This is a genomic window from Acinetobacter baylyi DSM 14961 = CIP 107474 (assembly GCF_000368685.1).
Classification (GTDB): domain Bacteria; phylum Pseudomonadota; class Gammaproteobacteria; order Pseudomonadales; family Moraxellaceae; genus Acinetobacter; species Acinetobacter baylyi.
Genome location: NZ_KB849626.1, coordinates 490846 through 548516, shown reverse-complemented (window position 1 = coordinate 548516; position 57671 = coordinate 490846). Strand labels below are relative to the sequence as shown.

At 41.2% G+C, this 57671-nt stretch carries 51 protein-coding genes, 1 rRNA gene and 1 pseudogene (1 of these 53 running past the window's edge); 27 read left to right on the top strand and 26 right to left on the bottom strand.

Annotated features, from left to right (window positions below; translation table 11 throughout):
- The 11 genes from F952_RS06780 to F952_RS06730 all read right to left on the bottom strand — a co-directional run.
- On the bottom strand, positions 1 to 254 hold the 5' portion of the coding sequence (locus tag F952_RS06780; protein ID WP_004924434.1) for a tRNA threonylcarbamoyladenosine dehydratase. The gene continues 520 nt to the left of window position 1, outside the view; the window shows 254 of its 774 coding nt (coding positions 1-254); the start codon lies at positions 252 to 254; its stop codon lies beyond the left edge, outside the window.
- A gap of 94 nt (positions 255 to 348) precedes the next feature.
- Entirely contained in the window at positions 349 to 840 is a 492-nt protein-coding gene (locus F952_RS06775) for a RidA family protein (protein WP_004924432.1), read from the bottom strand.
- Positions 841 to 949: 109 nt separating this feature from the next.
- A complete protein-coding gene (gene acnA, locus F952_RS06770; RefSeq protein WP_004924430.1) occupies positions 950 to 3703 on the bottom strand; it encodes an aconitate hydratase AcnA in 2754 nt (917 codons plus the stop codon).
- A gap of 119 nt (positions 3704 to 3822) precedes the next feature.
- Positions 3823 to 4641, bottom strand: coding sequence for a TatD family hydrolase (locus tag F952_RS06765; protein ID WP_004924429.1), 819 nt, complete (start codon positions 4639 to 4641; stop codon positions 3823 to 3825).
- Between the two features lie 3 nt (positions 4642 to 4644).
- Positions 4645 to 5583 carry an RsiV family protein gene (locus tag F952_RS06760; RefSeq protein WP_004924427.1) on the bottom strand — a complete coding sequence of 313 codons (939 nt, stop codon included), beginning with the start codon at positions 5581 to 5583 and terminating at the stop codon, positions 4645 to 4647.
- An 87-nt stretch (positions 5584 to 5670) separates the two neighbouring features.
- Positions 5671 to 6489, bottom strand: coding sequence for a hypothetical protein (locus tag F952_RS06755; protein ID WP_004924424.1), 819 nt, complete (start codon positions 6487 to 6489; stop codon positions 5671 to 5673).
- Between the two features lie 78 nt (positions 6490 to 6567).
- Entirely contained in the window at positions 6568 to 8157 is a 1590-nt protein-coding gene (locus F952_RS06750) for a peptide chain release factor 3 (protein ID WP_004924422.1), read from the bottom strand.
- Positions 8158 to 8614: 457 nt separating this feature from the next.
- The gene (locus F952_RS06745) at positions 8615 to 10660 is read right to left on the bottom strand and encodes a putative bifunctional diguanylate cyclase/phosphodiesterase (RefSeq protein ID WP_004924419.1); all 2046 of its coding nucleotides are present in this window, start codon (positions 10658 to 10660) and stop codon (positions 8615 to 8617) included.
- Between the two features lie 271 nt (positions 10661 to 10931).
- Entirely contained in the window at positions 10932 to 11948 is a 1017-nt protein-coding gene (gene ilvC / locus F952_RS06740) for a ketol-acid reductoisomerase (RefSeq protein ID WP_004924416.1), read from the bottom strand.
- Between the two features lie 32 nt (positions 11949 to 11980).
- Positions 11981 to 12472: an acetolactate synthase small subunit gene (gene ilvN / locus F952_RS06735; protein WP_004924413.1), complete on the bottom strand. Its 492-nt coding sequence runs from the start codon at positions 12470 to 12472 to the stop codon at positions 11981 to 11983.
- On the bottom strand, positions 12472 to 14196 hold the full coding sequence (locus tag F952_RS06730; protein ID WP_004924410.1) for an acetolactate synthase 3 large subunit: 1725 nt from the start codon (positions 14194 to 14196) through the stop codon (positions 12472 to 12474). Before F952_RS06730 ends, ilvN begins: the two co-directional genes overlap by 1 nt.
- A 588-nt stretch (positions 14197 to 14784) precedes the next feature.
- Here F952_RS06730 and F952_RS06725 point away from each other — a divergent pair.
- The 9 genes from F952_RS06725 to F952_RS06685 all read left to right on the top strand — a co-directional run bounded on the left by F952_RS06725 (position 14785) and on the right by F952_RS06685 (position 26809).
- Complete coding sequence (locus tag F952_RS06725) at positions 14785 to 15114, top strand: DUF4124 domain-containing protein (protein WP_011182693.1); 330 nt, start codon at positions 14785 to 14787, stop codon at positions 15112 to 15114.
- A gap of 149 nt (positions 15115 to 15263) precedes the next feature.
- Entirely contained in the window at positions 15264 to 17885 is a 2622-nt protein-coding gene (gene leuS, locus F952_RS06720) for a leucine--tRNA ligase (protein WP_004924404.1), read from the top strand.
- 27 nt (positions 17886 to 17912) lie between these two features.
- The gene (locus tag F952_RS06715; RefSeq protein ID WP_004924401.1) at positions 17913 to 18428 is read left to right on the top strand and encodes an LPS-assembly lipoprotein LptE; all 516 of its coding nucleotides are present in this window, start codon (positions 17913 to 17915) and stop codon (positions 18426 to 18428) included.
- Positions 18429 to 18444: 16 nt separating this feature from the next.
- On the top strand, positions 18445 to 19440 hold the full coding sequence (gene holA, locus F952_RS06710) for a DNA polymerase III subunit delta (RefSeq protein WP_004924400.1): 996 nt from the start codon (positions 18445 to 18447) through the stop codon (positions 19438 to 19440).
- A gap of 100 nt (positions 19441 to 19540) precedes the next feature.
- Positions 19541 to 20893, top strand: a complete 1353-nt coding sequence (locus F952_RS06705; RefSeq protein ID WP_004924397.1) for a MacA family efflux pump subunit — start codon at positions 19541 to 19543, stop codon at positions 20891 to 20893.
- Between the two features lie 2 nt (positions 20894 to 20895).
- Positions 20896 to 22887, top strand: coding sequence for a MacB family efflux pump subunit (locus F952_RS06700; RefSeq protein WP_026441322.1), 1992 nt, complete (start codon positions 20896 to 20898; stop codon positions 22885 to 22887).
- Between the two features lie 44 nt (positions 22888 to 22931).
- Positions 22932 to 24293: an efflux transporter outer membrane subunit gene (locus F952_RS06695; protein WP_370458618.1), complete on the top strand. Its 1362-nt coding sequence runs from the start codon at positions 22932 to 22934 to the stop codon at positions 24291 to 24293.
- Positions 24294 to 24703: 410 nt separating this feature from the next.
- Positions 24704 to 25687 carry a formylglycine-generating enzyme family protein gene (locus F952_RS06690; RefSeq protein ID WP_004924388.1) on the top strand — a complete coding sequence of 328 codons (984 nt, stop codon included), beginning with the start codon at positions 24704 to 24706 and terminating at the stop codon, positions 25685 to 25687.
- Between the two features lie 138 nt (positions 25688 to 25825).
- Positions 25826 to 26809 carry a formylglycine-generating enzyme family protein gene (locus tag F952_RS06685; RefSeq protein ID WP_004924383.1) on the top strand — a complete coding sequence of 328 codons (984 nt, stop codon included), beginning with the start codon at positions 25826 to 25828 and terminating at the stop codon, positions 26807 to 26809.
- Positions 26810 to 26828: 19 nt separating this feature from the next.
- On the opposite strand, the gene F952_RS06680 is transcribed toward F952_RS06685, so the two are convergent.
- The 5 genes and pseudogenes from F952_RS06680 to orn all read right to left on the bottom strand — a co-directional run bounded on the left by F952_RS06680 (position 26829) and on the right by orn (position 35211).
- Positions 26829 to 29834: a hypothetical protein gene (locus tag F952_RS06680; protein WP_004924379.1), complete on the bottom strand. Its 3006-nt coding sequence runs from the start codon at positions 29832 to 29834 to the stop codon at positions 26829 to 26831.
- Positions 29835 to 29840: 6 nt separating this feature from the next.
- Positions 29841 to 32591, bottom strand: a pseudogene (locus F952_RS06675) (type VI secretion system Vgr family protein).
- Positions 32592 to 32759: 168 nt separating this feature from the next.
- Positions 32760 to 33563: an enoyl-ACP reductase FabI gene (locus tag F952_RS06670; RefSeq protein WP_004924372.1), complete on the bottom strand. Its 804-nt coding sequence runs from the start codon at positions 33561 to 33563 to the stop codon at positions 32760 to 32762.
- Between the two features lie 143 nt (positions 33564 to 33706).
- Positions 33707 to 34438, bottom strand: a complete 732-nt coding sequence (locus tag F952_RS06665) for a Bax inhibitor-1/YccA family protein (RefSeq protein ID WP_004924369.1) — start codon at positions 34436 to 34438, stop codon at positions 33707 to 33709.
- A 221-nt stretch (positions 34439 to 34659) separates the two neighbouring features.
- Positions 34660 to 35211: an oligoribonuclease gene (orn, locus tag F952_RS06660; RefSeq protein ID WP_004924364.1), complete on the bottom strand. Its 552-nt coding sequence runs from the start codon at positions 35209 to 35211 to the stop codon at positions 34660 to 34662.
- Between the two features lie 122 nt (positions 35212 to 35333).
- On the opposite strand from orn, the gene rsgA reads away from it, so the two are divergent.
- The 4 genes from rsgA (at position 35334) to secB (ending at position 37655) form a co-directional block, all read left to right on the top strand.
- Complete coding sequence (gene rsgA / locus F952_RS06655; protein WP_004924361.1) at positions 35334 to 36392, top strand: small ribosomal subunit biogenesis GTPase RsgA; 1059 nt, start codon at positions 35334 to 35336, stop codon at positions 36390 to 36392.
- Positions 36393 to 36483: 91 nt separating this feature from the next.
- Complete coding sequence (locus tag F952_RS06650) at positions 36484 to 36900, top strand: rhodanese-like domain-containing protein (RefSeq protein WP_004924356.1); 417 nt, start codon at positions 36484 to 36486, stop codon at positions 36898 to 36900.
- Between the two features lie 12 nt (positions 36901 to 36912).
- On the top strand, positions 36913 to 37170 hold the full coding sequence (gene grxC / locus F952_RS06645; RefSeq protein WP_004924352.1) for a glutaredoxin 3: 258 nt from the start codon (positions 36913 to 36915) through the stop codon (positions 37168 to 37170).
- 29 nt (positions 37171 to 37199) lie between these two features.
- Entirely contained in the window at positions 37200 to 37655 is a 456-nt protein-coding gene (gene secB, locus F952_RS06640) for a protein-export chaperone SecB (protein ID WP_004924350.1), read from the top strand.
- Between the two features lie 59 nt (positions 37656 to 37714).
- Here the strand turns inward: secB and cybC are convergent, their stop codons facing one another.
- Positions 37715 to 38104 (bottom strand): cytochrome b562, encoded by a 390-nt coding sequence (cybC, locus tag F952_RS06635; RefSeq protein WP_004924347.1) that lies wholly within the window; start codon positions 38102 to 38104, stop codon positions 37715 to 37717.
- Between the two features lie 112 nt (positions 38105 to 38216).
- Entirely contained in the window at positions 38217 to 39473 is a 1257-nt protein-coding gene (gene coaBC / locus F952_RS06630; RefSeq protein ID WP_004924345.1) for a bifunctional phosphopantothenoylcysteine decarboxylase/phosphopantothenate--cysteine ligase CoaBC, read from the bottom strand.
- Positions 39474 to 39583: 110 nt separating this feature from the next.
- Here coaBC and radC point away from each other — a divergent pair, with 110 nt between their 5' ends.
- Positions 39584 to 40354: a RadC family protein gene (gene radC / locus F952_RS06625; RefSeq protein ID WP_004924342.1), complete on the top strand. Its 771-nt coding sequence runs from the start codon at positions 39584 to 39586 to the stop codon at positions 40352 to 40354.
- On the top strand, positions 40351 to 41262 hold the full coding sequence (locus F952_RS06620; RefSeq protein WP_004924340.1) for a bestrophin family protein: 912 nt from the start codon (positions 40351 to 40353) through the stop codon (positions 41260 to 41262). Before radC ends, F952_RS06620 begins: the two co-directional genes overlap by 4 nt.
- A gap of 20 nt (positions 41263 to 41282) precedes the next feature.
- On the opposite strand, the gene F952_RS06615 is transcribed toward F952_RS06620, so the two are convergent.
- Complete coding sequence (locus tag F952_RS06615; protein WP_004924337.1) at positions 41283 to 42329, bottom strand: aldo/keto reductase; 1047 nt, start codon at positions 42327 to 42329, stop codon at positions 41283 to 41285.
- A gap of 104 nt (positions 42330 to 42433) precedes the next feature.
- Here F952_RS06615 and F952_RS06610 point away from each other — a divergent pair, with 104 nt between their 5' ends.
- Both F952_RS06610 and F952_RS06605 read left to right on the top strand, forming a co-directional pair.
- Complete coding sequence (locus F952_RS06610; RefSeq protein WP_004924334.1) at positions 42434 to 43348, top strand: LysR family transcriptional regulator; 915 nt, start codon at positions 42434 to 42436, stop codon at positions 43346 to 43348.
- 151 nt (positions 43349 to 43499) lie between these two features.
- A complete protein-coding gene (locus F952_RS06605; RefSeq protein WP_004924331.1) occupies positions 43500 to 44123 on the top strand; it encodes a glutathione S-transferase in 624 nt (207 codons plus the stop codon).
- A 13-nt stretch (positions 44124 to 44136) separates the two neighbouring features.
- On the opposite strand, the gene F952_RS06600 is transcribed toward F952_RS06605, so the two are convergent.
- On the bottom strand, positions 44137 to 44988 hold the full coding sequence (locus tag F952_RS06600; protein WP_004924329.1) for a PHP domain-containing protein: 852 nt from the start codon (positions 44986 to 44988) through the stop codon (positions 44137 to 44139).
- A 45-nt stretch (positions 44989 to 45033) separates the two neighbouring features.
- Here F952_RS06600 and F952_RS06595 point away from each other — a divergent pair, with 45 nt between their 5' ends.
- The 4 genes from F952_RS06595 to mnmC are packed head-to-tail and all read left to right on the top strand — an operon-like array spanning position 45034 to position 48338.
- Positions 45034 to 45648 (top strand): inner membrane-spanning protein YciB, encoded by a 615-nt coding sequence (locus tag F952_RS06595; RefSeq protein WP_004924326.1) that lies wholly within the window; start codon positions 45034 to 45036, stop codon positions 45646 to 45648.
- 32 nt (positions 45649 to 45680) lie between these two features.
- Complete coding sequence (locus F952_RS06590) at positions 45681 to 45983, top strand: YciI family protein (RefSeq protein WP_004924323.1); 303 nt, start codon at positions 45681 to 45683, stop codon at positions 45981 to 45983.
- A 4-nt stretch (positions 45984 to 45987) separates the two neighbouring features.
- Positions 45988 to 46434 carry an SH3 domain-containing protein gene (locus tag F952_RS06585; protein ID WP_004924320.1) on the top strand — a complete coding sequence of 149 codons (447 nt, stop codon included), beginning with the start codon at positions 45988 to 45990 and terminating at the stop codon, positions 46432 to 46434.
- Positions 46435 to 46466: 32 nt separating this feature from the next.
- Positions 46467 to 48338 (top strand): bifunctional tRNA (5-methylaminomethyl-2-thiouridine)(34)-methyltransferase MnmC2/FAD-dependent 5-carboxymethylaminomethyl-2-thiouridine(34) oxidoreductase MnmC1, encoded by a 1872-nt coding sequence (mnmC, locus tag F952_RS06580; RefSeq protein ID WP_011182705.1) that lies wholly within the window; start codon positions 46467 to 46469, stop codon positions 48336 to 48338.
- Positions 48339 to 48388: 50 nt separating this feature from the next.
- Here the strand turns inward: mnmC and F952_RS06575 are convergent, their stop codons facing one another.
- Positions 48389 to 48703, bottom strand: a complete 315-nt coding sequence (locus tag F952_RS06575; protein ID WP_004924316.1) for a rhodanese-like domain-containing protein — start codon at positions 48701 to 48703, stop codon at positions 48389 to 48391.
- A gap of 91 nt (positions 48704 to 48794) precedes the next feature.
- Here F952_RS06575 and F952_RS06570 point away from each other — a divergent pair, with 91 nt between their 5' ends.
- Positions 48795 to 49283, top strand: a complete 489-nt coding sequence (locus F952_RS06570) for a YajQ family cyclic di-GMP-binding protein (RefSeq protein WP_004924314.1) — start codon at positions 48795 to 48797, stop codon at positions 49281 to 49283.
- 33 nt (positions 49284 to 49316) lie between these two features.
- A complete protein-coding gene (locus F952_RS06565) occupies positions 49317 to 49811 on the top strand; it encodes a DUF4442 domain-containing protein (protein WP_004924311.1) in 495 nt (164 codons plus the stop codon).
- 108 nt (positions 49812 to 49919) lie between these two features.
- On the opposite strand, the gene F952_RS06560 is transcribed toward F952_RS06565, so the two are convergent.
- The 3 genes from F952_RS06560 to F952_RS06550 form a co-directional block, all read right to left on the bottom strand.
- The gene (locus F952_RS06560; protein ID WP_370458633.1) at positions 49920 to 50285 is read right to left on the bottom strand and encodes an acyl-CoA thioesterase; all 366 of its coding nucleotides are present in this window, start codon (positions 50283 to 50285) and stop codon (positions 49920 to 49922) included.
- Between the two features lie 67 nt (positions 50286 to 50352).
- A complete protein-coding gene (gene trxC / locus F952_RS06555) occupies positions 50353 to 50778 on the bottom strand; it encodes a thioredoxin TrxC (protein ID WP_004924304.1) in 426 nt (141 codons plus the stop codon).
- Position 50779: 1 nt separating this feature from the next.
- Positions 50780 to 51676, bottom strand: coding sequence for an alpha/beta hydrolase (locus F952_RS06550; protein ID WP_004924301.1), 897 nt, complete (start codon positions 51674 to 51676; stop codon positions 50780 to 50782).
- 125 nt (positions 51677 to 51801) lie between these two features.
- Here F952_RS06550 and F952_RS06545 point away from each other — a divergent pair, with 125 nt between their 5' ends.
- Positions 51802 to 52137 (top strand): protein tyrosine phosphatase family protein, encoded by a 336-nt coding sequence (locus F952_RS06545; protein WP_004924298.1) that lies wholly within the window; start codon positions 51802 to 51804, stop codon positions 52135 to 52137.
- On the top strand, positions 52130 to 52552 hold the full coding sequence (locus F952_RS06540; protein WP_004924295.1) for a beta-lactamase hydrolase domain-containing protein: 423 nt from the start codon (positions 52130 to 52132) through the stop codon (positions 52550 to 52552). The genes F952_RS06545 and F952_RS06540 overlap by 8 nt, the downstream gene beginning before the upstream one ends.
- Positions 52553 to 52718: 166 nt before the next feature.
- On the opposite strand, the gene F952_RS06535 is transcribed toward F952_RS06540, so the two are convergent.
- Positions 52719 to 54650, bottom strand: coding sequence for an Ig-like domain-containing protein (locus F952_RS06535; protein ID WP_004924292.1), 1932 nt, complete (start codon positions 54648 to 54650; stop codon positions 52719 to 52721).
- 142 nt (positions 54651 to 54792) lie between these two features.
- Between F952_RS06535 and F952_RS06530 the strand changes: the two genes are divergently transcribed.
- Positions 54793 to 56181 (top strand): dihydrolipoyl dehydrogenase, encoded by a 1389-nt coding sequence (locus tag F952_RS06530; RefSeq protein ID WP_004924291.1) that lies wholly within the window; start codon positions 54793 to 54795, stop codon positions 56179 to 56181.
- 215 nt (positions 56182 to 56396) lie between these two features.
- On the top strand, positions 56397 to 57332 hold the full coding sequence (locus F952_RS06525; protein ID WP_227499409.1) for a 5'-methylthioadenosine/S-adenosylhomocysteine nucleosidase: 936 nt from the start codon (positions 56397 to 56399) through the stop codon (positions 57330 to 57332).
- 153 nt (positions 57333 to 57485) lie between these two features.
- Here F952_RS06525 and rrf read toward each other — a convergent pair.
- Positions 57486 to 57600, bottom strand: a 5S ribosomal RNA gene (gene rrf, locus F952_RS06520).
- Between the last annotated feature and the right edge of the window lie 71 nt (positions 57601 to 57671).

Sequence of the window (57671 nt, the reverse complement as noted above, 5' to 3'; positions counted from 1 at the left end):
TCTTGTCCCAAGGTAGATGAGAGTGCAGGCAATTGTCGATTGATATTCGATGCAGCCAGCACATCCATATCAACCAGTGTAATTTCACCAATCGCTGTACGTGCTAAAGCCTCTACTGCCCAGCTTCCGACACCACCAATTCCAATCACCATCACATGACTTTTTTCATAGTGATTAAATGCATCATCACCATAAATTTTGGCAACACCCGCAAAACGGCGGTCATATTCATCGGTCTGGAGATTGGTCGTCATATCAAACTGCCACTATAAAAAACAGCTCGTATTCTACCTTGTCTTTTCAAAATAATTCGTGAGTATTTTTAAAAATCATATGACTTTACCAACGTCACTCCTGCCCATTATTTTGTTTTAACGCGACAATAAAATTTATTTCAACCGATGCATTTTTAGGAAGCTGGCAAACACTGACCGATGTACGTGTATGCTGCCCTGTATCTGAACCTAAAATTTCATAGAGAATTTCAGATGCCCCATCGGCAACTTCACTTTGCTGAGTAAAGTCTGCAGTTGAATGGATGAATACATTCATTTGTAAAACTTTTTCTACTACCTGCAAAGTACCATAATGCTGTTTTAAAATTGCTAAAGCCCTCATTGTACTAATACTTGCAGCCAATTGAGCCTGCGATAAATCAACATCAAATCCAACTTTTCCGCAGACTTGCACTTTATCTTCAACTCTGGGAATTTGACCGCTCATATATGCCAATCCAGCATGTTCTATCAGAGAGGTATATTTACCCCCTATTTTCATATCTCCAGAAAAATCATAACCTAATCGGGCTTGTACTGTTAGAAAGGCATCATCTCTATTCACGTGTAAATTCCTTATAAAATAATTCTTCTCTCATTTATAAATATCTCAACATTCAATGGCATTCAATAAAAAAGCCTCAATAAATGAGGCTTTAAAAGCAGTGGATTTATTAAGCGGCTATTAAATTGCGTAACACGTAATGCAAAATACCGCCCGCCTTGAAATATTCAACTTCATTGAGCGTATCAATTCGGCATAGTACTTTGAAGGTATCAGTTGATCCATCTTCACGCTTAACAGTAATATCTAGACTTTGATGCGGTTGAATCTGATCGGAAAGACCTGTAATAGAAATTTCCTCCTGCCCAGTCAACTTCAAAGACTGACGATTTTGACCATCAATAAATTGAAGTGGTAGAACACCCATTCCGACCAGATTGGAACGATGAATACGTTCAAAACTTTCGGCTATTACAGCTTTGATCCCTAAAAGGTTAGTCCCTTTTGCGGCCCAATCACGTGAAGAACCCGTACCATATTCTTTACCCGCAATAATCACCAGAGGAGTATCGTCTTTTTGATAACGCATGGCAGCATCATAGATTGCCAGTTTTTCTCCACTAGGAATATAAATGGTATTGCCACCTTCTTCACCACCTAACATTTCATTTTTGATTCGGATATTGGCAAAGGTTCCGCGCATCATGACTTCATGATTTCCACGGCGCGATCCGTAAGAGTTAAAATCTTTTGGTTGAATGCCATGTTCTTGAAGGTAACGTCCAGCAGGACTGTCTTTTTTGATATTCCCCGCAGGTGAAATATGGTCTGTTGTAACCGAATCGCCCAGTACAGCCAGCACACGAGCTGATTCAATATTGGTAATCGCTTCTGGTGGCTGATCAATACCCTCAAAGAATGGCGGATGACGAATATACGTCGAATCCTCGGCCCACTCATAGGTTTGGCTTTGTGGAATCTGAATAGACTGCCAGCTTTCATCCCCTTCAAACACAGCCGCATATTCTTTATGGAACATGTCGGTATTCACTTTCTGCAACACTTCTGCAATTTCCGCGCTCGTTGGCCAAATATCTTTTAAATAGATATCTTCGCCATCTTTACCTTGGCCTATCGGCTCAGAAGTTAAGTCCTTACGAATCGTACCAGCCAATCCATAAGCAACCACCAAAGGCGGAGATGCCAGCCAGTTAGTTTTGACAAGTGGATGGACACGACCTTCAAAATTACGGTTGCCTGAAAGTACTGATGCAACATTTAAGTCGTATTTCTGAACGGCTGCTTCGATTGGATCTGGCAATGGCCCTGAGTTACCAATACAGGTGGTACAACCGTACCCGACAAGATTGTATCCAAGTTGATCAAGATAAGGCGTGAGTCCTGCTGCAGCCAAGTAATCGGTCACGACTTTAGAACCAGGTGCTAAAGAGCTTTTGACCCATGGTTTACGTTGTAAACCTTTTTCAATGGCTTTTTTGGCGAGCAAACCTGCTGCCAACATGACACTTGGGTTTGAGGTATTGGTACATGAAGTAATGGCCGAAATAACTACGTCGCCATGGTTGAGTTCATAGCGCTGACCATCCATTTCATAATAAGGTTGCTGCTCAAAGTGACTTTGTTCAGCATCAACAGCTGTACCACCACCACCTTCATTTTCCAGTCTTTCTTTTTCAGGTTTAGCTGCTGTAAGACTTAAATCCATCACGGCTTGAAAAGCTTCAGGTACTTTAGCAAGTAAAACACGATCCTGTGGACGTTTTGGGCCTGCCAGACTGGCTTCGACCGTGTCCATATCCAGTGTTAGCGTATCTGTAAATACAGGTTCATCTCCTGCATGACGCCATAATCCCTGTTCTTTACTATAAGCTTCCACCAATGCAATACGATCTGCATCTCGTCCAGTTAGGCGCATATAATCAAGTGTAATGTCATCTACAGGAAAGAAACCACAGGTCGCACCATATTCAGGTGCCATATTGGCAATGGTCGCGCGATCGGCCAATGGTAAATCTGCCAAACCATCCCCGTAGAATTCTACAAATTTCCCCACAACACCTTTTTTACGCAGCATTTGGGTGACAGTTAAAACCAGATCGGTAGCAGTAATGCCTTCTCTTAATTTACCTGTCAGTTTGAAACCAATGACCTCAGGAATCAACATAGAAATGGGCTGCCCCAGCATGGCTGCTTCTGCTTCGATACCACCAACGCCCCAACCTAAAACACCTAGGCCATTGATCATGGTGGTATGGGAGTCTGTTCCCACCAGCGTATCTGGAAATGCAAAAGTCTGGCCTTGATCTTCTCCCGTCCATACAGCTTGCGCCAGATATTCCAGATTAACCTGATGACAAATTCCAGTCCCTGGCGGCACAACACTAAAGCGATTAAATGCAGACTGCCCCCAGCGTAAGAACTGATAACGCTCACCGTTACGTTGCATTTCAATATCGACATTTTCTTCAAATGCAGCATCACTGGCAAAATGATCGACCATCACGGAATGGTCAATCACCAAATCGACAGGTGACAGTGGATTAATTTTTTCAGGGTCTCCGCCCGCCTTAGCCATCGCTGCACGCATAGCCGCAAGATCAACTACGGCAGGTACACCAGTAAAGTCCTGCATCAGTACTCTTGCTGGACGATACTGGATTTCTTGATCGGACGTTTTTGTATTTTGCCATTTAACCAAAGCTTCAATATGTGTAGCCAGGACCGTCTGATCGTCTTCAAAGCGTAATAAATTTTCTAAAAGAACCTTCAAGGACTTAGGAAGTTTTTCAATATCACCAAGTTTTGCTTGCGCCTGATGTAGACTAAAAATTTGATAAGCGGTAGAACCGACATTAAGTGTTTTTAGGGCATTAAAACTGTTGATTTTACTGTAGCTGGCCATGCGGCAACCCTCCGGTTGGCTATCTGTTTTTTAAAGATTTTATCTGTTGTATTTCTAATGTATGCCACTTTTACATCAAGAGTGTTCTGTTTTGGTTATTGTTTTTGAGACTGTTGTTTTTATGGATTTAATCTCAGTGCACTTAAAGAGTTTTCCCATAACTTCTGCGCCAGTTGAATTGAATCCATAGCTAAAACCTGAGCCAGCCCAGCCAGTACGTAAGGTAAATTAACAGGTGTGTTACGCGTTCGATGTTCAGTCGATGTCTGGCAACATAAAGGGGTCATATCAGGACAATCTGTTTCAATCACCAGATGCTCGGCCCCTACAGTTTGTATAACCTGATAAAGCTTTTTGGCATTTGGATTGGTAATCTGCCCTGTCACGCCCAATTTAAAACCAAGCTTGATTAAGGCTTTCGCTTCTTCTATACCACCACTAAAAGCATGGGCGATACCGCCCAATTTAAAATGATGCTGCTTAATTAACCGAATTACGTCGCCATGAGATTTTCGGATATGCAAGAGTACAGGCTTATCATACTGCACTGCCAAATCTAATTGTGCCGAGAAATATTGCTGTTGTTTTTGGTAAATATCGGGTTGTTTGTGCTGTGGCAGGAACGTATCTAGACCAATTTCCCCAATTGCAACACAGGTTTTCTGCCTCAAAATCTGCTCAAGTTGCTCAAGGTGTACAGGTAAATGCTGTTCGATATAAAACGGATGCAGACCTGGTGCCAAATAGCTCATAGGTGCATTATCCAAGTTCATAAGCTGATTTTGTGTGGCAATAAGATCATCAAACCGTGATGCAACGAAACCAATCAGCACCAGCGCATCGACACCCGCGTTTTTTGCCTGTTGCGCCAGCAAGATACGATCTGCATCAAAATCTGGAACATCAAAATGCGTGTGTGTATCAAACAGACGTAACATGATTTAAGAGCCTTTTACAGATGTGGACTGTGTCGGCAGATATTCTGGTTTTAAAATCGTATTCAATTGATCATAGGGAACCACCAAGCGTGGTAATCCAACAGCATAGGGACCAATTTCATATTCACCGTATTGTAAGATCAGACCATGATCACCGAGTAAAAAATTATTCGAAAGTTTAAATTTCCAAGCTTGTTCGTATTCATCTACGCTATTGGCCAGCTTAGATTCCATCACCCAAACTTTAAATGCCTCATGCGCACGTTGCTCCAGTGCGGCTTTTTGATGCGGTAATAAAAGATCATTCAGCTGCAATAATTTTTCGTGATCCAGATCGAAATTATAATATTGCTGAATCGCAGAGCCGTGCGCTCCACCCAGATAACTACTGGTATTTAATACCACTGTGGCCACAGGAGCTTGTGATTTTAAAATTGAAGGTTTAATCATTAGATTGATCTGATGATTTCCGCTCAAAGCTTTCAGTTCATTATCTAGCCCAATGAATGACTGTACATAAGGTTTGACTTTTTGCTCTAGTTGTTGCTGTGCAGAAAGTGGACTATTTTGATCTGCGACAGCACTGGCAGCAGGTTCGGCAAGTTTTTTACTTTCCTGTGCGGTTTGCTGGGCCTTAGAAATTTCCAGAATATGTGCGAGATTTTTTAAAATTTCTGCATCAATCTTTTGATCAATCCAAGGATAGTTACTGGTTAAACGTTCAACCTCAAATTCAGGACAATTATTGCCATCGCATGCAGGTAACTCAACATTTAGTTTAACAGACTGGCCTTCAAGCCTTGCCACTTGAGCATCGGATGTTTGAGCTGCGGATGCTTTTTCAGATGAATCAGCAGGCGTCGATTTTGGTTGACAGGCAACCAAGAAGAATACACTTCCAAAAATGATTGCCACACTAGTCTTGTGAATCTGCAACATCATGATTGCCTTTTCCTTGATTGATCTACATTGTGATGCTAATAGAATCTGGCCTGTTTTGGCTAGTTACATACCAAGATTTATACAGAGTTAAAACATTTTCTGATAAATTTGGGTTTGCAGAACAGCCTTGGTCTGATCTGAACTTAAGTATAAATCGAATTGATCAGCATGTTCAGAAATTTGATTGCCACGATAATGCAATCCAATTCCTTCCTGATCAAAAAACCAGTCTGCGTCTTGCCAGTCGAGCTGTTTGGGTGCTTCTTTTTGTACCTCTTGAGGCTGTTCATTTAACCATTTTTGATAAGCTGTTTGTACCCAGGCCGAGAATTGATTGAACTGCTGAGGTTGAATCATCTCTTTTAAGATGATGGGCTTTTTCTGCTCTCGATCTGCAACATGCAAATAAGAGCGGTTTTTAATAGTCAATTCTTCTTGCTTGGCATTTAAAACGGTTCGCAATAAGACATACTGATTTTTTTGATAAATCAGTTTGGTGCTAATGTCTAACTCATAAGGGCGGTTACGTGAATACTGTGCCTGCCATTGACGAGATTGCTTCACGTATTGATCAAGAGCACTTTGCAACGTCAGTGGTTCAACTTTTTGTTTGAGTTGCTCTTGAATCACCGTTGCGATATTTTGATTCACCCAAGTATTGAGCCAAGCTTGATCTGTTTTTAATGTTTGAATATGGATAAGGGCACACGTTTTAGCTTTGCATACAGGTTTTTCAATATCGACCCAAGTATTTTGACTTTTAATGGGAGCAAGCAAAACTTTAGTTTGTGTAGGCTTAGGACTTGGTGCTAAAGGTTGGATCGGTTCTCTTGACCAAAAAAATACACCCAGTATGAATATCATTAATCCAGCACATAGTGCATATAACCATCTTAGCCCACGCATTATTATTATCCATGCCAATTAAAAGCTTTACTCTAGAATAAAAAACAGCGTCTGTTTAGACGCTGTTTTTTACATTATTTAGTGTTCTCGTGTATTTCGGAACTGAATATCAGGCCAGCGCTCCTGCATCAGTTGTAGATTGACACGACTTGGTGCCAAATAAGTTAAGTGTCCACCACCATCGACCGAAAGTTGATCGTGGGCTTTTTTCTTAAATTCATTAAAAATCTTTTCATCATCGCAATGAACCCAACGCACGGTATTCACACTGATCGGCTCGTAAATACAATCGACTTTGTATTCTTCTTTTAAGCGGTAAGCCACCACATCAAACTGTAGCACCCCCACTGCCCCCACAATCAGGTCATTACTGATTTGTGGCATAAACACCTGTGTTGCACCTTCTTCTGACAGTTCTTTCAAGCCTTTTTGCAACTGTTTAGACTTTAATGGATCACGTAAGCGAACACGACGGAACATTTCAGGGGCAAAGTGCGGAATTCCTGTGAAATGTAATTTTTCACCGCTTGTGAATGTATCACCAATCTGAATGGTGCCATGGTTGTGCAAACCAATAATGTCGCCTGGCCATGCTTCTTCAAGATGTTCACGCTCACCTGCCAAAAAAGTCAGCGCATCAGAAATACGAACATCTTTACCAATACGCACATGGTTCATTTTCAGGCCTTTTTCATATTTGCCTGAACAAATCCGCATAAAGGCAATACGATCTCGGTGTTTCGGATCCATATTGGCCTGAATTTTAAATACAAAACCGCTAAAACCTTCTTCGGTTGCGTCCACATTCCGCTCTTGTGCTGGATGTGCTTTGGGTTCTGGTGCCCAATTGATAAAAGCATCCAGCACATGATCCACCGCAAAATTACCCAGTGCGGTTCCAAATAAAACAGGCGTTTGCTTACCTTGTAAAAATAATTCCCGATCAAGTGGCTCATTGGCCATTTGCACCAGCTCAAGCGATTCCTCAAAAGAAGCCCAAGCCAACTCACCTACTTTTTCACGAACATCGGCATGGTCATAGCCATCACGTACTTCGATATCGGTAATGGTTGAGCCAAATCCTGCCTTGTAAAGATAAAGTTTATTTTCAAGCAGGTTATAGACGCCTGCAAAATCACGCCCCATCCCTAAAGGCCATGTAATTGGCACACAGCGAATATTCAGAACGTTTTCAATTTCGTCCAAAAGTTCTAAGGGTTCACGAATCTCACGGTCCATTTTATTGACAAAAGAGATGATTGGCGTATCGCGCATACGACACACTTCCATCAATTTAATAGTACGTTCCTCTACCCCTTTAGCCCCATCAATGACCATCAGTGCAGAGTCTACCGCAGTCAAAGTACGATAGGTATCTTCCGAAAAGTCCTCATGTCCTGGGGTATCTAGCAAGTTGATCGTATGCTGTTTATAGGGAAACTGCATCACCGAAGTGGTGATCGAAATCCCACGTTCTTTTTCCATTTCCATCCAGTCGGAAGTTGCAGAGCGATCAGATTTACGGCTTTTCACCATACCTGCAACCTGAATAGCCTTGCCCCATAACAGCAATTTTTCTGTCATGGTGGTTTTACCCGCATCGGGGTGGGAAATAATGGCAAAAGTACGGCGCGAATTGACTTCTTTCGCTAATTGGTCTTTAAACATGAAAAGTTCTTCAATCTATCTACGGCCTGTCATCACAGCGTATGATGTCAGCGCTGAAAAGTGGGAATTCAAAATTGCCGCAATTGTAGCAGATTTGGCGTATATTTTAACGCTTGTTGATAGGTGCTGTTTTATCCACAGTTAGACTGACTCATTTTAGAATGTCTACCCTCAATTTAATAACAACCAAAACAATGAAGATTGTTTCAACAAAATACGTTTAAGCTGACTTGGAAACGCTTAGAAAACTAACCAGACATAGCTATAGAAGCCAGTTTTCTTTATTCGGTACCCATAATGTATCTCAGAACAAAAATCTAATGATTACAGTTAGAACGCATGTACATCTCATTGCAGAATTGTTTAAACATGTCTAAACAAGATATGGTTATATGACCAATTGATGGTAAATCTAACTTTATAAATATATTCATGTGTTTAAGTTTAATTATTCAACTTACTGCACCAGTTGTTCAACAGGAACTGGTCGTCCCAATAAATAGCCCTGAAGCTGTTGGCAACCCAAACGAATCAGAATGTCTGCCTGTAACTGGGTTTCTACCCCTTCCGCAGTAACCTTAAGACCAAGTTTGGTCGCAAGATGAATAATACTCTCTAAAATGACTTCTTCTTTGGAGCCTTCATGCAAGTGAATAATAAAACCACGGTCAATCTTCAGCTCATCTACAGGAAGATCTTTTAAATAAAGAAAACTTGAATGCCCTGTTCCAAAATCGTCAATCGCAATCTGAATGCCTAAAGCACGCATTTGCTCAAATGTTGCAATACTAGAATCAATATGCCGCATTGCGGTCGATTCGGTAATTTCAATAATCAGATGATTTGGGCGTATCTGATATTTTCGTATCAACTTTTCGAGTGTACCCACCAGATGCTTATTTTCAAATTGAATCGCAGACAGATTAACCGCGATGGGATAAAGAACTGTTTGCGTTGCTTCCCATATTTGGATCTGCTTACATGCTTGTTCAAGCGCCCAATATCCCATGGGAATAATCAAACCTGTCTTTTCTGCACCATCAATGAACATATGTGGGCTTAACAAACCAAAAGTAGGATGTTGCCAACGAATTAATGCTTCAACGCCACATATGTTTAAATTAGCAGCATATTTAGCCTGATAAAAAAGTACAAATTGTTGTTCTTCTACAGCCTTATACAAATCGTTAATCAATTTGGACTGACTTCGTGTTTCATTATGCTCGCTTGTATAATTAAAAATGCTATAGGTATTACGCCCCTGATCTTTAGCCATCACCATTGCAATATCGGCATTAATAAGTAAGTCCTGCATGTTATTTCCGTGTTCAGGATAAATCGCAATCCCGATACTGGCCGAAATATTAATTTCCTTACTGGTAATCAAATACGCTTCCTGAACTTGCCTTAATACGTCTTCTGCAATTTGAGCAATTTGTCTTGTTCTTCTTTTCTCAATAATAATTAAGAATTCATCACCACCAATTCTAAGTAATTTACAATGATCATCCAGATGCTTCTGAATCCGGTTGGCAACCTGTATCAACAACTGATCACCTACATGATGTCCAAATGCATCATTCACCGATTTAAACCGGTCCAAATCTAGGTATAAGAACGCAATCTTTTCATCTTTTTGATGTGTTTTGGAAAACCGATCTTTGACATAATCCATTAAAAACAAACGATTAGGCAACTTGGTCAGATTATCAAGTACAGCGAGATTGGCCAATTCTCTATTTAATTTCAAAAGTGCTTTATTGCGCTCTTCCAGCCGAAACTCAAGTACAGCAATACAGTATCCAGCAACCAAAACCAAACTCGTAATAAAGATCATGGTAAACAGAAATAAACCATGTCCTGCCTGATAAAGTGACAAAGAACTGGTGACGCCTTGCTGACTAAAAAAAGTAGCAGACATCCCAGTGTAATGTAAACCAACAATCGCCAATGCCATGGCAATAGCAGCAGCAATCTGGATCAGAATTCTATTTTTCGTCGCATTTTTATATTTAAAAATAAGTGAAAAAGCCAGGCCAGAACCACTCACGCCAATTAAAACAGAAAAGATGACCATAAGGGGTTCATAATGCAGCTCATACTGATGCAGGATCAAACCCATCATTCCGGTATAGTGCATACCCGCAATACCGAGTCCCATCAATACAGAACCCAATATCAAACGGGCGATAGGAAGGCTTTCGCGTGTTGTCAACCATACAGCAAAGGTCGATGTAATAAATGCAATGATGTAAGAAAACAGTGTTAGTCCTGGATCAAAATGATAATCACCAGGTAAATGGCATGCCAGCATCCCGAGAAAATGCATTGACCATATTGCTAAACCAAGTAATAAGCCACTAACAATTAGAATTAATGTCTGATAACGCTCATAACGCTGTTTAAAAATTAGTTGTTCCAGCGAAATTGCAAAAAAACAGATAATCACTGCCAAAACAATTGAACCGATCACCAGCGAAATATCGTAATCCATGTGCTCCATAAAGGACTTCCATGCGTATTTATGAAATAACTTGTTTTTATGGTGTCAGATATAAGTTGAGGATATTTTTATGATAAATCCAACCAACACGATCAAGATTCATTCTAGCACTAAACGGTTGTTTTACTATAAATTGGCTTACTTTTTTTACTTTAAAAATCAACCAAATAAAACACGATATTTTGCATATTTCATGAAATAAATCACATAATTAAATCAAAGTGATAAAAAAAATCCTGCCAAATGACAGGATTTTCACTAAAGAAAAAACTTAGTTCTTTTCTTTGTCCACGATTTTGTTGGCTTGAATCCAAGGCATCATCGCACGCAATTTCGAACCTGTTACTTCAATACCGTGTGCTGCATTTTGACGACGACGCGCAGTCATTGACGGATAGTTCAGCGCACCTTCCTGAATGAACATTTTCGCGTATTCGCCAGATTGAATACGTTTAAGTGCATTACGCATCGCTTCACGAGACTGTTCATTGATGACTTCAACACCAGTCACATATTCGCCATACTCAGCATTGTTTGATACAGAGTAGTTCATGTCCGCAATACCGCCTTCGAACATCAAGTCAACAATCAACTTAAGCTCGTGCAAGCATTCGAAGTATGCCATTTCTGGTGAATAACCCGCTTCAACCAAAGTTTCGAAGCCCATTTTAACCAATTCAACCGCACCACCACAGAGTACTGCTTGCTCACCGAACAAGTCAGTTTCAGTTTCTTCACGGAATGAAGTCTCGATGATACCAGTACGGCCACCACCAACACCTGACGCGTAAGACAATGCAACATTACGTGCATTACCTGAAGCATCTTGATGAATTGCAATCAGATCAGGTACACCTGAACCACGTTGGAATTCAGAACGAACCGTATGACCTGGTGCTTTTGGTGCAACCATAATCACGTCAAGATCTTGACGTGGAACAACTTGGTTATAAAGAACCGAGAAACCGTGTGCAAATGCTAAGGTTGCACCTTCTTTGATGTTTGGCTCAATTACATCACGGTAAAGTTGTGACTGAAACTCATCTGGAGTCAAAATCATGACCAAGTCAGCTTGTTTCACAGCTTCAGGTACTTCAGCAACTTTAAGGCCCGCATTTTCAGCTTTTTTCCAAGATGCTGAATTTGCACGTAAACCTACAGTTACATCAACACCAGAATCTTTCAGGTTAAGCGCATGCGCGTGACCTTGTGAACCGTAACCAATAATTGCTACTTTTTTGCCTTGGATGATTGATAAGTCACAATCTTTATCGTAAAAAATTTGCATCTGTTTTCTCCGCTAAAATACGTTAATTTGGTTTAAATACTTAATACTTTTTCGCCGCGCGCGATACCCGATACACCTGAGCGAACCACTTCTAAAATGGTATTTTCAGCTAAGGCGTCAATGAATCCGTCGAGCTTATCTGTTGTTCCAGCGATCTGGATGGTATACGTGGTTGGTGTCACATCAACGATTGAAGCACGAAAGATATCCGCTGTGCGCTTGATTTCGGCACGTGCTGAACCTAATGCTTTGACTTTAATCAGCATCAGCTCACGCTCAATATGCGCACCTTCTGAAAGATCAACCACTTTGACCACTTCAACCAGCTTATTCAATTGCTTGGTGATCTGTTCGATTTTATGGTCATCGCCATAGGTGGTCAGTGTTAGACGTGACAGGGTTGGATCTTCGGTTGGTGCAACATTCAAGGTTTCAATGTTGTAGCCACGTTGACTAAATAATCCGACCAAACGTGAAAGCGCACCTGCTTCGTTTTCAACGAGTACAGAAATAATGTGTCTCATTATGTACGCTCCCCTTTCCCTAACCACATATCTTTCATCGATTGCCCAGCAATCAACATTGGATACACATGTTCAGTACGATCAACCATCACATTGATAAATACACATTTATCATTAATGGCCATCGCTTCTGCGAGTTTAGACTCAAGCTCATCGGTATGGTCAATCTGGATTCCGACATGGCCATAAGCTTCCATCAATTTGGCAAAATCAGGCAATGATTCTACATAAGAACTTGAATGACGTCCTTCATAGTTCATGTCTTGCCACTGTTTGACCATTCCCAGTGCACGGTTATTGAGGCACAGAATCTTAACGTTTAAGCCATATTGCTTACAGGTTGATAATTCCTGAATACACATCTGAATTGAGGCTTCACCCGTGATACAGACGACTTGTTGGTCTGGACAAGCCAGTTTGGCTGCCATCGCATACGGCAAACCAACGCCCATGGTGCCAAGACCACCCGAGTTGATCCACTGACGCGGACGCTTGTACTTGTAATACAGCGCGCCAAACATTTGATGCTGCCCTACATCCGAGGTGATAATCGCATTGCCATCTGTTGCTTTATATAAAGCTTCAACCACTTGTTGAGGCTTCATAATGCCATCCTGACCAGCTTGATATTGCAGACCATGAACTTTACGCCATTCATTAATCTGATCCCACCACGCGCTAATCGCTTCTGGATTTGGCTTAGAAACATTCAATTGCTTTAACTGTGTCAACATTTCCTGAAGAACAGGCTGAACAGCACCTACAATTGGGATATGCGCCATGATGGTTTTAGAAATCGCAGCTGGATCGATATCCACATGGATGACTTTGGCATTTTGACAAAATTTCGCAGGATTATTGGTCACACGGTCATCAAAACGCGCACCAATTGCCAAGATCACATCAGCATTATGCATCGCCATATTGGCTTCATAAGTACCATGCATACCAAGCATGCCTACAAATTGCGGATCATCCCCTGGAAAGCCACCCAGTCCCATCAAGGTATTGGTTACAGGGAAACCCAGCAGATGGGCAAGCTCAGTCAGCAATTCAGAGGCATTACCCTGCACTACACCACCGCCCGTATAGATCATTGGACGTTTTGCAGTCAGAAGCTCGTCGACAGCCTTACGAATTTGACCCGAATGGCCACGCGAAGGCGGTTGATAAGAGCGTAGTTTTACCTTTTCTGGATATTCATAGGCAAACTTTTCTGCTGGATTGGTTGCATCCTTTGGAATATCAATCACGACAGGGCCAGGACGGCCAGAGGATGCGATATAAAATGCTTTTTTAATAATTGCAGGAATTTCGCTTGCATGGCGGACTTGGAAACTATGCTTTACGATTGGTCTGGAGATTCCGACCATATCTGTTTCCTGAAAGGCATCTTCACCAATCAGATGTGAAGCAACCTGACCCGATAAGATGACCATCGGAATCGAGTCCATATATGCAGTTGCAATTGGAGTTACGGTATTGGTTGCCCCTGGGCCAGACGTAACAAGCACAACACCCGTTTTACCTGTGACACGTGAATAAGCATCAGCCATATGACCAGCAGCTTGCTCATGACGTACAAGATAATGATTGATTTTGTCTTGTTGAAAAAGCGCATCATAAATATGTAAAACTGCGCCGCCTGGGTATCCAAAAACGTGCTCAACGCCCTCATCCGCGAGTGCGCGAACGAGCATTTCACCACCAGATAAAAGTTCCAACGTGATTCACCCTAAGTCTTTTTACTATTTATGGGAGGCATAAATAGTCTTCATTCATTTACTGTCTGCACTGTTATAGCACACATATTTCCAAGTTTTTGCTGCAATAGGAAAATTTTCTGAGCTTACAACCGTATAAGTTGCTAGAGCCACTGAGAAGAGCTGTTGGGATAAACAGTTCTTGAGTCAAATCATTTTCTCGGCTAGAGAAAATGTCTATTGCAAACCATGACATTCATTTGAAGGGTGATCGAATAAATGCATATAAAACTAAAGCAAGCATTTTTTATGTTTCATTGAACAAAGTCAAGTTTTAATGGATATTTTTTAAGGTTTATTTGCAGGTGCATATTTTTCATCCGACATGCATGATTCATTCATCTTTTCTTTAAAATTTTAAATTGATCTGCAGCATAACGCCAAAATCAAATTGAGCGCAAAATGATATTTATGTCTGGATCAAATTGATTGGTTTTTAGGCGAAAATCTTTTATCTTAGTCACTTATTTTCTGGCAAAATCAGGCTGGAGTTGCACAATGATTTCATTGAATTTTTTAAAAAAACTAAAACCTTACATGAGCACTGTCATGATCTTATCGAGTTTTATCTCGTGTGCGCTTCATGCTCAACCCTATTATAAATGGATAGACGCTAAAGGCTCAACGCACTACACCCGAACTCCGCCCCCAAAAGGTGCAAAAAAGCAGGGGCAAGTTGAAACATATGGTTCGCATACATCAACACAAGTCAATACTTTACAAGCACCATCAAATCAACAAAATAGTCCTCTATCAACACCCGTTCCACCTCAGTCACAACCCACGGCCAAACAAGAAAATACATTACCTGCTACTGAACCAAACCTGAAAACACCAAAAAACATAGCGACACCGTCTGCAACTAATCCATCACTTTAAGTGAAATGGTAGCGAAATTACGGCACAAGCAAGGCATTTTTCATGATCTGAATGAAAATACCTGCCCACAAGATTCACTTTTTTATGGGTTTTGCGCTATGCTGTGCAGCAATATTTTTTAACTTCATTTTGTTGTTGCCAATACACTTATGACTACCGCACACATTGACGCCGAATATCAAGCAAATGCGATCGAATCCCAGATCCAAAATGACTGGGAAAACCGCAAAGCATTTAAAGTCGCAGACACTGTTGAAGGAAAACATCGTTATATCCTGTCGATGTTTCCATATCCAAGTGGCAAACTGCACATGGGTCACGTGCGTAACTACACCATTGGCGATGTGATCAGCCGTTTTTATCGTCTCAAAGGTGAAACGGTGCTGCAACCTATGGGTTGGGACGCGTTTGGTCTTCCTGCCGAAAATGCAGCAATTGCGCATCAGGTTGCACCGGCAAAATGGACATTTGAAAATATCGCTTATATGCGTGATCAACTCAAAAAACTGGGTTTATCCATTGACTGGGATCGCGAGTTTGCCACTTGTACGCCAGAATATTATCACTGGGAGCAATGGTTATTTGTTCAGTTATATAAAAAAGGCTTAATTTATCGCAAGCTTTCTACCGTCAACTGGGATCCCGTTGATCAAACTGTATTGGCAAACGAACAGGTTGAAAATGGACGCGGCTGGCGTTCAGGTGCATTGGTTGAAAAGCGCGATATCCCAATGTATTACTTCCGCATTACCGATTATGCACAAGAGTTATTAGATGATCTGGATACGCTCAAAGATGGCTGGCCGCAACAGGTCTTGACCATGCAACGTAACTGGATTGGTCGCTCAACGGGCATGGACATTACCTTCCCATCGGCTAATCCAGAAATTTATGCCGACGGTTTAACGGTATATACCACACGTGCCGATACCCTCATGGGTGTAACCTATGTAGCAGTTGCAGCTGAGCACCCAATGGCGCTTAAGGCAGCCGAGAATAACCCTGAATTGGCTGCATTTATTGAAGAATGCCGTATGGGCTCTGTTGCCGAAGCCGATTTGGCTACCGCTGAAAAGAAAGGCATGGCAACAGGTTTGTTTGTAAAACACCCTGTTACAGGTGAAGAAGTACCCGTCTGGATTGCCAATTATGTATTGATGTCTTATGGTTCAGGCGCAGTCATGGCAGTTCCTGCACATGACGAGCGTGATTTTGAGTTTGCCAATAAGTTTAACCTTCCGATCAAACAAGTCATCGATGCCAAAGCCGCTGACGATGCCGAGTATTCGGTTACTGCGTGGCAAGAATGGTACGGTTCTAAGGAAGGAACGTTGGTCAATTCTGGCGAGTTTGATGGTTTAGAATTCCAAGCTGCATTTGATGCATTCCTTGCAAAATTAGAACCACAAGGTTTGGCAAATTCGAAAGTTCAGTTCCGTTTACGTGACTGGGGTGTATCACGCCAGCGCTACTGGGGCTGTCCAATTCCAATGATCAACTGCGACAGCTGTGGTCAGGTTCCGGTTCCAGAAGAGCAGTTACCTGTGGTATTACCGACCGACGTTGTTCCAGACGGATCGGGTAATCCACTCAATAAAATGCCTGAGTTTTACGAAACGACTTGCCCATCGTGTGGTGGTCATGCGCGCCGTGAAACCGATACGCTTGATACCTTTGTTGAATCATCTTGGTATTATGCTCGCTATGCCTCTCCTGACTTTACTGGCGGAATGGTAAAACCTGAAGCAGCGCAAAGCTGGTTACCAGTCAACCAGTATATTGGTGGTGTAGAACATGCGATTTTACATTTGTTATATGCGCGTTTCTTCCACAAACTGATGCGTGATGAAGGTGTGGTTCAAGGCAACGAGCCGTTTACCAACTTGCTCACTCAAGGCATGGTTTTGGCTGATACGTTCTATCGCGAAAGCGAGAGTGGCAAAAAAACTTGGTTTAACCCAGCCGATATCATTCTTGAACGTGATGAAAAAGGCCGTATTGTCTCTGCCAAATACAGTGGCGACGGACAAGACGTGGTGATTGGTGGACAAGAAAAAATGTCCAAATCCAAAAATAATGGTATTGATCCACAAGCCATTATTGATCAGTACGGCGCAGATACAGCACGTGTGTTTATGATGTTTGCTGCACCGCCGGATCAATCACTCGAATGGTCTGATGCTGGTGTTGAAGGTGCTAATCGTTTCTTGAAGCGTGTTTGGCGTCTTGCGACTGGATTCTTGGAAAAAGGCTATGCGCAGGCACCAATTGCAGCAGAGCTTTCAAAAGATGCACAGGACTTACGTCGTAAAACGCATGAAACCATTCAAAAAGTGGGCGATGATATTGAGCGCCGTCATGCATTTAATACAGCCATCGCCGCATTAATGGAATTGCTCAATGCTACCAGCAAGTTTGAAGTTCAAACTGCTGATGATGCCGCTGTCGCACGTGAAGCCATTGAAACCTTGCTGACCTTGCTGGCACCATTTGCACCGCACTTAAGTCAGACCTTACTGGCAGAATTCGGCATCGACTTAATTGCAGCACAGTTCCCAAGTGTGGATGAGTCTGCCTTGACACGAAATACACAAACCATCGTTGTACAAGTCAATGGTAAACTTCGTGGTAAGTTAGAAGTGTCGGTCGAAATTTCCAAAGATGAGCTGTTGGCACAAGCCAAAGCGTTACCGGAAATTCAGCAATTTTTAACAGGTCCAACCAAAAAAGAAATTGTGGTTCCAAACAAACTGGTTAACCTAGTGGTTTAATTCTAACAAGCGTCAAGAGGAACAAGCATGCACTTAGTTCAACGTTTAGCAGCAGTTGTTTTAACTTTAGGTCTAAGTGCAGGCTTGGTCGGCTGTGGATTTCACCTTAAAGGAACAAATCCATCCACTATGCCAATCACGTATAGCAAGTTAAGCTTTGCATTACCTGCCGATACAGAAGAGCTTGAAAAGCAGTTAAGTGTCTATTTGACTGCTTCTGGTGCTCAAATCAGTCAGGCCAATGATGCCTATGTGCTTCGTGTGCTGAATTACACCCCACGTAGACAACTGCTAAACGGTAAACTGACTGAAGTGTTGTTGCGTTTGACCGTGACTTTCCAGATTGAGGATCGTCAAGGCCATGCGCTCACAGAACCACGAACCATTACCGCAACACGTAACTATCAGTACGATGTCGCAACGGTCAACACCGATAACCAGCAAGAAATTTATCTGAACCATATTATTGTGGATGATGTGGCGCAGCAAATTGCCCGTCAGATTTCGAATAACCGCTTACCAAAGCTCATCTCTCAGCCTTAAGGGCTGTATCATTCGTATGAAACTTGATTATTTACAAGCACTCAAGCGGGTCGATGCGGCTCGTGGTGCTTGGATCATTCACGGTCAAGAGCCGTTACTCGAGCAAAACTTACTTGATGCCTTTCGCAAAAGCTGGCAGACGCAAGAGATCGAGCGGCAGCGTTATGATATTGGTAGCGTCAGTGACTGGAAAAATGTATTTAATGGCTTAAATAGCCTGTCACTTTTTTCGCAGCAACTGGCGATTGAAGTGCATGGCAACATTAAGCCCGATGCTAGCGGAATCAAACAACTCAAAAGCTACTTGCAGCACAATGAACATAATTTGCTACTGGTAGTCTTGCCTAAACAGGATGCCTCAAGTCTAAAGTCGTCTTTCTTTCAAACGGTTGAAGCCAATGGTGTAATTGCGCATTTAAGCGCACAGTATCCGCAAGATCGTCAGCGTATTTTAGCGCAAGAAGCCGAAAAAATTGGGATTCAACTCGATCAGGATGCCTGGACATGGCTGATGCAGCACCACGAGCATAATCTGCTCGCGGCTAAAAATAGCCTCATGCGCGTGAGTGATACCTTTCCCGAGCATCAACTGATTCAGATTGAACAGCTGTATGCCTGCCTACAAGATCAATCGCGCTATACCACCTATGACTTAAGTGACGCCATGCTGCGTGGCAATCTGGCGCAATCGGTCAAAATTTTTCAGTACCTGATTGGTGCGGGAGAACCACACAGTTTGATTTTGTGGACCTTAAGTAAAGAAATGCGTTTGCTGATGCAGCTCTTTGAACAACCTCAAAATGCATTGCAACTCGGGATCTGGAAAACCAAGGTTTCAGACTATCAGCAAGCATTACGTCGTCTAAATCCACATCATTTTTTAAGCTGGCCTACACTTTTGTTGCGCATTGACAGTGCTATTAAAGGGATGTCGGATGAAAATCCCGAACACTTGATTTTACAAGCCTTAGCGGAATTATGTGGTACCTCGCTGTTTGCCCAAACATCCTAATTTTCGCTTTTAATTCAACTAAATTAATAAAAATATTCACGTTTTATTCTCATTTCACTTCTATACTAGCGCCAGTCCTTCTTACTTTGCCTGTATCACTATGCCTAAAATAAAACCATCTCGAATTGTGATTATTGCCATTAGTATTGTGGTCATTGCCCTCTTGGCTTGGTTCTTTTTCAAGCCTAAACAACAACAGCCACAGTACATTACCGAAACAGCAAACTACGGTAATCTTGAGAATACAGTGCTGGCCACAGGGACACTCGATGCTACCAAACTCATTAGCGTGGGTGCACAGGTTTCTGGTCAGGTAAAGAAAATGTACGTCCAGTTGGGCGATGAAGTGAAACAGGGTCAACTGATTGCGCAAATTGATTCGACCACGCAAGAAAATAGTTTAAAAACTGCAGATGCCAATATTCGTAATTTAGAAGCTCAGCGTTTACAACAAGAAGCCAATCTCAATGAAGCACAGTTGGCATATCGTCGTCAGCAACAGATGTTTGCACAAGATGCAACCTCTAAAGCTGAACTTGAATCTGCCGAAGCAACTTACAAAACCGCTCAAGCTCAGATTAAGGCCATCAATGCACAGATTGAATCGGCAAAAGTAACACGTTCAACTGCGCAAACCAATATTGGATACACTCGCATTGTGGCACCGACTGATGGAACAGTAGTCGCCATTGTGACCGAAGAGGGTCAAACGGTAAACGCCAACCAGTCAGCGCCGACCATTGTGAAAATTGCGAAATTACAGAACATGACGATTAAAGCGCAAGTCAGCGAAGCTGATATTATGAAGGTTGAAAAAGGTCAGCAAGTGTATTTCACGACTTTGGGCGATGATAAAAAGCGCTATGCAACATTACGTCAGATCGAACCTGCACCTGACTCGATTTCAAGTGAATCTACAACCTCAAGCACTTCATCTAGCTCAAGCAGCAGCACTGCCATTTATTACAATGCCCTGTTTGATGTGCCTAATGAAGACGGCAAGCTGCGCATTGATATGACAGCCCAGGTGTATATTGTTTTAGATTCGGTAAATCATGCCTTGCTGGTTCCATCTTCAGCGTTATCAACACGTTCGGCAAATAGCCAAGGCCAGTCTAGCAGCAGTAAAAACACCGCCGCGTCGTCGGTTGCAGCCACTCATAAAAAAGACAAAACTGATGGGCCTAAACTGGAACGTCTGAACTTAACCGCAGAGCAAAAGCAGGCGGTCGAGGCAGGAAAAGCCACGCTCAGTGTAGTACGTGTATTAAATGCAGATGGCACAGCGCAACCGAAACAAGTGCTGATTGGGATTAATAACCGAGTCAGTGCACAAGTTTTGGCAGGGCTTAAAGCGGGTGATCAAGTTGTAATTGCCGATAGCTCAGATACTGCTGCATCTACAGCTAACAGTACCAATCGTCGCCGTAATGGCCCACCAATGGGAATGTAATGATGACTAAACAGGCATTACTGGAAGTCCATAATCTGGTTCGAGAGTTCCCTGCTGGCGATAGTACCGTTCAAATTTTAAAGAATATTAATCTCACGATTTATGAAGGTGAATTAGTCGCTATTGTGGGTCAGTCTGGTTCGAGTAAATCGACCCTCATGAATATTTTGGGCTGTCTGGATCGACCAACGAGTGGCAGTTATAAAGTAAGTGGTCAAGAAACTGGAAAACTTGAACCCGATGATCTGGCTAAACTTCGCCGTGAATATTTTGGTTTTATTTTCCAGCGTTATCATTTGCTCGGAGATTTGTCCGCCGAAGGGAATGTTGAAGTTCCAGCCGTTTATGCAGGTGTTACTCCTGCAGAACGTAAACAGCGAGCTACCGCCCTGTTGACTGAACTAGGGCTGGGTAGCAAAACTGAGAATCGTCCAAGTCAGCTTTCAGGTGGTCAGCAACAACGTGTCTCGATTGCCCGTGCACTCATGAATGGTGGCGATGTCATTTTAGCCGATGAACCTACTGGTGCACTCGACTCACATAGTGGTGTCGAGGTGATGCGGATTTTGCGTGAGCTGAATGCTGCGGGTCATACCGTGATTATTGTGACGCACGATATGCAAGTGGCCAAAAACGCCACCCGCATTATTGAGATCAGTGATGGCAAGATTATCGCAGATCGTGAAAACATACCTGAGTATGCTTCAGAGTTGAATAAGGATCCCGATGCAGCACCAGCAATTGCCAACAAGCAATCTAAGGGCAAAAGTGTATCAGCCTTTCGCTCAATGCTAGATCGTTTATCCGAAGCCTTTCAAATGGCTTTGATCTCTATGAATGCTCATCGCATGCGTACATTTTTAACGATGCTCGGGATTATTATCGGGATTGCATCGGTGGTGACCGTCGTGGCACTGGGGAACGGTTCACAGAAGCAGATTCTGGAAAATATCAGCAGTCTGGGCACAAATACCATCACCGTATTTCAAGGCCGTGGCTTTGGTGATAACTCAAAAACAGCCAATTTCAAGACCCTTGTACCGAGCGATGCAGATGCTTTGTCAAGCCAGCCTTACGTCACGGCAGTCTCGCCAATGGTAAGTAGCTCCAAAACCATACGTTATAAAGAAAATGAGGCAACGGCAACTATTAACGGTGTGAGCAATGATTATTTTGATGTTAAAGGTTTAACTTTCAAAGATGGCCAGAGTTTCGACCAACGCAGTGTACGCGATCTTACTCAGGATGTCGTGATTGATACCAATACACAGAAGCAATTTTTTACCGATGGTAGCAATCCTATTGGACAAGTTGTATTGCTAGGTAGTGTGCCCGCTCGAATTATTGGAATTGTAGAACCACAAACCAGCTCAATGGGTTCCGATGACAGTTTAAATGTTTATATGCCTTACACCACCGTCATGAGTCGCATGTTAGGTCAATCCAATGTACGAAACATCATTGTACGGATCAATGATCAATATTCAACCAGTGCTGCTGAGAATGCGATTGTAAATTTGCTTACTCTACGGCATGGCCAGCAAGACATTTTCACCATGAACAGTGACAGCATTCGTCAGACGATTGAAAAAACTACCAGTACGATGACTTTGCTGGTTTCCGCGATTGCAGTCATTTCTTTAATCGTGGGTGGGATTGGGGTCATGAATATTATGCTGGTATCAGTGACTGAACGAACCCAAGAAATTGGGGTACGTATGGCCGTCGGGGCGCGCCAGAGCGATATTTTGCAGCAATTTTTAATTGAAGCCATTTTAGTATGTTTAATTGGTGGTGTACTTGGCGTATTACTGTCCTTAGGTTTAGGTCAACTCATCAACAAAGTTGCTGCTGGGAATTTTGCAGTGGCGTACTCAACCACGTCGATTGTTGCGGCTTTTGTCTGCTCTACCCTGATAGGTGTGGTGTTTGGCTTCTTGCCCGCCAGAAATGCTGCCCAGCTCGATCCTGTTGCCGCTTTGTCTAGAGAATAAGAGGAGCTCTCATGTCATCATCTAAACTTACTACGCTGTGTGCCATGCTTATAGCCTCCTCAACGCTGGTGGGCTGTGCTGCAGTGGTGAAAACACCATACAACGCACCCACTGTACAAACGCCATCGAGCTTTCAATACGACAAGACGCAGGCCACATCAAATTATGCTAATTATGCTGACCGCTGGTGGACATTGTTTGGCGATGCACAGCTTAATCAACTGGTCGATCAGGTGATTGCCAAAAATACGGATTTAGCTGTTGCAGGCATTACGCTTCAGCAAGCTCGCTTAAAAGCTGGCTTGGCTGCAGATCAGCAAGGCCCACGCGTTAATTCAAGTGTTTCGACCAGTCAGAATATTGACGTAAACTCAGGTGATAAAAGTTCAAATGGCCTCTCGCTCAATGCCGGGGTGAGTTATGAGCTGGATTTATTTGGTAAACTGGCGCGTCAGACCGAAGCAGCCAAATGGGAAGCATTGGCCACAGCGCAAGATTTACAGGCGACTGCACAAACCCTGATTGGTACCACCACAAAGCTCTATTGGCAACTGGCTTACTTAAATGAAAGCTTAAGTACCGCACAACAAAGCTTGGCCACCTCTGAAAAACTGTATAGTTTGGTGAACACTCAATACCAAGCAGGTGCTGTTTCTGGGCTGGATTTAACACAAGCTGAACAATCAGTTCAAAGCCAAAAAGCCAATTTAAGCCAGATCCAACAAAGCTTGGTAGAAACCCGCACAGCGTTGGCCGTACTGTTGCACATTCCCGTGCAGCAATTAAATATACAAGAACCACAGCGCCTGCCTCAGGTCAATTTACCGCAAATTCAAGCGGGATTACCGGCCAGCATTTTGTCACGACGTCCAGATTTACGCGCAGCTGAGTTACGCTTACGCGAAACCTTGGCAACCAAAGATGCCACCACGGCCAGTTATTATCCATCGATCAGTCTAACGGGAAGTTTAGGTTCAAGCAGTACATCACTCACAGAGCTGATTAAAAACCCAGTGTTGGCGCTTGGTGCGAATTTGAGTTTGCCTTTTTTGCAATATAATGACATGAAGAAGAATATTGCCATTAGTCAACTCGATTATGAAAAAGCCATTATTCAGTATCGTCAGACCTTGTATCAGGCTTTTGCCGATGTTGAAAATGCACTTTCTGCCCGTACCGAGTTGAATCAGCAAGTTCAATTTCAGCAACGAAATCTCGAACTGGCAGAGAAAGCAGAACGCCTGACCGATGTGCGTTATCTTAATGGTGCAATTGCGCTCAAAAATGTACTAGATCAGCAGCAAACAACACGAACTGCGCGCTTAAGTTTGGTCAATACCAAGCAAAATCAATATAATGCCTATGTTACGCTCATGCAGGCACTGGGTGGCTCTCCAATTCAATAAAAGATATAAAAAAAGCCACTACGGTGGCTTACTTTTCTTGAACAAAATAATTTTCTAGATAAGGATCTTTTCCTTTGAGATTTTTTCGATATTTCATAACACTCATCAGAACACGATCATCAGTTAAAAATTATTATAAAAATTCTGCTTTTTAGGAGTACCAGAACCTGGTCTTTCAAATATTTTTTCTGATAATGATAAAAATGCCATGTGAATTGTGATAATCGAAGTGAGTTTAAGAACATATATTTCAACTATTTTAGCTACATGCTAAATATGAGTTTAATATAAAAATAGTTAAAATCTTTTTAAACTATTTATGGCAATACTTCAAACTCTCATTAGCTAACACAAAGCTTCTTTTCAAGCAACTATACCTCACTTAAAATTTATACAACATTCGTAACGTTATGACTTATAAAAAGATGATGAAACAAAATCTTGTAATTTTTTTATTTTCAACTCTTGCTTTAAATGCCTGTGCAAAATCGAGAGAAACATCCACCAAAGCAGCTCAGCCTTCAGCCGAATTACAACAAAAAATTCAAAAGCTCGTTGAGAAAACCCAAAAAAATATGATTTTTGTTGAGGGTGGAAGCTTTATGATGGGTGATTTTGGTCATGTCACACGTAAAGATAAATTACCTATCACTGGCCTTTATGTAGCCATGCCTTTACATAAAGTCACCCTCGATAGTTTTAGTTTAAATGCGTATAAAACCACCTTTGATGAGTTTGATATTTATACTGAAGCGACTGGGCAGAAAAAAATTGCAATGCAAGAAATTTCCAAAAAGTTACGCGTACCAAATGCACCCGCAGGTGTGAGCTGGCAACAAGCACACGATTACTGTCAATGGCTAGGCCAACAAGTTGGAATACCTATGACCCTACCAACCGAAGCGCAATGGGAATATGCTGCCAGAAACCGTGGGCAATATGTTATCTATCCAACGGATAATGGTGAATATGAGCCGGGACGAAATGTTTGGAGTGATGAACAAAGACGTGAATTTACTAAATCTATGCCCGATATTCATGGAGTAAAAGTTCCGACACTTGGTCGGTTTCCTCCGACACCTTTAGGCTTTTATGACTTAGCAACTGATAGCTATGAATGGATGTCGGATTGGTTTGATCCTCAATATTATAAGCATTCACCAGAGAAAAACCCTCAAGGCCCAGCGACAGGGACACTCAAATCGGTTCGAAGCACTTATCAGGAGGCTGGTGTTTTAGATCTAAAAATTGGCGGTAGTGTAACAACAATTTATAGATATGGTGTGGAACCTAATCCTAAATTTGATAAGGATGACAATGCTTTCAATACTATTAACCCAAATAGTGCAACCGCTGTAAGATGCGCCTCTAACTCGCATAAACCATTTATCTAAAATAAAAGGAGTTAAATGACATTTTATAGGCTGTTAAATTTATTCATTGATAAATACAGCTAACTCTAATCATTTAACATTAAGTTTCTTTTCAAGAATTCATATCTCACTTAAAATTTATACAACATTCGTAACGTTATGACTTATAAAAAGATGATGAAACAAAATCTTGTAATTTTTTTAATTTCAAGCCTTTCGCTTAGTGCATGTGCCAAATCAGATGCTACTCAAAAAACTTCTACACCAGTAACAAAACAAGACCTTTCTTCTGAACAAAAAAAGCAATTACAACAATTGCTTGAGAAAACAAAAAAAAATCTGATCTTTGTGAAAGGTGGAAGTTTTAAGATGGGTGACTTTGGTCCAGAACATAGTATTGATAAACTCCCATACGACAGTAATGGAGATAGCAAACCTCTTCATAAGGTCACTTTGGATGATTTTTATTTAAGTGCCACCAAAGCCACTTATGCCGATTTTGATGTATATACTGATGTCACAGGACAAAAACCTATTGGCAATTTTAACGAAGTAACAAAAAAATATCGTATTCCAACTTCTGCAGCAGGGATCAACTGGCAACAAGCTCGAAATTATTGCCAATGGCTTGGTACGCAACTCAATTTAAAGATGGATTTACCAACAGAAGCACAATGGGAATATGCGGCACGTAACCGCGGACAATATATTCTATATCCAACAGATAATGGAAAAATTGATAATGGCCGTAATGTTTGGAGCTTTGAACAAAGACAAGCATCTAAAAAACCATTTAAAGTAACTAAAAGTATTTCCTTATTACAAAAATTTCCACCAACACCATTGGGTCTATACGATATGATCACAGATAATTATGAGTGGATACTGGACTGGTATGATCCTGAGTATTACAGTAAATCTCCAGAGAAAAACCCTCAAGGTCCAAACACGGGAACTTTAAAAGTAGTACGAAGTTCTGCACCAGCAGATGGACAACCATTGCAAACATTTACTGGCAAAACTATTAGTAGACATGCAATGGATCCGATGGCAGATCCTGAATTAGTCAAAGAGTCTAAGAATCAGAAATATTACTTTGATTTTAACTTAAATAATTCAGTACGTTGTGTAGCCAATCCTTAATCATTAACCATGTATCAGGTTATGCCTGATGCATGGTTGGATTTAACTCATCCTGCTCAAATGGTGCTAATATTTCTAAATTTTGTGCTATCAAAGATCGCTCCTCAAAACCAACTGGCATCCCTTGTTGTAGCTCAAACTGTTTAAATTGTTTATCATCCTGATTTCTAACCAACATATAATTCCAAGATGTTCCGGTGACGGCTTTTGCACCTTTACGATACTTTAAATAATCTTTGAGCCATGAATTAATGTTTTCTCCTTCATAATCAATACCACTATTGACACAACGAATAATATCTTCTGCATATTTACTATTATTGCCGTAATTTAAAAAGCGAATCAGATCCCCTTCAACTTTTCCAAATTGTGAAACATTCAATTTTTCACCTTGAGGGTGAATATGTTGAATGGTATTTTGCCATTCTGCTGTCGTTACACAAGTCTTTAGAATATTGATCACCGCCGTTTTACGTGCAGGAAAAAACCGCACTTCACGCTCACTAAATGACACATAGATATCAAAAATTGGGGCTGTACGACTAGACCAATGTGTTACTGCATATAAAAGAATACCTTTTGTCTCTGGCGTCGCGTAAATTAATTCCTCACGACCTTTGGCTGAATTAATATTATTGGCTGTTTTTAAACGTCCTTGATCGATATCTAGACTTTCAATCCAAACATTGAATTGATTTGTCATGTTTTTCACATTTTGTGTTAATGGATGATTTTCACCAATACAATAAGCTAAAACTTGAGACATTAATGAAAAGGTTTGAGCCTGAATATAAATAAGTGTTCTGAAGTTTGCTTGTAATAACTGTAATTTAATAAAACCTAAATAATTTAAAACATGTTCTGCACCTACTGTAAATTCTGCTATACCTTTAGCACCAATACCCCAACATAAATGTGCTGCAACCAAAATCTTAAAGCAACCAGAACGCTCGTCATAACCAATTTGAAATTGACCTTGAGCACCCGCTCCCAAACTAACACCACCACCACCAGCAACTGAAGCAATTGTAACGAACTCACCTTCACCACTTTTATCATTATTGGGCTTAAACCATTCTATACCTCCCTTGAGCTTTCCCTGCACTTGCACCCCAGCAAATGCCTTAATTCCTGCATTAGCTTGATTTTTAGCATTTTCCTGATTTGCACTAATCATTTGCATGTTACCGCGTGCAGGTTCAAACTTAGGTCTTCTTTGGGGATCCATCATTTGTGAGATTGAACGTTGTGGATCACGAATCACTGCACTGAGCATCTGTACAGTCCCATTATGTGTAATATCGACAGATAAATTACCTGAAATTCCTAAATTGGCTCCACTGAATCCAGCCAGTTCAGCACCAATCAAGAAACGAATCGTACCCAAATCATAGTTTTCAAGTTCAATTTTCCACCCAGATTCACATGGATAAAACTTTCGCCACTCTTTTACACCTTCAAATAATGTCCATTTAGTCGATGCGTTTCCATCAAGCTTCATGGTGACGCCTTTAGAAGAGGCACTAATCATACCTTCACCACTCGATCCTGCTACCATTCGCATCCATTGCGCTTCGGTGCCCACATGAATATCTCTGCTATTTTTATATTCTTCTGCAATTTCACCACCTAAACCGCCAATCATATTGTAAACAGCTTTTTCTTCACTCCCTACATTCCCTTTTGCAGTCAATAACTGTTGACTGAGCTTTTCAAAACTACTTTGAATCTGTGCATGACGTTGAGGAGTATATTGAGTTGCATTCGGATCAATAATATCTGCTGTTGTTTGATCATTTCGACGCAGGCGCTTAAGCTCTTCGTATTGCGTAACTTTAAGATAACGTCTTCTCAAATTATAACTTGGAGCACTTTGATTTTTCTTCCCAGTACTTTCTACCACCCATACTTCTTTTAACTCACTTGATTGCTTGAATTCTCCATTAAGCTTTTCAATGGCTTTTTTTTGATTAATATTCAATCTGCTTTCAAGTTCTTTAATTTCATCTAATCTTCTATCTTGGATTGCTCGAGTCAGCTCAGCATTTGATTGATGCACTTTCTTCACGGCATCAGATAAAATCTTTGTCTGTCGATCAAACTCTGCATACACACTTGGTGGTAGAACAAGTACCTCATTCGTATGAGGACTAATCACAATAGGTGGTTTTTCTACGCCTTTTAAACTTAATTTATTCTCAGGATTAGGATTAGTTACACCTGTTGTCATTGGAAAAATAATGGAGTGAACAGTTTGTTTATCAATACATGTAATCGGCTCAAACCAGTCACTTTCTTTTTGTGTATTGCCTAGTTGATATTTCACTTGCGTTTTCAAATGTGTTTCTGCAAGTTGTGTATAGCCTTTTTCATTCACTTTAGCTGGTTTCAAATTTATAATAGGCCTATCTTGACCTTGCCCTAATATTTGATAGTGAATAATCGGTATTCCATTTCCCTTACTATCAACGAATCGATACATTATATAAGTTTTAAACTTTAAGTACTTAGTTTTCTTAGTAAGAATGGTATTTTTTTCCTTATAAATTTCATAAGACATCGCCTGATTATCTTTTAGTTTTTTCTTCAGATCTAACATCATTGCAGGCTTTATTTTAGAGGAATTTAGGAAGCCTCCTGCTTTATTTTTAGTTACTGATGTACGCTGCTTCAAATTTTGCAGACTATTCTGCTGAAGTTCATATTGTTGTTGGGTAATAAACGCTGAATTTTGAGCCAGCTTAGGCTCATTAATTTCAATCACACTGTCATCTTCTGCCAAAACAGGCTTAATTATTTTCCTTGGACTAAATATTGTTTCATGCCCCTCTACAAAAATATGTAGTTTTCCATTTTGGTTCAATCGAATGGGTTTTGTTCGTCCTTTCTCATTTGTGACATGAGTAAATGTTTCTTTTCCACCTGAAACAGGAAAAAATACAAGACTATATCTAACATTTGCTAATTCTTTATTTCGCTGATCATAAAAAATAATACTATATTCCAATACGTTATATTTATTCATGACGCCTTAACCTTTCGTAATCAACTTATACTTTGATGCATTTTTATCAGAAATATGAATTGAAATTTGCTCTGAACCTTCTGTTTGAAATGTTTGAGTTTTACCAGATACATCGGTACGGCCTTCTTGATGAGTACCATCTGCTCTAAAAGCAATATACTCAATATTCTTGGCAGGATTGCCATCTAAATCTACAATTTCAAATGTCAAATAACATGGCTTATTCTCTGCAGCTTTTGAAACAGTAACTTTCTCCCCACCCTCAAATATATGCTGCCCCGCCTTCACCTCAAATTTTCCACCAGTAGTTGAAAAAACACCTGAATCATTTAGTTTAAGCTGCGAACCATTTACGGTTAAATTTATTTCTTTCGGGCTGGTGATATACACTGCCTCCTCCGTGGAAATAATCTGAATATCCTTCCGTGCAATTAAATCCGCCCCATCTCCCTGTGCCTGTAACTCGATCTTGCCCTTGCCAGCATACAGGCGGGCACCTTGCTGGGCTGCAAACAAACTGATCTTGTCACTGGCGTGTGCAATCAAACTTTTTTGCGTGCTTATGTTCAGGCTGTCTCCTGCATGCTGGCTCAGTTGTCCGTCTGCACTCAGGTGGATGTCTTGATTACTACTCATGGCAATGCTGCTAGGTGCACTCAAGATCATCAGCGCTTGTTTAAAGGCAGCTGCCTTGTTCTGGTCCTGTTGTTCGATCTGTTCCAAGAACTGTTTCAGATTGTCCAGTACTTCAAGCGGGTCGGTCTGCTGGTTCTTGGCCACTTCACTTAAGGCTTTGGCATTGTTCAAGCTGCTTTCAAGCTGCTGGCTGGCTTCTTGGGCATCTAGATGCTGGCCCTGTGCCTGTTCTTGTTTGTGGGTGGTGAGGTGTAGTCCTTCGCCTGCCCGGATGGCCCCCCACTGGTCGGTACGTAGTTCGAAGCCTTCACCTCGACCTTCGCTTTCCAGTTGTTCTTTGGGATGGCTCAGATTGCCCAGATTAAGCTGGGTTGCGCCATGGCTGCTGTGAAGCTGGCTGCTGATCTGTCCTGTGGTGTCATCAAAGCGGAGCTGGTTGTAGCCGCTGCCCTGAATTTCTTCAGAGCGGATACCACTCAGGTGTCGGGTATGCGGTAACTGGCCTTTGATGTCGAATTTGGTCGGACTACGCTCGGCTTCATGAATGCGTCCAAGCACAAAGGGCCGGTCAATGTTGCCATCAAAATAGTCGATCACCACGATCTCGCCGATGCGTGGCAAAAAGCGGGCGCCATAGCCTTCGCCTGCCCATGGGGTCAGTACATCGACCCAGGCCGAGTCGGTATCATTGTCATTACTGCCTGCACCACCATCATGGCTATGGTCTTCACTGCGGGTAAACAGAAAACGGACTTTGATACGTCCCCATTCATCGACATGGACTGTTTCACCTTCAGGTCCCACCACTTTAGCGTGTTGGGGATGGGTCTGGGGCTGTTGTGGATGGTATTCAGGTACGGTTTTGATGTTGCGTCGTACCAGCGTGAGTTGAGTGCTATGCCGTTGTTCTTTTGAGTTGGGCTGTTGTGGTAATAGATGCTGTATTTGTTGTGCCAGTTCTTTGGGCAGGTTGTTCTGGTTATGGTAGTACTTGCTGATAATCAGCAGTTGTCGTTCTTCGTTGCTGTGTTGATCCAGTTCTGGATGTCCATCTAGCTGGAACCAGTAACCGACTTGTGCATCACGGACACTGCCAGTTGCGGTAAATTGTTTGCTTTGCAGGTGGTGGTAGGCGTTAATCTGCTGGTTGATCTGTTCAATTTGGGTATTGCTTGAGGCAGTGACCTGATCTTCTCCATTTAAATCCTGTGTCCATGCCGGACTGATCTGCCAGGCATCTTCCAGATTGAGGCTGGCATTGTCATAGTGCTGACTGTGGTGTTGGGTACTTTGCACGCTGCCACTGCCTTCTTGTTGTTGTAAGGCATCGGCTTTTCAGCGTTGCAGGTAGACTGAGGTTGGCTGCAAGCTGCGTGTTGCAGTGAATTGGGTAATGCTATCGAAAGGTTCGGTGGCGCTGCTACGCTGGTAGCGCAGTGATGTGCGTGGTAAGGGTTGATAGGCAGTATTGTCATCAATCAGGCGAAGGATTTGGGGTTGGATTGGGCTGGTTGTACTGGGCACTATCAGTTGTGCTTCGTCAATCAACCAGTTGATACCTTCGCTACGCCACAGTCGGGTCAGGTAGTTGTAATCGGTTTCGTTGGCCTGCATGCTAAATGGGCGGATGTCGTAGTCTCGGCTGAGGCCTGATGTGTCGAGGGTTAGGCTGGCGGCAAACAACGGGCTTTTATTCTGCCATTCTTTAAACAGGATTTCGCTGATGTCGCGTACACTTTTGTTCATAAAGACACGACTGTTACGGCGTTTATGCCACAGTGCAGTTGGGTCTTGTAAGGTCAGAGTGTAAAGGGTTAGTGCTCCATCGCTCTGGCCCTGGGTTGCGGCGGTGATGATGCCACTGCTACGGAATAATTGTCCTGTATCGGTGACCTGATCGACTGCGGCCTGACAGCCGATAAATTGTTTAAGCGGCAAATGTGCATGACTGGAAAAACAGATGAGTTCGGCGCTACTGCCCTGATTAAGCTGCTGCTGCCCTTGTATACGTTGTAAGTAGACCTGACTATTCAGGGAAACATCTGAGAGGGTAAGATGTAAGGCACGCTGTTGTGCACTCAACCCTAAGCGTTCTAATGCGCCAAATAGATGAAATGACATTGTTCTTATCAATAAAACTCATAGTTAAGTAAAATTTTAATCAAATCAGACAAAGCTGTCTATTTATTGTTGTTTGTTTTTTAGTAAATATGTAGATTAAAAAATACTTAAAACTATAAAAAATGATGCTCAAAGGCATCATTTTTTTATTCATGGACAGAATTATGATTATTCTTCATCCATAATTGCTTGGCTCATTCCTACGGTATTAAAACCCGCATCGACATACATGATTTCACCCGTAATACCTGAAGCCCAAGGTGAACATAAGAACAATGCAGCATTACCCACTTCTTCAATAGTCACGTTACGTTTCAACGGGGATACTTTTTCGTTGACATCGAGCATTTTACGGAACGATTTAATACCTGAGGCCGCCAAGGTACGAATTGGCCCCGCAGAAATCGCATTAACACGAATTCCATCTGCTCCAAGACTAGATGCTAAATAACGAACACCAGCTTCTAAAGATGCCTTGGCAAGTCCCATCACGTTGTAATTTGGCATCACACGCTCAGAACCCTGATAAGTCAGCGTCAACAAGCAGCCTTGACGCGCTTGAAGCAATGGCTTCGCTGCACGTGCCATTGCGACAAAGCTATAGGCACTGATATCGTGTGCAATACGGAAACCTTCACGATCTGTCACGTCCGTAAAATCGCCGTCCAGTGTATGCGCTGGTGCAAAACCAATCGAATGAACCACACCATCCACACCATCCCAATGTTTTGCGAGTTCTACAAAAGCATTGTCAATTTCTGCATCAACAGCAACATCACAAGGAAAAACCAGCGTTGAATCAAATTGTGCAGCAAATTCATCAACACGCTTTTTTAGTTTTTCATTTGGATAAGTAAATGCAAGCTCTGCACCTTCGCGATGTAATGCCTGAGCAATACCGTATGCAATTGATAACTTACTAGCAACACCTGCAATTAAAAAGCGCTTACCTGTTAATAGTCCTTGTGCCATTGGGTTTCTCACTTTAATAAATTTAGAAGCATAATGCCAAGCTTCGACACTTTGCGAAATTGCATAAAGCATCTTTTTTGCATAGACATAAAAAAATCGCACTCTCTAAAGAATGCGATTGAGGCTATTTGGGACTGATCATTTTAGTCGTTTGACAATATTCCGATCAAACGTAAGAACGAAATGTACATCCAGACTAAGGTAGACAGTAATGCAATACCACATAACCATTCAAATGATTTTGGTGCATGCTGTGCCGCAGCGGATTCAATCAAATCAAAATCTAGAATTAAATTAAGTGAAGCAATCACGGCAACAAATGCCGCAAAACCAATACCCAACCAGTTACTTTCAAAGATATATGGAACACTCGATGCAAAAGCCAGACTCATGACCATTTGCACCACAAAAACAATCGCAATTGCAATCGTGGCAGAAATCACTACTGATTTAAATTTTTCAGTGGCACGAATAATCTGAAACTTATATAAGCCAAACATGACCAGTGTGGTGACAAAAGTTGCAAGTAGAGCCTGTAAAGGCGCGCCTGGAAATTTCGCCTGAAAAATAAAGGAAATGCCGCCCAGAAATGCACCTTCAAACAGAGCGTAAGGAATAGCCAAAACTGGAGCTGTAGAGGATTTAAACGTTGCAACCAGCGCAAGGATAAGACCACCAATAGCACCCACCCACATTGCAGCGTAAGCGATTCCCACATTTGCAGTAAATGCACAATAAAAGAATAGCGCTAAACCTGTAATTGCAGCGATCAAGGTTAAACCAACCGATTTTTGGACAGCACCCGCCACTGTCATCGACTGGTTAAAATCACTATAAGTTTCAACCCGGGTTAAGATAGGGTTATTACTTTGCATCTTCATCTCATTGTTATAATTGACATTGAACAATTGCTTATATTAGGACAAATTCCATAAATTCCAATTTGATCTGATGGGCTTTTTGTAACAAGCCGCAAATACTGTTATTTATATTTATAAATTTTTATATTGATAAAGATAAGCTTCGTGCCCAATAAAAAAGACCATATCGTGCTAACTACCCGAATGGCCTTTACTTTAAAATCATAATCCAAGTATTAATTTTTAATAAAAAAATACTCACGATAATATTTTAGCTCTGAAATAGAGTCACGAATATCATCCATCGCCAAATGAGATGCATTTTTCTTTAAGCCACTCATGATCTCTGGACGCCAGCGTTTTGCTAATTCTTTCACCGATGAGACATCCAGATTACGATAATGAAAATACTGTTCTAACTCTGGCATCAAGCGATGCATAAAACGACGATCTTGACAGATCGAGTTACCGCACATCGGAGAAGTTTTCGGATTAACCCATTTTTTTAAGAACTCAAGTGTCTGCAATTCTACATCTCGTGCCGTCAGCTTGCTGCGGCGAACACGTTCAATCAAACCTGACTGACCGTGCTGACGCGTGTTCCATTCATCCATTGCATTTAAAATCCGATCAGGTTGATGAACAGCAAGAACAGGACCTTCAGCAACAATATTTAAATGATCATCTGTAATAATCGTGGCAATTTCAATAATTTGATCGTTATCTGTGTCTAAACCTGTCATTTCAAGGTCAATCCAGATTAACCGCGTATCCTGTGTGCTGCTCATAAATGTCAAATCTTAAAGCGTCAAAAACATCAATAGTAGCAAATTTCTCTCATCTTGGCTGTAATTCCATAGCCAGTTCATGCTATTTTTGCCACCTTGGTAAATGGGTTTTTAGGATATGAATGGCTCTAATTCGTAAACGACGCTTGACTGAACAACAGCAACGTCGGATCAAAAAACAGCAGCAAACTCGTCAGGAAGAACTGGATACTTCCAGTGATCTTGAAGGATTGGTGGTTCAGCATTATGGGCGCCAGCTTGAAGTTCAGGCACTTTCTATTCCGAACCCTCACCCCGAACCACCAGTTGTTGCAGAAGGCGAACCTGAACCATTCTGGAAACCCATTGAACTGGGCAGTATTTGGCGATGTCATACCCGTACCAATCTTGAAATGCTGGTCACGGGAGATCGAGTCAAATGGCAGGCAGATCCAAATACAGGGCTGGGTATTATTACCGCCATTCATCCACGTCGCTCATTACTGACTCGTCCTGACCGATACCATAAGGTTAAGCCAGTTGCAGCCAATATCAGTTTAATCGTGATCGTTTTTGCCGTCTTGCCCGATCCTGCACCCAGCCTGATCGACCGTTATCTGGTCGCTTGCGAAGATGCCAATATTCCTGCATTACTGGTACTCAACAAATCAGATTTACTCAAAGAACAAGATCCGATTCTCAGTATGCTTGATGAATATCAGGCATTGGGATATGAAACACTCATCTGTCATGCAAAAGGCGATTTAAGTGCGCTGAAGGCACGCCTTGATAATGAAACTGTCGCATTTGTAGGCCAATCTGGTGTTGGAAAAAGTTCATTGATCAATGCCATCATTCCTGAGGCCGAACAGAAAACCAATATCATTTCTGAAAATTCTGCACTAGGACAACATACCACCACCTCCACAAGACTGATTACTTTTGGAGAAAATGGTGCACTTATTGATTCACCAGGTATCCGTGAGTTTGGATTATGGCATTTGGATGCTGAAAAGGTACGTCACGGTTTTCCCGAAATAGACACCCAATTAGGCCAGTGTCAGTTTCGTAACTGCACCCATACCCACGAGAAAAATTGTGGCTTAAAAACGGCCGTACAAAATGGTGAAATTTTGCCACGTCGCCTTGAAAGCTATCTGCGTTTATTGGATGAGATTCAGGAAGCGCAACAAAAAAGTTAATTTTTATAAAACTAGCTCTTGAACTGGTGATTTTGATCACCATGTATATGAGCTATACTCTACGTCAATTTTGAGTTTAATTAGGTGGCTTGTGGAACGTTGGTTGGAATTTATGGGGAATCACCCCTTTTTATTTGGTACGCTTGCGATTCTGATCGTTTTGTTCTTTATTTTTGAAGGGCAACGTAACGGACGCAAAATCTCCCCACAATCGCTTGGTATTTTAATCAAAGCTAAAAATGCCCAGTTAATTGATTTACGCGATGCCAAAGATTTCCGTGAAGGTCATATCAGCGGAAGTCGTAATATTCCGTATAGCCAGATCACAAGTCATGTTGATGAGCTAAAAGCAAGTGAGCGCCCATTGGTCTTCATTTGTAATTTAGGTCAGGTTGCTGGCAGTGCCCTACAAAAGATAGGCCATGCCGACAGCTACCGCCTTGATGGTGGAATCAGCAATTGGAAAGCACAAGGCTTACCTTTAGTTAAAGCAAAAACCAAAGCTTAAGGAGTTAACCTCATGGCGGCAAATATCACCATTTATTCGACCACGGTGTGTCCGTATTGCATTCGTGCAAAACAACTACTTGAGCGCAAAGGCGTTAAATATAAAGAAATCAATCTGTCCAATGAAGCACCAGAAGTACGTGTTGAATTAATGCAACGCACCCATCACCGTACAGTGCCTCAAATTTTTATCAATGACCAGTTTATTGGCGGTTTTGATCAGCTTTATGCTTTAGAGCGTGATGGTAAACTCGACGAATTATTGGCTTAATCTCGCTTTGTACAGTAAAGGAAAAAAGAATGAGTGAAGAACAACAAACTCAACCACAACTTGCTTTAGAACGTCTTTATACCAAAGATATTTCATTTGAAGTACCAGGCCCGCAAGTGTTTACCAAACAATGGCAGCCTGAACTGAATATCAATTTATCTTCTTCTGCAGAAAAAATTGATCCAACACATTTTGAAGTCTCTTTAAAAGTTGTGGTTCAAGCAAATAATGAAGGTGAGACTGCTTTTATTGTTGACGTAACTCAATCTGGTATTTTCTTAATTGATAATATCGAAGAAGATCGCTTACCGTATATTTTAGGGGCTTACTGCCCGAATATCCTGTTCCCGTTCTTACGTGAAGCAGTCAATGATATGGTAACGAAGGGAAGCTTCCCTCAATTACTTCTCACTCCAATCAATTTTGATGCAGAGTTTGAAGCTAATCTTGAACGCGCTCAAACTGCAGTAGAAGGTCAAGCTTAAAAGCTTAAATCTCCTACTTAAAAAGCTACCTCTCAAAGGTAGCTTTTTTTATATTGTTATTATTTGAATTTTTTATGATTTACATTACGAATATCAAGTAAGGTTTTACCTTCGACTTTGGCCTGATCAAGTTTTCCAGCCTTGACTAAAAGATTGGTCTTATCAATTTCAGCAACTAATTGATCCAACCCTTTATGATAATCCATCACCTCGGCACTATTGTCGGGTTTATTGGCCAGTTTGGATGGCTTTGATTTTTGTGAATCAATAGCAGCCAATTTCATCTTATTCAATGCGGTTTCAGCATCTTTCACATTACTTGATTTTGAAAAATCTGAATATGCTGTTGCAATACTGATCATGTTGTTCTGAAGGCTGGCTGCCATAGCAAGGTGGCTAACACTTAAAGAACCGATGAGTAATATGCTTCCTAATATTTTCTTGTTCATAGACTGAGATCCATTGATGTGCAGGTTATCTGCCTCACCAAAATATCTGGTTTCTCAAAAAACATAAAGCTCCTTTTTCAGGAGCTTTAGCTAAACAATATAACTATTTGATTTACAGTTTTCGTCGTAAGGCATCCGAAATAGATTCAACCAATTGCTGGGCAATTTCCTGTTTAGACGCTTTTTCTAATTCACGTTTTTTCAAGTGATATTGCTCTGCAAAAAACACCACCATGGCATTTTCATCAGATGCAAATCCAATATCTTTACGTGATACATCATTGCAAGCGATCATATCCAGATTCTTGGCAACCAGCTTGCCAGCAGCATATTCTTCAACATTTTGTGTTTCGGCGGCAAAACCTACCATAAAGGGTCTTTGAGCTTGTTGGGCAATGGTGGCCACAATATCAGGATTTTTGATCAGACTGACCTCAAGTTCATCACCTGATTTTTTAATTTTCTGATCTGAAACTTGAGCAACGCGATAATCCGCTACGGCAGCAGTCGCTATAAAAATATCACAGCCCTGCTCTAAAGTTTTCAGGCTTTCATCCAACATCTGTACCGCTGAGGACACATTAACCCGCTTGACACCATTCGGGGTATCCAAACTCACTGGCCCTGCAATTAAAGATACTTTAGCACCCGCTGCATAGCAGGCTGCAGCCAAAGAGAATCCCATTTTTCCAGTACTATGATTGGAAATATAACGTACTGGATCAATCGCCTCTCGCGTTGGGCCTGCGGTAATCACCACATGCTGCCCCGCAAGCAAACCAAATTTCTCTGCAATAGCCCGTTGAGCTTTATGAAAATATTCACGAACCTGATAAGCCAGTTGCTCTGGTTCAGGCATACGGCCCAATCCAACATCCCCACAGGCCTGTGCACCCGCATCTGGCATAATGACATGCACACCGTCATCGACCAGTGTTTGCAGGTTACGCTGAGTGGCTTTAGCTGCCCACATTTGCTGATTCATGGCAGGTGCAACCCAGACAGGCGCTTTGGTTGCCAGATAAAGTGTACTTAACAAATCATCTGCTAAGCCTTGGGCAAACTTTGCCAGCGTATCACAGCTTGCTGGGGCAACCAGTATCAGATCGGCCCAACGTGCCAGTTCAATATGCCCCATTCCCGCTTCTGCTTCAGGGTCCAGCAATTCGGTATGTACTGGATACCCAGACAGTGCCTGAAAAGTCAGCGGAGTAATAAAGGCTTGTGCGCCGTGTGTCATGACCACACGTACATCAAAACCATAATCTTTTAAACGGCGTACTAAAATTGCGCTCTTATAGGCAGCAATTCCCCCTGTGACAGCTAGAATAATATTTTTATTTGGAATGACACTTAAATCAAAGCTCACGAACAGTTTACCTTTCTGTTGCAGTGGCGCTCACAATAGCATTAAATATGAATTGACCCAAGTGATTGTCATTTTCAAATCAAAACTACAACGTACATACTTTTATCATAATGAATCAATCTATTAAATTTTGGCCTGAACAAGAACGGCCCAGAGAACGCTTATTACATTCGGGGCCTGAGAGTCTATCTGATGCAGAGTTACTTGCGATTTTCTTGAGAACAGGCTCTAAACAACACTCTGCTGTTGAACTGGCCCGTTTGATGATTCAACACTTTGGCGGTTTAAATCCAGTCTTTGATGCATCGCTGCAAGAACTGTCGCATTTTCATGGTATTGGAACCACTAAATATGCGCATCTTATGGCTGTTAAAGAATTAGGACGGCGCTATCTAAATCACTATTTTCATCAAGATGCCTTGAATCTTAATTCTTCCAGATTGGTACTTGATTATTTACGCTACGAGTTACTCGGAGAAAAGCAGGAAGTATTTGCAGTATTATGCCTCGATAGCGAACTTAGAAAATTAAACTTTAAAAAACTATTTTATGGTTCTTTAAATGCCTGCAATATTTCAATTAATCATACCTTACGTTATGCCTTGCAACAGCATGCCTGTCATATTGTCATTGCGCACAATCATCCTTTTGGAAAAGCAGAACCATCAGCTGCCGACCTTGATTTGACGCATCAGCTTTATCAGGCTTGCCAGCTCGTCGAAATCAAGCTACTGGACCATTTTATTATTGCAAAAGATGGGACATTTTCATTTGCAGAACGTGCTTTACTCAGCCAAAAAAAATGCATGCATACAGATATTGACAAACCTGACTTGACTGGTGAAGATCATCACAAAAAAAGCTGTGATAGATCACCATGATTGTCCGTGACCAAACTGATATTTTTAAATTGCTGTTTTCTTGGCGCGGCACGATTTTACCTAAAATTTTGCCACCACTTGGGGTCATTATGTTGATCTCAGCCATAATAGGCGGGATTCAATATACCCAGCTTTTTCATTTCCCAGAATTGCCTCTTGTTGGCTTCACACTGATTGGTGTTGTGCTGTCCATTTTTTTGGGATTTAAAAATAGTGCCTGTTATGATCGCTGGTGGGAAGCCCGTAAGCTTTGGGGGCTACTGATTGCAAATGCACGACATTTTGATCGTGATTGTCGCATTTTACCGCAAGGTAGACGTGAACGAATTATTCAGCATGTGATTGTATTTGCGAATGTTCTACGTGATCGTTTACGTCATCAAACCGCTAATCCAACCGAACTCACTCAAACCAGCGGACTGAGTCAGCAAGCACTCACCCAGCTTTATCAGCAAGTTAATGCACCGCAATATGCGCTCAGCCTCATCCACTGGGAACTGATGCAAGCGCTTAAAGAAGGTGAGATCAGTGACATTATTTATACCCAGATGAATGGCTATATTTCTGAATTTAGTCTCGTTCAAACGGGCTGTGACCGTATTGCCAATACGCCTATTCCATTTGCCTATTCAGTTTTGCTGAATCGCACAGTATATTTCTTCTGCTTTATGCTGCCATTTAGCTTAGGCTCAACACTCGGTCTGGTAACTCCGATTTTAGTGGGCGTACTCACTTATACCTTTTTGGGACTTGATGCCTTGAGTACCGAGATTGAAGAACCGTTTGGCACCCAAAGCAATGATTTACCGCTTGATTCAATGGTGCGTATGATTGAGATTGAATTACTCAGTACCTTAGGTAAACCAACACCTCCACCCATTCAGGCACAAGATAATAATCTCTTGTAAACCATCGATAGTTTCGACAACTATCCCATCTGAGATGCAACAATGGGCTTGAAGCGCTCTCCAAACTGCCCATTCCAGTATGGATAATAAGGATACGGCGGAGACACAGCGCTAATCTGATTGAGTTTTTCAATATATTCTGTACTCAGATCGCAGTTCTGAGCGAGCAAATTGTCACGGAGTTGCTGCTCATTTCTGGCACCCACCAAAACACTTGAAACGGTGGGACGCCCTAACAACCAGGAAAGTGCAATTTGCGGAATCGAATAACCTGTTTCAGTGTTAATCTGTTGCATCACCTCAAGTACCCGATATAAATGTTCGTCATCAACTGGAGGTGCATATTGCGCTGTTTGATGCAAACGGCTTGATGCGGGTATTGGATGCTCACGATCAAAGCGGCCTGTCAGACGTCCCCAGCCCAATGGACTCCAAATCACAGCTCCGATGTGTTGATCGTCATTTAATGGCATAAGTTCCCATTCATAATCTCGACCAATCAAAGAATAATAAACTTGATTTGCCACAAATTTTTCATAGCCATACTGCTCCGCAATCGCTTGTGCCTTCATCAGTTGCCAGCCCGAAAAGTTCGATACCCCAATAAAGCGAACTTTTCCACTTTGTACTAACTCATTTAAGGTGCGCATCAGCTGCTCAAGCGAGGTAAAACTATCAAATTGATGCAATTGCAAAACATCAATGTAATCGGTATTTAATCGCTTAAGAGAGGCTTCGACTGCTTTTTTTAGGTAATGACGATGAAAGCCAGTCTCATTTAAACCAGATGCGTAACGTAATCCAATCTTGGTCGAAATAATATTGTTTTTTCTTTCTGAACCTAAGCCTCGGCCTAACATTGTTTCTGACGCTCCGTCAGAATAAACATCTGCTGTATCAAAATAATTAATGCCTGCATCCAAACAGATCTTAATCAGTCGATTGGCCTCATTCTGGTCGGGTTGTCCCCACGCAGAAAAGATCTGTCCTTTGCCTCCTAGCGTTCCCGCACCAAAACCTAATTCTGAAACCTGCAAACCAGAGTTGCCTAAAAAGCGATATTTCATGATGGCTCTCAATATGAACGATTCATTACATCATCCAAGATAGGTCTATAAGATTTTTTAAAAAAGCAGGATAATCAGAAAAGACTATTCTGATTTTATTGATTATGAATACAGACGATTTCCAGTTTTTTATTCGCGTGGCTGACTGTGGTTCACTGAGCAAAGCAGCTCAAGAAGCCAATATTTCGGTGTCTGTTGCCAGCCAACGGATTCAAAGGCTTGAAAGCACATTAAAATTGCGCTTGTTTTATCGAACAACTCGAAAAATCACCTTAACCGATGAAGGAAGAAAATTACTCGATTTTGGTCGATACTGGCTTGACGATTTTATAACGTTAAAAGATACGCTTACAGCTCGCGATAAACCGCTCACAGGAAATTTAAGAGTCACAACATCCGCAACATTTGGCATTAAGATTTTAACCAAGGTGATTGCCAATTTTGCTTTGCTTCACCCTACTCTGAATATTTACTTGGATTTAAATGATCAAAATATCGATCTGATTGAACATGGAATGGATTTAGCCATTAGAATTGGCAAACTCAATGATTCCAGTTTGGTTGCCAAACCTTTGATGACAAATCATCGTCTAATCTGTGCAGCTCCCTCATACCTAAACCAATACGGAATGCCACATAGTATTGAAGATTTGCAACAGCATCGATGTATTTTACAACAACATCAAAATGGCCTAACTGATCACTGGCAATTGATTGATCAGAAAAGAACGGTTGTTGATGTTCACTTGAAAGCTTACTTTACAACAAACTCTGGCGAGGCAATTCGTCAGGCAGCACTTCAAGGTTTGGGTATTTCTAATCACTCTCGATGGCATGTCGCGGATGATTTAGAACAAGGGCATCTGATTGAACTCCTTCCTGAGTATCAAATTGAACCGACAACCATTTATGCGGTATTTCCAAACCGTCAATTTCGCCAGCCGAAAACTGAATTATTTTTAAGTTATTTACAGAATTACTTTAAACACGAATATCCATGGAATATCAGAAAAAACTAGATAAATTAATCATTTAAACTATAAATAAATCCACATTTCCATCTAAGTAATTGATCATAATGTGCTTTAGCTTAAGGTCGGTATGTTAGAGTCATTGTGTTTACAGAATTGTCTTGAATAACGGCTTAAACATACTGTTGAGAACTCAATCATGCTAAAAATATTAGGTCGGTCTGACTCAATCAATGTCAGAAAACTACTATGGTTATGTGAAGAATTAAACCTGAGTTATGAACGTGAAGATTGGGGACGTGGTTTTCGCTCTCCTCAAGAAGATGCATTTATTACACTGAATCCAAATGCAACCATTCCAATCCTGATAGACGGCGACTTTATTCTCTGGCAATCCAATTCCATCATCCGTTATCTTGCAAATGCCTATCATGGCCAGCATTTTTATCCCCAAGACCCAAAACCACGCGCTATCATTGATCAGTGGATTGACTGGCAAGGCATCGAACTGAACAATAGCTGGTCTTACGCGTTAATGCATATCATCCGTCAATCACCTGCGCATCAAGATTTACAATGTGTGGCTGCCAGTATTCAATCATGGAACAAGAATATTCAAATTCTTGATCAGCAACTTAAAAAAACAAATGCATATGTTGCAGGCACAGATTTTTCATTGGCCGATGTCGTGATTGGTTTATCGGTACAGCGCTGGTATATGACGCCTTTTGATAAACCCGACTGTCCACATGTGAAGCGCTATTACACCCTCTTAAGCCAAAGAGCGGCTTACTTAAAATGGGGAAATAACGGACAAAACTGAGTTGATACTCAAATTAACGAAAGCTTTCCCAAATCCCAGTTTGATGCGGATTTGGTTGAGGTGTATGCCCAAGTTTAATCCAGGGCATATTTTCGCCATGAAAGTCACTCCCAATCGAGACTTTAAGATCAAACTGTTGAATTATGCGATCAATCATTTGACGAGTAGAAACAGGATCGACACTTGGTGGAAGTTCTACGGCATCTCCTCCCATTTTCGCAAATAGCTCAATCAGGTAGCGAACATTGGTCGAGGATAAATCATAACGTGTAGGATGCGCCAAGATGGCAAATCCTTCACTCTCATGAATAATCCGAATGGTATCTGCCAAATTTAAACCATCAAACTTCACATAAGCACGTTTACCTTCTTTTAAAAAGCGATCAAAAGCTTGTTGTGGTCGAGCGACAATTTCTTTTTCCACCAAGGCTTTTGCAATATGTGTGCGGGTAATCCGATCGGGTTCACCCTCTACTTTAAGAAGCACATCTGTATAAATATCCTGCCCAGTACACTGCTGTAAAATCTGACAGATCTGTTGTGCACGTTCAGCACGAATATTTTTTTGTATAACTAATGCATCCAGTAAAGGCTCAGGATTCTGCATATTTAATGCAACAATGTGCACACCATAGGCCTTCTTCGTATTGGGTCTAGACCACTGGCTAGAAATTTCAGCACCAGAAATAATTTGAATATCATGACCTTGGGCTTGTTGTATTGCAGTTTCCAGACCATCCATAGTGTCGTGATCAGTCAATGCCAATGTATGGATTCCACATGCAATTGCAGCATCCACCAAACAAGATGGTGATAAAGTTCCATCAGAAATATTGCTATGTGTATGTAAATCTATGCCATGCATCTTCTATACTATGCTATCCGTTTGATCTGGTTTAGATACTCTAACATGAAAGCACTTTTAGACTTTGTGCCCATTATTATTTTTTATTACTTGTTGAAAACAGTAGATCCTAAAGATAGTCATCATCCACTACTACAGTTGATTGGATATACAGGCGGAAGTAATAACAACGAAGTTTTAGTCGCTACAACAGGCTTAATCATCTCAATGATCGTGATTTATGGCGGGTTGTTTATTTATCAAAAATTCAAACTGGAAAAACAACAGTGGATTATTTTGATACTGACGATTGTGTTAGGTGGTGTAACTTTAGCATTACGTGACGATACTTACATCAAACTTAAAGCAGTCCTACTCAATCTCGCTTTTGCTGGTGCATTCCTACTTTCACCTTACTTCGGTAAAGATAAAAAACCTTTAATTCAACGTTTATTTGATCCAGTTTTAGAATTGACTGCATCAGGCTGGAAAAACTTAAACTATATTTGGGCAGTAATGTTCATTGTCATGTCCCTGTTGCATTTTTTCTTCGCATTTATTTTCATGCAAGGAAAATATTGGGGAGAATTTACTGCTTTTGGTGACATGATTGTCATGTTTTCCTTTATTATTATTCAGTTTATTGTGCTTCGTAAACATTTTAAATCACCAGATGCCTAAGCTAATCTGGCTTTACACACCGAGACATCATTATGCCTTTATTTGTAGTGACCTGTACCGATAACGAAGGTACTGTTGAAAAACGTTTAGCCACTCGTCCAAAACATGTCGAGCGCTTACAAAAGCTGGACGATGAAGGCAAACTGATTGTTGCAGGCGCAATGCCAAAAGAGTTTGGTAATCCACAAGCTGGTTTTTACGGCAGTACAATTATTGTCGATTTCGAAAGTCGTGAAGCTTTAGATGCATGGTTACAAGAGGAGCCTTTTCTAATTGAAGGCATTTATGCACATATTGATGTCAAGCCATTCAATAAAGCATTTCCGAAAGAGTGATTATATGTCTCACATGCTGAAATCCTTCATCGGTTTATCTATGATCTGCTCAAGTGCATGGGCAGTCGAACCTACGACTGCACCTGCCACAGCATCAACGGTGCCAGCAACATCTGCGACAACCACAGTGACGTCTGCAACTACACCACAAAAACCGTTGACGGCTGAGCAAATTGCAAAGCTCAAAGCTGAACAGGAAGCAAAAATCAAGGCATTGGTCAAAGATCAGGCAGGTCGTCTCAAGCAACTTGAACAGGCCAATCTTGATGCACTTACTCAGAATCAAGAATTACAGTTAAAAAATGATAATCAGACTGTACAGATTCAGGTTTTACAAAGTGAACGTAGCGCACAAATGTTTCTGTACGGCGCTGCGACACTCGCAGTTGGTGTGGTTCTGGGCTTTTTTATTGCCAGTTATGTTTATACCAAACGCCGTCGCCAGTGGTAAACTCACTGGCATATTCTTGTTGTTAAAGGTCTCTGTGCGTGTCTTCAAGCATTCAAACTGCAATTTTAGATTGGCAATGTGTCGATGGAATTGATATTCCAGTTTCTCGTCAGTTTGGTGATGTCTATTTTTCCAAAGATAATGGTCTTCTCGAAACACGCCATGTATTTTTAAATGGCAATAATCTCACCGAGCGACTGGCAGACTTAAAGCCGTATCAATATTTTTGTGTCGGAGAGACAGGTTTTGGTACAGGTCTTAATATTCTGGCAGTATGGCAACTCTGGCAACAGGTACGACCCGATAATCATAGCCATCTGCATGTGATTAGCGTAGAAAAATTTCCTTTGTCTAAAAGCGATCTGGAACGTGCGCTTCGTGCTTGGCCAGAGTTAATAATACTTGCAGAGCAACTGATTGAGCAGTATCCCTTTCCAATTGCAGGCTGTCATCGCTTAAATTTTCCAGATGAGCGTTTTAGTCTGGATTTATGGTTAGGAGATGCACACGATGTATTTCCATCCATCGTCAAAACCCATTCTGTTGATGCATGGTTCCTAGATGGCTTTGCCCCTTCATGTAATCCTGAACTCTGGGAAACGCAAGTACTGAACCAAATTGTGCGACTATCAGATTATGGTACGACGTTTGCCTCATTTAGTGTTGCAGGTATTTTAAAGCGTGGTCTGAAAGCACATGGTATTCACATTTCACGTCCTCGTGGGTTTGGTCATAAACGCGAAATGCTCAAGGCAATATGGCCATTTCCCGACCATGAATCAACCACTACGGTAAAAGGCAATCAGCCATCTACACAGCAGCATTTTGCAGTGATTGGCGCGGGGATCGCTGGTCTTCACTGTGCATGGTCTCTGGCACAGCGCGGCCATCGCGTGACTTTAGTTGATCAGTCTCAACCTTTGTCAGGGGCTTCTGGTAATCCTTTAGCATTACTCAATCCAAAATTATGCCCGATCACTCAATGCCATGATCATCTGATGGTACTGTGCTGGCAGTATGCCCGTCGTTTTTATCAAAACTTCGAAGCCTTCCGCCTCATTCAGGTCAATCAGCTTGCACTCAAAGCATCTGATTCATTGTTAAATCTGGCTGAGCAATATCCCAAAGATGTACTAGATGCACATAGCGCGCAACAATCACCTCTTGAAACTCAATATGATTATTTGACACTACATTATGCAGGTGTTATTTCTCCGCAACTGTTTTGCAATCAAGTATTACAGCATCCTCTGATCGAATTTAAGCAGTTTAAAATCAATCAGATCATTGAAATCGATGGCACTGTTCAACTGCTGTCTAGTGAGCAAGCCATTTTGGAGAGCAACGCTGCCATTGTTTGCTGTGCCAGAGAAAGTGGAAAGCTATTTGAACAGTATCCAACGCTTAAACCAATTCGTGGTCAGGTGAGTTGGTTTGAGCAACATACTTTTCCTTTTGCACCAGATCAGGCTTTTAGTTATGGCGGTTACTGTATGCAGCTTCATCCGCAACAATTAATTCTGGGTGCATCCTTCCATCCACAGCGTGATGATGATGAAGTGTTGCTTGAGGATCATGTGCATAACTTTAATTTAATCCACAGTGTCTTCCCTGCGTATGCTCAAACATTGCCACCTGTTGAAGAATGGCATGGACGTGCCTCAGTACGCGCACAGTCACCCGATTATTTTCCACTGGTTGGGCAGCTACAAGACCATTCAAAGCTGTTTACGCTCGCAGGGCTTGGTTCTAAAGGCTATTTGTTTGCACCTTTAAATAGTGAAATTTTAGTCGCGCATATTTTAGGGGAAGCTTGTCCTGTATCTGCCAATCTATTACAAAAACTGAATCCCCAGCGTTTCCTCAAAAAAGTTAAAATCAAAAAACCGTATTATTCTTCATAGCCCAATGACTCTTTCCATTCAAAAAAAGCGCCCGAAGGCGCTTTTTGAGTTTAGCTATTTTGATCAAGTGGGATGCCAGCAGCCTGCGCTGCGCGAGTACCTCCCATCAAAATCACGTATTCACGTGAACCGTCCAACTCTTCGAGCTTCTCAGCAGCACGTGGAGCTTTACTACCACCACCACATAAAATATAAATTGGCTGATCCGTCGGCACCTGAGTTAAACTATCTGCGCCCAAATCGGCTATTGGCTGATTTACTGCACCTTTGACATGCCCTTCAGCATAAGAACTTGCATCACGGACATCCCAGATAATGGCATTTTCTGGGAACTCAAATGTCGTAATTTCTTGTTTACGGATCATTGCGCACTCCTTTGATGTAAACAACGCTTGGCAAATGAAGAAAACATGCCTAGCATCTCAAATATTCTTTCCCTTTGTAAAGGTCTAAACTATGCCTTCTTTTGATATTGTATCTGAATTGGAACTTTTTGAAGTGAATCACGCGGTTCAAAACACACAAAAAGAGATCCAGACGCGTTTTGACTTTCGTGGTCAAGATGTTTCTATCGAATTAAATGAGAAATCCAAAGAAATTAAAATTTCAACAGAAAGCGATTTCCAGTGTGAACAAGTTTACAGCATGTTAGAAAATCACTTTTATAAACGAAAAATTGATGTACAGGCACTTGATCCACAAAAAGCAACAGCTTCGGGTAAAAATGTAGTTCAAGTGATCAAACTTAAAGATGGTCTTGACTCTGATACTGCGAAAAAAATTAATAAAGCCATTAAAGAAAGTGGCATCAAGGTGCAATCTTCTATTCAGGGAGACAAAATTCGTGTGACCGATAAAAAGCGTGATACCTTGCAGCAGGTCATGACATTTTTGCGTGAACAGCAATTTGGTCTTCCTTTACAATTTAATAACTTTAAAGACTGATCTTTGCTGCCTCTTGCCGTTAAGGAATATGTTATGTCACAAACCAATCGTTTATCAAAACTGGTAAAAGCCACTTCAAAGTTTCCCAAAAGCCTGAGAAGTACGCTATGGAGCAAGGCATTTGGCCGAGTTGTTCCAATGGTTGGTACAGCCAATATTCGTTATCTAGAGGTAGATCAGCATCACGTTACTGTTCGCCTTGAAAACCAGCGTAATATGCAAAACCATATTAAAGGGATTCATGCTGCAGCAATGGCACTATTGGCAGAAACGGCTACCGGATTTCTGACAGGTCTGCACGTACCCGATAATCGGATTTTATTAATTAAATCACTCCATGTAGATTATCTAAAAGTGGTTCAGGGCGGTTTAACAGCAACTGCAACCTTGTCTAAAGAACAGCAGGACTATATCGCTGATCAGGAGAAAGGAGAACTGCTTATTCCTGTCACGGTTACAGATGATTCGGGTATCGAGCCGATACAATGCCAAATGGTCTGGGCATGGTTACCTAAGCGTAAATCATAAGCAGAGCAGTGATCTGAAAGTAAAAAATATACAGGCGACCTAGCATGTACTGGGGAGCCTGTATGACTAATCCTGATCTCATTCATTAAGTATGAGTCATGCAAATTTTTAACTGGCGTGTTGTAAAAACTGCTGTTTGAGGTCTTCCGCGATTGTACGCTTGTTGCCTTTTACATCCACAGCAACAAAGGTAAATACCCCCTCTGTCACTCGTTTAGGTGGTCGTGAGCTATCATGACTATCCCAAACTTCTATTTGCATCTGGATAGATGTGTTGCCAACTTTGAGAATTTTGGTATAACAGCTAATCACATCTCCGACCTTCACAGGAACCAGGAAGGTCATCTGATTGATCGAAATCGTGGCACAACGTCCTTTACTAAAACGTTCTGCATGAATTGCACCAGCCAAATCCATTTGTGACACAATCCAGCCACCAAATACATCACCACTCCAGTTGGTATCTGCAGGCATGGCAATCGTTTGAAGTGATAAAGTCCCTTCTGGGCTGATATGAGCGTCTAACACATTAACTCCGAGATTAAGAATGTAATTGCTGATCTAACCATTGTTGAAGTTCGGTTGATCTTAAAGCACCACTTATTCTAGCAATTTCGGTGGTTTTATTCATTAAAACCAGTGTAGGAATACTTCTGACATGAAATGCCTGACTAAGTCTTGGTGAAGTTTCCGTATTAATTTTTGCAAAAATAACCTGCGGATTTTGAGCAGCTACGTGTGCAAAATGAGGCGCCATCATTTTGCATGGACCACACCATTCTGCCCATAAATCAATCAACACGGGCAAATCGCTATAGGTGATAAAATGACTGAAATTTTGTTCATTTAATTCGATAGGTGCAAGTGGCAGTAGCTTTGCGTGACATTGCCCACATTGCGGCTGCTCAGCCAATTTATTTTCAGGAACTCGATTTTTTGCACCACATGATGGACAGACCACGATCATGCTAATTTACTCCCATATGTCGATGTAAAAATTCTAATTGGGTGGTAATGGCTTTTTCAAACCAAATGCCATGATAAATATCAAAATGGTGTATATTCCACTCGTGATAGTCTACAAAAGGCGCAATATTGGTTGCTGCTTCGCGACTGCTATCAATGGGTATCAGGGAATCCTTTTGTGCTGCAATAAAAAGTACAGGCACACTAATATTTCTAAGTTGCTGAATGGGTCGAAAACGAATCAATTGAAAAAAAGCTCGGGCAGGCACCTGACCACTCCAGTAATAATCTGGATTGACGATTGATAAATATCCTAAACGACTATCAGAAGTAGGTAAAAAGCAAAGTTGCTGTTCTGCAACTACAGGCAATGTTTTAGGAGCAAGGCCAACCTTCGACCCCATATAGTCCTGACTGGAAAGCTTTAAGGCTTTTGGAAGCTGCTGTAGCGGATAAAGCTTTGCACTTTCAGCACCATCCACAAAAGGAATCTGAGCAATGACCGCTTGGACATGCTTGAGTTCGGTAGCCAGATTGAGTACATAACCACCGCTTAAACAGGTTCCCCACAACACAATACGTCGCTCATCAATCAGCTTGCATGTACTCACATACTGGATCACCGTTTTCCAGTCTTCAACTTGCTGTTTTAAAACCACAAGCTCTCTAGGTTTGCCTGTACTGCCGCCCCAACAACGATAATCAAATAACACAACGGCATAGCCCGCTTGTGCAAATTTTTGTGCGTAGGCGATCAATCGAAACTGACGTAATCCAGCAAAACCATGCGCCATGATAATAACAGCAGGTTTTTTCTGAGTTTTAGGACGATAAAAATCAGCAGCGATCATGTCCTGACCACTTGGAACATACAGCGGTTCGACTGTATAAGCGTACATACGCGCTCCATTGCGTTATATTTATGTTGAATTGAGTTATAAAAAAGCGTACCTCTCTTCAACTCAATATCATGCTTAGTGCTATCATACAGCATAAACGTTTTTTCAGAATTTGGAGTGACAAAATGACAGAGAATGTCGGTTTCGCGGGTCAAATCGCGCCAGAGCATGTGGCACAGGTGGTAGAAAAAGGCTTTAAATCAATCATCAATAATCGCCCTGATTTGGAAGGTGGTGCCGAACAACCGACCACTGCTCAGATTGAAGAAGCCTCACGTAATGTTGGTCTGGATTATGTTTATCAACCTGTGGTTGCAGGTCAGATTACTGAGCTCGATGTACGTACTTTTGCCAATCATTATAATGAATTGCCAAAGCCAATTTTAATGTTCTGCCGTACAGGTAACCGTTCAAACAATCTCTATCAACTTGCAAAACAGATGGATCTGTTGGATGACTAATTTTGTTAGAATTTTCATTCTTTCATGTACTTTAGGATTCTGCTCTAGTTATTCATTGGCACAATCCGCAATAACTCAGGTGAGTCCTGAACTTGCAATGATCAATGAAATTTCACCACAAGATTTTAATCAACTTGTACAACAAAACAGATTTAAATCGGTCATATTACATCGGCCTGAACATGATCGTGGTCATGGAGTTACCGTTTACCAATTGCGTGATATCGCTGAGCAAGCCAAAATTAGCTTGATCTACCAACCGATAGATCAAGCTAAAAATGCACAGACCGATATACAAGCGTTTGCCCGCTATTATAATAGTTTACCTAAACCTATTTTGATCATGTGTAAATCGGGACAACGCTCAATGGAGCTGTATCAACAAGCCAAACAGCAAGGTTTATTAAATGATTAAATTGGTATTAACCTTTATATGTATCTGCTGCTTTGTATCAGCTTGCAGCAGCATGGATGTCCGTCCAACAGTGGGTGTCAGTATGGGAACAAGTCTCTAAAGAACACGATGAAAATAAAAAATGACGCCGAGGCGTCATTTTTTTATGATCTAATTTCTTTTAAATTTAATAATTTATAAGGAAATTAGAGATTTTACCGTTTGGTGCAGTGGTTGTGATTTTAAAACTATCACCTGATGCACAACCTTTTAAACTATAACGATAAAACGTACTTTGTACGTTGTTTGCTACTGGCGTACTACCATCAAATAAATCTGCTGTACAGGTAAGATTGTTCGTCGCTGTATCATCATTTGCAGTCATCGCAACAGTTGTACCAGATGGCAAAGGTGTAGTTAAAGCACTATTCCCATAAAGATTAAAGCTTAATTGTGAACTTGTTTTGGCTATATTTGCAATTGTTGCTGTACTTGAAGCGAAATAGATTATGATTTGCTGGCGCAAAATCGCAGATAATTGATCATCACATGTACCTGCAATATTCGGCTCTTCAAACGTTGAATTTTGACAAGTTTGACTATTGCCCGAAATACTACGCACATATTTAAATTCGCCATTCTGACTATCATAACTATTGTTTTCATTATCATCACGGAAGAAACTACCAATATTATTGGTCAACAGATCTACCCCTGCTGTATAAATATTATCACCGTTTACGTCTGTATAGGTTTTATCTCCTTCCACATAGGCCAAAACAGTAATTCGACCATCTGCAGGACGCGGATTTTGGGTTCTAAGCGTTACACTACATTTGCTATCTGTTGTAGAACAAGATCCATCAATTTTGCCTCCCTCTGTTGTAAAATTCACGACAGTACCGTTAGGCACATCATTTCCAACACGATCTGCCAGCATTGCAGTAATGGTTGCAGTATCTCCATCCACATCATTTTGTAATGAATTTTTAGAAAAAGATAAACTGAAACTTTGTTGCGTTGCACGACCAGTAGTCACGGTAACGTTTTTAGATAATGCACTAAAACCACCTGGCAAACTGGCTTTAATCTCTACTGGCCCAGGGGTGTTCCCAGGGTATAAATTTACAGTCACTTTTCCAGCACTGTTACTTTTTACCACTTTAGTTGCGCTATTTCCTGGACTAATAAATTTAAAGTCACTTGGCGCCTTTTCTAAACTTAGCGTTACATCCTGATTCTTGAGTACAGTTCCATTAGAATATACGGTAAATTCAATTTGCCCTGTGGATGATGATCCACTGTCTAAAATAGCCAGCTTGATCGGGGTAGACGTGGTATAAACAATTGAGGTTGCTGTTGCTGCGGTGATATTTAAAGATGCTGTTTTGGTTGCTGATGTATTTGCCGCAAGCGTAGCTGTAATAGTTTGGCTTCCACTACACAAATTGCCCGCAGCATCATAGGCATAATAAGTTGTTGCTACATTGCCCTCATTTGATGAGACAACGCTACTCGTACTAAAGCTGCCACAACTGGTCGTAAAATTTACTGTCTGACCATTTTGGTAATTCCCAGAATCATCTTGGGTAATTAAATTGACAAGTGTAGAACCACCAGATTCTAAAGATGAACTTGCCAACGAAAAATTACTAATCACAATATTGGTTCGACTAAACCCTACACTGGCACTATTGGAACTGGTAATACTATTTGATGTGGCTGAAGCTGTTAAAGAATAATATCCTGTTACACTTGAATCTTGAGGTGTAATCCCAATAGTCGCAACACCATCTGCATTGGTCATCACTGTACCATTGGTCGTACTAAATACCATATTGGTTCCAGAAAAAGTGACAATCGCGCCACTCACTGCATTTCCATTGGCATCCTTAACCGTCACCTGAGCTGTCACGCCTTGCGAAGAGATTACGCTTACGTTATTACCATTTGTATCCTTTAATGTAATCGAACTGACAGTTATGCTTGAAACTGTCGTATTTCCATTATTTGAGGTGTTTGAAGAATTATTATCATAGTAGCCTCCTCCCCCACAGCTCGCTAACAGAATCGATACAGCAATCGCAGACAACTTCGTTATAAGTTGTTTCTTATTCATAGAGTTTTCCTTAATTCCCCAATCCACTCCCAAAAAGGAATAAGATTTTTGTATTTATACAAAATGAATAAAATCATATCACCTCATTGATGTAAATATTAATCATCTTATTGCAACTATATTTTTTATAAAAAGAGATGACATGTACGACATTATTATTATTGGTGCAGGAACAGCAGGTATTAGTGCCTACAAAGAAGCGGTCAAATATACCCAAAATATTCTGATTATGAACGATGGACCTTGGGATACCACTTGTGCACGTGTAGGATGCATGCCAAGTAAAGTTCTTATTTCATCCGCCAACAGATTTCATGATCTGACACATCTTGAAGAGGTCGGATTAAAAGCTCACATAGAAAGAGAAATCGATACTTCTAACGTCATGTCGCATGTGCGTCAGTTGCGTGATGAATTTACTGCTGCAACCCTTAAAGACGTCAACCATTGGCCAAAACAACGTAAAATTTCTGGAAAAGCAGTTTTTATTCATCCTGATACTGTTCAAATCAATAATCAACAGTATCAGGCACGTTCTTTTATATTGGCTGTAGGTTCAACACCAAGTGTTCCCGCGGAACTTAAACAAAGACTTAAAGATCGATTAATTACCTCCGATGACATCTTTGAGTTACCCACTCTTCCTGAGTCAGTTGCTGTCATTGGTAGCGGTGTAATCGCGATAGAGCTTGCTCAGGCCATGTCCAGATTAGGCGTTAAAACCACGATTTTTGCTCGAAGTAAACGAATAGGCACATTAACTAGTCCAGCTTTACAGGAGCTCGCTCAACAAATTTTAAGTGCAGAATTAGACATCAAATTTGAAATACTGCCAGATGATATGTCTCTAGATCAAAATAAAGTAAAAGTTTCATATACAGAAAATGGAAAAAAGCGAACACAGCATTTTGATTATTTACTGCATGCAACAGGCCGAGATTCGTTGCTTGCTACACTCGATCTAGAACAAATTTCATCTCAATTTTCTGATGTAAAAAAACTTCCAATAGATCCAGACACGAAACAATTGGCAAATCTTCCAATTTTCATTGCAGGTGATGCACATACGACTACGCCAGTACAACATGAAGCGGCCTATGAAGGTAAAATGCTGGTGCACAATTGTCTAAATTTTCCTAAAATTGAAAATGTCAAAACATTAACCCCATTAGGTATCGTTTTTTGCTCCCCTGAAATGGCAATTGCAGGCAAATCATATAAACAATTGAAAGAACACGACATCGATTTTATTACAGGTTACGTTTCCTATGAAAAACAGGGACGCGCCAAAGTTTTAGGGAAAAATAAAGGGGCAACTGAAATCTATATCGATCCCAAAAGCCGACAACTTTTAGGTGCAGAAATTTTGGTAGAACAAGGTGAACATCTTGCACATCTATTAGTTTGGATGATTTCAGAACAAAGTACAATTGATACCATATTAAATCACCCTTTCTATCATCCAACCCTTGAAGAAGGATTACGTACTGCCTTAAAGCATGCCCGACGTCAAATTGACCAAATAGTATAATTTGATGCTGATATTTCATGACTTATTATGATTTTTGGAATACTTATTGCTTTATGATAACTCATATTACTTTTAAGTTTATCTTCAATAAAGGGCAAATTATGAGTTTCTCAAAATTATCAATACTTCTGGGTGCAATTGGACTTACAGTAAGTTTAATTGGATGTACAACCACCACAACACCTTTATCAAAGAATCAACTTATGACAAATAGTATGAATCACTTAACAGATAGCACACCTCGTTTAGCCATTATTGCTGCATTTGGACAGGAAGCAGATTTACTCATTGAATCGACCAAAGATAAAAAAGAATACATCATCAATGGTAGAAAGTTTGTGACGGGTACACTCGAAGGTGCTGAGGTCGTGATTACCTTAAGTGGTATTAGCATGACCAATGCCGCGATGACAACCCAAATGATTACAGATCATTTCAACCTTAAAGGTATTGTATTTAGCGGTATTGCAGGAAGCTTGAATCCCGATCTACATGTTGGTGATGTCGTGATTGCAAAAAGCTGGCTTGCTCCAAATGAAGTGTATTATAACAATACAAAAGATTTACCTTCAGCATGTGGTAAACCAGGTGATATTTCCTGCTTGGGAATCAAACTGGCCGACAATGTTCCAGCATGGAAAAATCAGTTTCTTCGTGAAACCAATGTAATGAATTCAAGCAATTATAAAAGTGTTGCACTGACCAGCAAATTTGGTGATACCGATGTTCCAATGGCTTATGGTGAAATGCGTGTTGACTTCCCTGTCGATAGCAAGATGTTAAACATGATCGATAAAGTTCAAAAACCGACAGAAACCAAGTTAGAACCAATTTGCTCAGGCGCAAATTGTTATCATCCTAAAATTGTGATTGGTCAACGTGGTATTTCAAGCGGAGCTTTCTTGGCAAATGCAGAATATCGTGAATATTTGCATAAAAATTTATTAGGTGATTGTGTAGATATGGAAACAGCAGCTGTGGCACAAGTTGCTTATTCGAATAATATTCCATTTATTGCATTTCGTAGCTTGTCTGACCTCGCAGGTGCAGATCATGATCCAAACGTTGCGGCTTTCTTTGGTTCAGGCATCGCACAGCGTAACGCAGCGAAGTTAACCATGGCATTTATTGATCAGTGGAAGGGTCAATAATCTTTATTTAACCGTAGTAAAAAAGGGCATAAGCCCTTTTTTACTGTTTAGTTCTATGTGTGATTGATTTCTTTTTCTATTCCTTTCTATTTAATTTATTTTCTGCATAAAAAAAGCCCCCTGGCGTTTGGCCTGGGGGCTTTAGTATTTAAAAGCTGGCGATGACTTACTCTCACATGGCTAACGCCACACTACCATCAGCGCGAAGAGGTTTCACTTCTGAGTTCGGGAAGGGATCAGGTGGTTCACTCTTGCTATTGTCGCCAGCAAACTGTTTATGGACATTTTCGGGTCTTATTTTGACTGTGGATTGTATTTCACAGTGTGTGCCGTACTTTG

What these genes read in the sequence shown, in the direction of transcription:
- acnA (WP_004924430.1), bottom strand. Translation starts at nt 3,703, where the DNA reads ATGGCCAGCTACAGTAAAATCAACAGTTTTAATGCCCTAAAAACACTT.
- F952_RS06765 (WP_004924429.1), bottom strand. Translation starts at nt 4,641, where the DNA reads ATGTTACGTCTGTTTGATACACACACGCATTTTGATGTTCCAGATTTT.
- F952_RS06760 (WP_004924427.1), bottom strand. Translation starts at nt 5,583, where the DNA reads ATGATGTTGCAGATTCACAAGACTAGTGTGGCAATCATTTTTGGAAGT.
- F952_RS06755 (WP_004924424.1), bottom strand. Translation starts at nt 6,489, where the DNA reads ATGCGTGGGCTAAGATGGTTATATGCACTATGTGCTGGATTAATGATA.
- F952_RS06750 (WP_004924422.1), bottom strand. Translation starts at nt 8,157, where the DNA reads ATGTTTAAAGACCAATTAGCGAAAGAAGTCAATTCGCGCCGTACTTTT.
- F952_RS06745 (WP_004924419.1), bottom strand. Translation starts at nt 10,660, where the DNA reads ATGGAGCACATGGATTACGATATTTCGCTGGTGATCGGTTCAATTGTT.
- ilvC (WP_004924416.1), bottom strand. Translation starts at nt 11,948, where the DNA reads ATGCAAATTTTTTACGATAAAGATTGTGACTTATCAATCATCCAAGGC.
- ilvN (WP_004924413.1), bottom strand. Translation starts at nt 12,472, where the DNA reads ATGAGACACATTATTTCTGTACTCGTTGAAAACGAAGCAGGTGCGCTT.
- F952_RS06725 (WP_011182693.1), top strand. Translation starts at nt 14,785, where the DNA reads ATGATCTTATCGAGTTTTATCTCGTGTGCGCTTCATGCTCAACCCTAT.
- leuS (WP_004924404.1), top strand. Translation starts at nt 15,264, where the DNA reads ATGACTACCGCACACATTGACGCCGAATATCAAGCAAATGCGATCGAA.
- F952_RS06715 (WP_004924401.1), top strand. Translation starts at nt 17,913, where the DNA reads ATGCACTTAGTTCAACGTTTAGCAGCAGTTGTTTTAACTTTAGGTCTA.
- holA (WP_004924400.1), top strand. Translation starts at nt 18,445, where the DNA reads ATGAAACTTGATTATTTACAAGCACTCAAGCGGGTCGATGCGGCTCGT.
- F952_RS06705 (WP_004924397.1), top strand. Translation starts at nt 19,541, where the DNA reads ATGCCTAAAATAAAACCATCTCGAATTGTGATTATTGCCATTAGTATT.
- F952_RS06700 (WP_026441322.1), top strand. Translation starts at nt 20,896, where the DNA reads ATGACTAAACAGGCATTACTGGAAGTCCATAATCTGGTTCGAGAGTTC.
- F952_RS06695 (WP_370458618.1), top strand. Translation starts at nt 22,932, where the DNA reads ATGCTTATAGCCTCCTCAACGCTGGTGGGCTGTGCTGCAGTGGTGAAA.
- F952_RS06690 (WP_004924388.1), top strand. Translation starts at nt 24,704, where the DNA reads ATGACTTATAAAAAGATGATGAAACAAAATCTTGTAATTTTTTTATTT.
- F952_RS06685 (WP_004924383.1), top strand. Translation starts at nt 25,826, where the DNA reads ATGACTTATAAAAAGATGATGAAACAAAATCTTGTAATTTTTTTAATT.
- F952_RS06680 (WP_004924379.1), bottom strand. Translation starts at nt 29,834, where the DNA reads ATGAATAAATATAACGTATTGGAATATAGTATTATTTTTTATGATCAG.
- F952_RS06670 (WP_004924372.1), bottom strand. Translation starts at nt 33,563, where the DNA reads ATGGCACAAGGACTATTAACAGGTAAGCGCTTTTTAATTGCAGGTGTT.
- F952_RS06665 (WP_004924369.1), bottom strand. Translation starts at nt 34,438, where the DNA reads ATGCAAAGTAATAACCCTATCTTAACCCGGGTTGAAACTTATAGTGAT.
- orn (WP_004924364.1), bottom strand. Translation starts at nt 35,211, where the DNA reads ATGAGCAGCACACAGGATACGCGGTTAATCTGGATTGACCTTGAAATG.
- rsgA (WP_004924361.1), top strand. Translation starts at nt 35,334, where the DNA reads ATGGCTCTAATTCGTAAACGACGCTTGACTGAACAACAGCAACGTCGG.
- grxC (WP_004924352.1), top strand. Translation starts at nt 36,913, where the DNA reads ATGGCGGCAAATATCACCATTTATTCGACCACGGTGTGTCCGTATTGC.
- secB (WP_004924350.1), top strand. Translation starts at nt 37,200, where the DNA reads ATGAGTGAAGAACAACAAACTCAACCACAACTTGCTTTAGAACGTCTT.
- cybC (WP_004924347.1), bottom strand. Translation starts at nt 38,104, where the DNA reads ATGAACAAGAAAATATTAGGAAGCATATTACTCATCGGTTCTTTAAGT.
- radC (WP_004924342.1), top strand. Translation starts at nt 39,584, where the DNA reads ATGAATCAATCTATTAAATTTTGGCCTGAACAAGAACGGCCCAGAGAA.
- F952_RS06620 (WP_004924340.1), top strand. Translation starts at nt 40,351, where the DNA reads ATGATTGTCCGTGACCAAACTGATATTTTTAAATTGCTGTTTTCTTGG.
- F952_RS06615 (WP_004924337.1), bottom strand. Translation starts at nt 42,329, where the DNA reads ATGAAATATCGCTTTTTAGGCAACTCTGGTTTGCAGGTTTCAGAATTA.
- F952_RS06610 (WP_004924334.1), top strand. Translation starts at nt 42,434, where the DNA reads ATGAATACAGACGATTTCCAGTTTTTTATTCGCGTGGCTGACTGTGGT.
- F952_RS06605 (WP_004924331.1), top strand. Translation starts at nt 43,500, where the DNA reads ATGCTAAAAATATTAGGTCGGTCTGACTCAATCAATGTCAGAAAACTA.
- F952_RS06600 (WP_004924329.1), bottom strand. Translation starts at nt 44,988, where the DNA reads ATGCATGGCATAGATTTACATACACATAGCAATATTTCTGATGGAACT.
- F952_RS06595 (WP_004924326.1), top strand. Translation starts at nt 45,034, where the DNA reads ATGAAAGCACTTTTAGACTTTGTGCCCATTATTATTTTTTATTACTTG.
- F952_RS06590 (WP_004924323.1), top strand. Translation starts at nt 45,681, where the DNA reads ATGCCTTTATTTGTAGTGACCTGTACCGATAACGAAGGTACTGTTGAA.
- F952_RS06585 (WP_004924320.1), top strand. Translation starts at nt 45,988, where the DNA reads ATGTCTCACATGCTGAAATCCTTCATCGGTTTATCTATGATCTGCTCA.
- F952_RS06575 (WP_004924316.1), bottom strand. Translation starts at nt 48,703, where the DNA reads ATGATCCGTAAACAAGAAATTACGACATTTGAGTTCCCAGAAAATGCC.
- F952_RS06570 (WP_004924314.1), top strand. Translation starts at nt 48,795, where the DNA reads ATGCCTTCTTTTGATATTGTATCTGAATTGGAACTTTTTGAAGTGAAT.
- F952_RS06565 (WP_004924311.1), top strand. Translation starts at nt 49,317, where the DNA reads ATGTCACAAACCAATCGTTTATCAAAACTGGTAAAAGCCACTTCAAAG.
- F952_RS06560 (WP_370458633.1), bottom strand. Translation starts at nt 50,285, where the DNA reads ATGCCTGCAGATACCAACTGGAGTGGTGATGTATTTGGTGGCTGGATT.
- trxC (WP_004924304.1), bottom strand. Translation starts at nt 50,778, where the DNA reads ATGATCGTGGTCTGTCCATCATGTGGTGCAAAAAATCGAGTTCCTGAA.
- F952_RS06550 (WP_004924301.1), bottom strand. Translation starts at nt 51,676, where the DNA reads ATGTACGCTTATACAGTCGAACCGCTGTATGTTCCAAGTGGTCAGGAC.
- F952_RS06545 (WP_004924298.1), top strand. Translation starts at nt 51,802, where the DNA reads ATGACAGAGAATGTCGGTTTCGCGGGTCAAATCGCGCCAGAGCATGTG.
- F952_RS06540 (WP_004924295.1), top strand. Translation starts at nt 52,130, where the DNA reads ATGACTAATTTTGTTAGAATTTTCATTCTTTCATGTACTTTAGGATTC.
- F952_RS06535 (WP_004924292.1), bottom strand. Translation starts at nt 54,650, where the DNA reads ATGAATAAGAAACAACTTATAACGAAGTTGTCTGCGATTGCTGTATCG.
- F952_RS06530 (WP_004924291.1), top strand. Translation starts at nt 54,793, where the DNA reads ATGTACGACATTATTATTATTGGTGCAGGAACAGCAGGTATTAGTGCC.
- F952_RS06525 (WP_227499409.1), top strand. Translation starts at nt 56,397, where the DNA reads ATGAATCACTTAACAGATAGCACACCTCGTTTAGCCATTATTGCTGCA.